At 62.1% G+C, this 55,641-nt stretch carries 55 protein-coding genes and 1 other RNA gene (2 of these 56 running past the window's edge); 40 read left to right on the forward strand and 16 right to left on the reverse strand.

Annotation, left to right across the window (positions count from 1 at the left end):
• Positions 1-257, reverse strand: the beginning of a protein-coding gene (locus tag ACQ4W0_RS27765; RefSeq protein ID WP_436579672.1) for an ArsR/SmtB family transcription factor. It extends 439 nt beyond the left edge of the window; 257 of the gene's 696 nt are visible here — the first part of the coding sequence; it begins with the start codon at positions 255-257; its stop codon lies beyond the left edge, outside the window.
• Positions 258-333: 76 nt separating this feature from the next.
• Between ACQ4W0_RS27765 and ACQ4W0_RS27770 the strand changes: the two genes are divergently transcribed.
• Entirely contained in the window at positions 334-1,482 is a 1,149-nt protein-coding gene (locus ACQ4W0_RS27770) for a cytochrome P450 family protein (protein WP_436579673.1), read from the forward strand.
• Positions 1,479-1,826, forward strand: a complete 348-nt coding sequence (locus ACQ4W0_RS27775) for an antibiotic biosynthesis monooxygenase family protein (RefSeq protein ID WP_436579674.1) — start codon at positions 1,479-1,481, stop codon at positions 1,824-1,826. The genes ACQ4W0_RS27770 and ACQ4W0_RS27775 overlap by 4 nt, the downstream gene beginning before the upstream one ends.
• A gap of 3 nt (positions 1,827-1,829) precedes the next feature.
• Here ACQ4W0_RS27775 and ACQ4W0_RS27780 read toward each other — a convergent pair whose 3' ends face one another.
• Entirely contained in the window at positions 1,830-2,282 is a 453-nt protein-coding gene (locus tag ACQ4W0_RS27780) for a hypothetical protein (RefSeq protein ID WP_436579675.1), read from the reverse strand.
• 172 nt (positions 2,283-2,454) lie between these two features.
• Here ACQ4W0_RS27780 and ACQ4W0_RS27785 point away from each other — a divergent pair, with 172 nt between their 5' ends.
• Entirely contained in the window at positions 2,455-2,721 is a 267-nt protein-coding gene (locus ACQ4W0_RS27785; RefSeq protein WP_071079406.1) for a hypothetical protein, read from the forward strand.
• Between the two features lie 90 nt (positions 2,722-2,811).
• On the opposite strand, the gene rpoH is transcribed toward ACQ4W0_RS27785, so the two are convergent.
• The 5 genes from rpoH to ACQ4W0_RS27810 form a co-directional block, all read right to left on the reverse strand.
• Positions 2,812-3,705, reverse strand: coding sequence for an RNA polymerase sigma factor RpoH (gene rpoH, locus ACQ4W0_RS27790; protein WP_102120138.1), 894 nt, complete (start codon positions 3,703-3,705; stop codon positions 2,812-2,814).
• Between the two features lie 487 nt (positions 3,706-4,192).
• Entirely contained in the window at positions 4,193-5,113 is a 921-nt protein-coding gene (gene ftsX, locus ACQ4W0_RS27795) for a permease-like cell division protein FtsX (RefSeq protein WP_436579676.1), read from the reverse strand.
• Positions 5,110-5,853, reverse strand: coding sequence for a cell division ATP-binding protein FtsE (locus tag ACQ4W0_RS27800; protein WP_102120140.1), 744 nt, complete (start codon positions 5,851-5,853; stop codon positions 5,110-5,112). Before ACQ4W0_RS27800 ends, ftsX begins: the two co-directional genes overlap by 4 nt.
• Before the next feature lie 6 nt (positions 5,854-5,859).
• Entirely contained in the window at positions 5,860-6,927 is a 1,068-nt protein-coding gene (ftsY, locus tag ACQ4W0_RS27805; RefSeq protein WP_436579677.1) for a signal recognition particle-docking protein FtsY, read from the reverse strand.
• A gap of 165 nt (positions 6,928-7,092) precedes the next feature.
• Positions 7,093-8,043, reverse strand: coding sequence for a MerR family transcriptional regulator (locus ACQ4W0_RS27810; protein WP_436579678.1), 951 nt, complete (start codon positions 8,041-8,043; stop codon positions 7,093-7,095).
• Between the two features lie 193 nt (positions 8,044-8,236).
• Between ACQ4W0_RS27810 and ACQ4W0_RS27815 the strand changes: the two genes are divergently transcribed.
• From ACQ4W0_RS27815 to ACQ4W0_RS27860, 10 genes are all read left to right on the forward strand, one after another.
• Positions 8,237-9,547 carry an NAD(P)/FAD-dependent oxidoreductase gene (locus ACQ4W0_RS27815; protein ID WP_436579679.1) on the forward strand — a complete coding sequence of 437 codons (1,311 nt, stop codon included), beginning with the start codon at positions 8,237-8,239 and terminating at the stop codon, positions 9,545-9,547.
• Positions 9,537-10,334 (forward strand): DUF1365 domain-containing protein, encoded by a 798-nt coding sequence (locus tag ACQ4W0_RS27820; RefSeq protein ID WP_436579680.1) that lies wholly within the window; start codon positions 9,537-9,539, stop codon positions 10,332-10,334. The genes ACQ4W0_RS27815 and ACQ4W0_RS27820 overlap by 11 nt, the downstream gene beginning before the upstream one ends.
• The gene (locus ACQ4W0_RS27825) at positions 10,331-11,572 is read left to right on the forward strand and encodes a class I SAM-dependent methyltransferase (RefSeq protein ID WP_436579681.1); all 1,242 of its coding nucleotides are present in this window, start codon (positions 10,331-10,333) and stop codon (positions 11,570-11,572) included. Before ACQ4W0_RS27820 ends, ACQ4W0_RS27825 begins: the two co-directional genes overlap by 4 nt.
• Before the next feature lie 2 nt (positions 11,573-11,574).
• On the forward strand, positions 11,575-12,123 hold the full coding sequence (locus ACQ4W0_RS27830) for a chalcone isomerase family protein (protein WP_436579682.1): 549 nt from the start codon (positions 11,575-11,577) through the stop codon (positions 12,121-12,123).
• Positions 12,120-13,400, forward strand: a complete 1,281-nt coding sequence (locus tag ACQ4W0_RS27835) for an MFS transporter (protein WP_436579683.1) — start codon at positions 12,120-12,122, stop codon at positions 13,398-13,400. The genes ACQ4W0_RS27830 and ACQ4W0_RS27835 overlap by 4 nt, the downstream gene beginning before the upstream one ends.
• Positions 13,388-13,948 carry a DUF3833 domain-containing protein gene (locus ACQ4W0_RS27840; RefSeq protein ID WP_436579684.1) on the forward strand — a complete coding sequence of 187 codons (561 nt, stop codon included), beginning with the start codon at positions 13,388-13,390 and terminating at the stop codon, positions 13,946-13,948. The genes ACQ4W0_RS27835 and ACQ4W0_RS27840 overlap by 13 nt, the downstream gene beginning before the upstream one ends.
• Positions 13,945-14,712: an SDR family NAD(P)-dependent oxidoreductase gene (locus ACQ4W0_RS27845; RefSeq protein WP_436579685.1), complete on the forward strand. Its 768-nt coding sequence runs from the start codon at positions 13,945-13,947 to the stop codon at positions 14,710-14,712. The genes ACQ4W0_RS27840 and ACQ4W0_RS27845 overlap by 4 nt, the downstream gene beginning before the upstream one ends.
• Entirely contained in the window at positions 14,709-15,164 is a 456-nt protein-coding gene (locus ACQ4W0_RS27850) for a nuclear transport factor 2 family protein (protein WP_436579686.1), read from the forward strand. Before ACQ4W0_RS27845 ends, ACQ4W0_RS27850 begins: the two co-directional genes overlap by 4 nt.
• Positions 15,165-16,138: 974 nt before the next feature.
• Positions 16,139-17,236 carry a porin gene (locus tag ACQ4W0_RS27855; protein ID WP_436579687.1) on the forward strand — a complete coding sequence of 366 codons (1,098 nt, stop codon included), beginning with the start codon at positions 16,139-16,141 and terminating at the stop codon, positions 17,234-17,236.
• Between the two features lie 150 nt (positions 17,237-17,386).
• A complete protein-coding gene (locus ACQ4W0_RS27860; RefSeq protein ID WP_436579688.1) occupies positions 17,387-17,920 on the forward strand; it encodes a hypothetical protein in 534 nt (177 codons plus the stop codon).
• A 72-nt stretch (positions 17,921-17,992) separates the two neighbouring features.
• On the opposite strand, the gene ACQ4W0_RS27865 is transcribed toward ACQ4W0_RS27860, so the two are convergent.
• Complete coding sequence (locus ACQ4W0_RS27865; protein ID WP_436579689.1) at positions 17,993-19,696, reverse strand: thiamine pyrophosphate-binding protein; 1,704 nt, start codon at positions 19,694-19,696, stop codon at positions 17,993-17,995.
• Positions 19,697-19,895: 199 nt separating this feature from the next.
• Between ACQ4W0_RS27865 and rnpB the strand changes: the two genes are divergently transcribed.
• The 17 genes from rnpB (at position 19,896) to ACQ4W0_RS27950 (ending at position 38,913) form a co-directional block, all read left to right on the forward strand.
• Positions 19,896-20,235, forward strand: an RNA gene (gene rnpB / locus ACQ4W0_RS27870) — RNase P RNA component class A.
• 660 nt (positions 20,236-20,895) lie between these two features.
• Positions 20,896-21,324 carry a division/cell wall cluster transcriptional repressor MraZ gene (gene mraZ / locus ACQ4W0_RS27875; protein WP_219135091.1) on the forward strand — a complete coding sequence of 143 codons (429 nt, stop codon included), beginning with the start codon at positions 20,896-20,898 and terminating at the stop codon, positions 21,322-21,324.
• Positions 21,325-21,333: 9 nt separating this feature from the next.
• Entirely contained in the window at positions 21,334-22,311 is a 978-nt protein-coding gene (gene rsmH / locus ACQ4W0_RS27880; protein WP_436579690.1) for a 16S rRNA (cytosine(1402)-N(4))-methyltransferase RsmH, read from the forward strand.
• The gene (gene ftsL, locus ACQ4W0_RS27885; protein WP_010394930.1) at positions 22,308-22,577 is read left to right on the forward strand and encodes a cell division protein FtsL; all 270 of its coding nucleotides are present in this window, start codon (positions 22,308-22,310) and stop codon (positions 22,575-22,577) included. Before rsmH ends, ftsL begins: the two co-directional genes overlap by 4 nt.
• Positions 22,577-24,355 (forward strand): peptidoglycan D,D-transpeptidase FtsI family protein, encoded by a 1,779-nt coding sequence (locus ACQ4W0_RS27890; protein WP_436506255.1) that lies wholly within the window; start codon positions 22,577-22,579, stop codon positions 24,353-24,355. Before ftsL ends, ACQ4W0_RS27890 begins: the two co-directional genes overlap by 1 nt.
• A gap of 8 nt (positions 24,356-24,363) precedes the next feature.
• Entirely contained in the window at positions 24,364-25,872 is a 1,509-nt protein-coding gene (locus tag ACQ4W0_RS27895; protein WP_436579691.1) for a UDP-N-acetylmuramoyl-L-alanyl-D-glutamate--2,6-diaminopimelate ligase, read from the forward strand.
• Positions 25,872-27,302, forward strand: coding sequence for a UDP-N-acetylmuramoyl-tripeptide--D-alanyl-D-alanine ligase (locus ACQ4W0_RS27900; RefSeq protein ID WP_436579692.1), 1,431 nt, complete (start codon positions 25,872-25,874; stop codon positions 27,300-27,302). The genes ACQ4W0_RS27895 and ACQ4W0_RS27900 overlap by 1 nt, the downstream gene beginning before the upstream one ends.
• Positions 27,303-27,304: 2 nt before the next feature.
• Positions 27,305-28,480 carry a phospho-N-acetylmuramoyl-pentapeptide-transferase gene (gene mraY / locus ACQ4W0_RS27905; RefSeq protein ID WP_071079386.1) on the forward strand — a complete coding sequence of 392 codons (1,176 nt, stop codon included), beginning with the start codon at positions 27,305-27,307 and terminating at the stop codon, positions 28,478-28,480.
• Entirely contained in the window at positions 28,480-30,036 is a 1,557-nt protein-coding gene (gene murD, locus ACQ4W0_RS27910) for a UDP-N-acetylmuramoyl-L-alanine--D-glutamate ligase (protein ID WP_436579693.1), read from the forward strand. Before mraY ends, murD begins: the two co-directional genes overlap by 1 nt.
• Entirely contained in the window at positions 30,036-31,247 is a 1,212-nt protein-coding gene (gene ftsW, locus ACQ4W0_RS27915; protein ID WP_436579694.1) for a putative lipid II flippase FtsW, read from the forward strand. Before murD ends, ftsW begins: the two co-directional genes overlap by 1 nt.
• Positions 31,244-32,338 (forward strand): undecaprenyldiphospho-muramoylpentapeptide beta-N-acetylglucosaminyltransferase, encoded by a 1,095-nt coding sequence (gene murG, locus ACQ4W0_RS27920; RefSeq protein WP_436579695.1) that lies wholly within the window; start codon positions 31,244-31,246, stop codon positions 32,336-32,338. The genes ftsW and murG overlap by 4 nt, the downstream gene beginning before the upstream one ends.
• 10 nt (positions 32,339-32,348) lie before the next feature.
• The gene (gene murC, locus ACQ4W0_RS27925; protein WP_436579696.1) at positions 32,349-33,752 is read left to right on the forward strand and encodes a UDP-N-acetylmuramate--L-alanine ligase; all 1,404 of its coding nucleotides are present in this window, start codon (positions 32,349-32,351) and stop codon (positions 33,750-33,752) included.
• A 1-nt stretch (position 33,753) separates the two neighbouring features.
• Complete coding sequence (locus ACQ4W0_RS27930; protein ID WP_436579697.1) at positions 33,754-34,722, forward strand: D-alanine--D-alanine ligase; 969 nt, start codon at positions 33,754-33,756, stop codon at positions 34,720-34,722.
• 1 nt (position 34,723) lies between these two features.
• Positions 34,724-35,542, forward strand: a complete 819-nt coding sequence (locus ACQ4W0_RS27935) for a cell division protein FtsQ/DivIB (protein WP_436579698.1) — start codon at positions 34,724-34,726, stop codon at positions 35,540-35,542.
• A gap of 45 nt (positions 35,543-35,587) precedes the next feature.
• Positions 35,588-36,820, forward strand: coding sequence for a cell division protein FtsA (gene ftsA / locus ACQ4W0_RS27940; RefSeq protein ID WP_010394955.1), 1,233 nt, complete (start codon positions 35,588-35,590; stop codon positions 36,818-36,820).
• 154 nt (positions 36,821-36,974) lie between these two features.
• Positions 36,975-38,183 carry a cell division protein FtsZ gene (gene ftsZ, locus ACQ4W0_RS27945; protein WP_141171799.1) on the forward strand — a complete coding sequence of 403 codons (1,209 nt, stop codon included), beginning with the start codon at positions 36,975-36,977 and terminating at the stop codon, positions 38,181-38,183.
• Between the two features lie 223 nt (positions 38,184-38,406).
• Positions 38,407-38,913, forward strand: a complete 507-nt coding sequence (locus tag ACQ4W0_RS27950) for a peroxiredoxin (RefSeq protein WP_058050716.1) — start codon at positions 38,407-38,409, stop codon at positions 38,911-38,913.
• A 44-nt stretch (positions 38,914-38,957) separates the two neighbouring features.
• Here the strand turns inward: ACQ4W0_RS27950 and ACQ4W0_RS27955 are convergent, their stop codons facing one another.
• Positions 38,958-39,725, reverse strand: coding sequence for a class I SAM-dependent methyltransferase (locus ACQ4W0_RS27955; RefSeq protein ID WP_436579699.1), 768 nt, complete (start codon positions 39,723-39,725; stop codon positions 38,958-38,960).
• 104 nt (positions 39,726-39,829) lie between these two features.
• On the opposite strand from ACQ4W0_RS27955, the gene ACQ4W0_RS27960 reads away from it, so the two are divergent.
• The 3 genes from ACQ4W0_RS27960 to lpxC all read left to right on the forward strand — a co-directional run bounded on the left by ACQ4W0_RS27960 (position 39,830) and on the right by lpxC (position 42,606).
• Positions 39,830-40,603, forward strand: a complete 774-nt coding sequence (locus ACQ4W0_RS27960; protein WP_436579700.1) for a helix-turn-helix transcriptional regulator — start codon at positions 39,830-39,832, stop codon at positions 40,601-40,603.
• Positions 40,604-40,752: 149 nt separating this feature from the next.
• Complete coding sequence (locus tag ACQ4W0_RS27965; RefSeq protein ID WP_436579728.1) at positions 40,753-41,595, forward strand: DMT family transporter; 843 nt, start codon at positions 40,753-40,755, stop codon at positions 41,593-41,595.
• A 75-nt stretch (positions 41,596-41,670) separates the two neighbouring features.
• Positions 41,671-42,606: a UDP-3-O-acyl-N-acetylglucosamine deacetylase gene (gene lpxC / locus ACQ4W0_RS27970; RefSeq protein WP_436579701.1), complete on the forward strand. Its 936-nt coding sequence runs from the start codon at positions 41,671-41,673 to the stop codon at positions 42,604-42,606.
• Between the two features lies 1 nt (position 42,607).
• Here the strand turns inward: lpxC and ACQ4W0_RS27975 are convergent, their stop codons facing one another.
• Entirely contained in the window at positions 42,608-43,117 is a 510-nt protein-coding gene (locus ACQ4W0_RS27975) for a DciA family protein (RefSeq protein ID WP_099665424.1), read from the reverse strand.
• 278 nt (positions 43,118-43,395) lie between these two features.
• Between ACQ4W0_RS27975 and secA the strand changes: the two genes are divergently transcribed.
• The 6 genes from secA to ACQ4W0_RS28005 all read left to right on the forward strand — a co-directional run bounded on the left by secA (position 43,396) and on the right by ACQ4W0_RS28005 (position 49,593).
• The gene (secA, locus tag ACQ4W0_RS27980) at positions 43,396-46,164 is read left to right on the forward strand and encodes a preprotein translocase subunit SecA (RefSeq protein WP_436579702.1); all 2,769 of its coding nucleotides are present in this window, start codon (positions 43,396-43,398) and stop codon (positions 46,162-46,164) included.
• Between the two features lie 154 nt (positions 46,165-46,318).
• Positions 46,319-47,557 carry a bifunctional glutamate N-acetyltransferase/amino-acid acetyltransferase ArgJ gene (argJ, locus tag ACQ4W0_RS27985; RefSeq protein ID WP_436579703.1) on the forward strand — a complete coding sequence of 413 codons (1,239 nt, stop codon included), beginning with the start codon at positions 46,319-46,321 and terminating at the stop codon, positions 47,555-47,557.
• Positions 47,554-48,420, forward strand: coding sequence for an ATP-binding protein (locus ACQ4W0_RS27990; protein WP_436579704.1), 867 nt, complete (start codon positions 47,554-47,556; stop codon positions 48,418-48,420). The genes argJ and ACQ4W0_RS27990 overlap by 4 nt, the downstream gene beginning before the upstream one ends.
• Complete coding sequence (locus tag ACQ4W0_RS27995) at positions 48,417-48,839, forward strand: NUDIX domain-containing protein (protein ID WP_436579705.1); 423 nt, start codon at positions 48,417-48,419, stop codon at positions 48,837-48,839. Before ACQ4W0_RS27990 ends, ACQ4W0_RS27995 begins: the two co-directional genes overlap by 4 nt.
• A 115-nt stretch (positions 48,840-48,954) precedes the next feature.
• Entirely contained in the window at positions 48,955-49,164 is a 210-nt protein-coding gene (locus ACQ4W0_RS28000; protein WP_436579706.1) for a FitA-like ribbon-helix-helix domain-containing protein, read from the forward strand.
• Positions 49,165-49,170: 6 nt separating this feature from the next.
• Complete coding sequence (locus ACQ4W0_RS28005) at positions 49,171-49,593, forward strand: PIN domain-containing protein (RefSeq protein ID WP_436579707.1); 423 nt, start codon at positions 49,171-49,173, stop codon at positions 49,591-49,593.
• Between the two features lie 3 nt (positions 49,594-49,596).
• Here the strand turns inward: ACQ4W0_RS28005 and yacG are convergent, their stop codons facing one another.
• The 6 genes from yacG to ACQ4W0_RS28035 all read right to left on the reverse strand — a co-directional run bounded on the left by yacG (position 49,597) and on the right by ACQ4W0_RS28035 (position 55,025).
• Positions 49,597-49,788, reverse strand: coding sequence for a DNA gyrase inhibitor YacG (gene yacG / locus ACQ4W0_RS28010; RefSeq protein ID WP_034748814.1), 192 nt, complete (start codon positions 49,786-49,788; stop codon positions 49,597-49,599).
• An 18-nt stretch (positions 49,789-49,806) separates the two neighbouring features.
• On the reverse strand, positions 49,807-50,562 hold the full coding sequence (zapD, locus tag ACQ4W0_RS28015; RefSeq protein WP_034748811.1) for a cell division protein ZapD: 756 nt from the start codon (positions 50,560-50,562) through the stop codon (positions 49,807-49,809).
• Positions 50,563-50,624: 62 nt separating this feature from the next.
• A complete protein-coding gene (coaE, locus tag ACQ4W0_RS28020; RefSeq protein ID WP_436579708.1) occupies positions 50,625-51,272 on the reverse strand; it encodes a dephospho-CoA kinase in 648 nt (215 codons plus the stop codon).
• Positions 51,273-51,306: 34 nt separating this feature from the next.
• Entirely contained in the window at positions 51,307-52,176 is an 870-nt protein-coding gene (locus ACQ4W0_RS28025; protein ID WP_436579709.1) for a prepilin peptidase, read from the reverse strand.
• 106 nt (positions 52,177-52,282) lie between these two features.
• Positions 52,283-53,479: a type II secretion system F family protein gene (locus tag ACQ4W0_RS28030; RefSeq protein ID WP_436579710.1), complete on the reverse strand. Its 1,197-nt coding sequence runs from the start codon at positions 53,477-53,479 to the stop codon at positions 52,283-52,285.
• Positions 53,480-53,552: 73 nt separating this feature from the next.
• On the reverse strand, positions 53,553-55,025 hold the full coding sequence (locus ACQ4W0_RS28035; RefSeq protein WP_436579711.1) for a DHA2 family efflux MFS transporter permease subunit: 1,473 nt from the start codon (positions 55,023-55,025) through the stop codon (positions 53,553-53,555).
• 208 nt (positions 55,026-55,233) lie between these two features.
• Between ACQ4W0_RS28035 and ACQ4W0_RS28040 the strand changes: the two genes are divergently transcribed.
• Positions 55,234-55,641 carry the start of a hypothetical protein gene (locus tag ACQ4W0_RS28040; protein ID WP_436579712.1) on the forward strand. The gene runs 747 nt beyond the window's last position, so 408 of the gene's 1,155 nt are visible here — the first part of the coding sequence; its start codon is at positions 55,234-55,236; its stop codon lies off the right edge, out of view.

Raw genomic sequence — 55,641 nt, forward strand, 5'->3', positions numbered from 1 at the left:
ACCTCTGCATTGGCCAGGCGGTAATAGCGGTGCTTGCCCTGCGCCACCATCGATAGCAAGCCATCGTCGCGCAGGCGCGCCAGATGGGCGCTGGCAGTCGAGGCGCCAACCTCGGCCAGCGCTGCCAATTCCGTGGCCGTGCGCGCATGGCCATCGAGCAGGCTGCACAGCATGCGCGCGCGCGCCGGTTCGGCGATGGCGCCGGCCAGTTGCGCCAGGCGTACATCGGCCGTGTGGGGAAGGGGGCTGTCATCCATGATTCGTTCGTGGGCGAAGTGTTGTAGTGGAAGGGGCAGCATACTCGTGTCCCCACCTCACTGCAATGGAATGCGCATGCCGCTCGATTATCCCGCCGACCCTGTTCACCCGCTTGCTGCCGTCACTCACGCGGCGCCGTATGACTACTATCGCCGCCTGGCGGAAGGCCCATCCTTGCGTTTCGATGCGCGGCTCGATGGCTGGCTGGCGACGGGCGCGGCCGGCGTGCGGGCCGTGCTGGACCATCCCGCTTGCCGCGTGCGCCCACCGGAACTGGCCGTGCCGCACAAGCTGGCGGGCACGCCGTGCGGCGCGATTTTTGCCGAACTGGTGCGTATGAATGAGGGCGAGCGGCATGCCGTGCCGAAACAGGTGCTGGCGCACGCGCTGGGCCAGGTGGACCTGGCGCGCCTGCAGGCGCGCACCCTGGATCTGGCGCAAGCGCAGCTGCCCGGCAGTGCCACGCGGCTGAACGATGCGATTTTCGAACTGCCCCTGTTTGTCGTGGCGGACTTGCTGGGTTTTGCGCCAGCGCAATGGCCGGCGCTGGCCGCCTGGACGCGCGATTTCGTTGCCTGTTTGTCGCCGCTGAGCAATGGCGCGCAACTGGCAGGCGCTCAGGCGGCAGCCGAGGCGCTATTGCAACGCTTCTCGGTGTTGCTGCGCGAGGGACATGCGCTGCCCGGCAGTCTGTTGCACGACGTCGTGGCCGGGGCACGGCAGGCAGGCTGGCAGGCATCGAACGGCGTGCTGGCCAATCTGGTGGGCTTGCTGTCGCAGACCTGCGACGCCACGGCCGGCTTGCTGGGCAATGCCATCGTGGCCTTGTGCGCGCAACCGGAGTTGTCCACGCAACTGAGTGCCGCGCCAGAGCTGTGGCCGGCCATGCTGCGCGAGGTGGGCCGGCATGATCCCTCCATCCACAACACGCGCCGCTACACGGCGGAAGACGTGGAGTTCAATGGCGTGCGCGTGCCGGCCGGGCAGATGATCGTCGTCGTGCTGGCCAGCGCCTGCCATGATGCCTGTGAGCATGCGAAGCCTGTGGCGCCCGGCTTTGGCCATGGCTGCCACGTCTGTCCGGGCCAGTCCATCGCGCACACCATCGCCACGGCCTGTTTGCAGGCGTGGGCCGATGCGCTGGAACGCTTGCCGCTGGCGTGGACTTATCTGCCGTCGCTGAACGCCCGCATCCCCGTGTTTGCGCCAGGAGCCGGCGCATGATCGCCGTGATTTTTGAAGTCTGGCCCAGCGCCGAAGGGCGCCAGGAGTACCTGGACCTGGCGACGGCATTGCGGCCCTTGCTCGATGGCATCGATGGCTTCATTTCCATCGAACGCTTCAGCAGCCTGAGCGAGCCGGGTAAATTGTTGTCGCTCTCGTTTTTCCGCGACGAGGCGGCGCTGGATCAGTGGCGCCAACTGGAAGCGCACCGCGCGGCGCAATCGGCTGGCCGGCATGGCGTGTTTGATGATTACCGGCTGCGCATCGCCGGCGTGGTACGCGATTACGGCATGCTTGACCGGCAACAGGCGCCCGGCGACAGCCGCCAGCGCCACGATGCCTAGCGTTTAGCGGGGCAGCGCGCCCTGCGTGATCTTTACCTTGACCCGGTAGGCGGGTTCGGCCGCGTTCAGGGCGGGCGGCGTGGCCGGGTCGACGTCGAGCAGGGTGAACGTCAGGTGCTTGACGCTGACGGAACTGGCGGCGCCGGGCATGGAATCGGACAGCACGATATCCGTGGCGCCCGCGCTGTTGCGCAAACTGAAACTGTAGCTGACGTAGCCTTTCCACACGCACACGGCGCCCTTGCGGCAGCGGCTGTCGTTGACGCGCTCCAGTTTCAGGGTGTCAGTGGCCGTGATGGCGACCTGTTCGCCCGGCGAGAGCACGTGGGTGACGCTGCGCGGCGTGTTTTCCGCGTCGCCGGCGCTGCCGGCCGCGCCGCAGCCGGCCAGCACGGCCAGGCAAGCGATGAATATGGGTAATAGCCAGCGACGGCAGGAGTCATGGAGGTAATGCATATTTTTCCTTTCAGGTGGAGCGTCCCCGGCGCGGCCTCCGCGCAGAGGATAATAGTAACAAAATGATATTTTCCCGGCGCGCCATAGGCATGCTGCGGATGAATTGATGCGCCGACCACGCGGCGCGCCGATTACTGCGTAGAATGGCTGTTTTGAAAATCAGGAAACAACCATGAAAAAAACTGCCCTGGCGAAAAGCGATGCCAAGAAACTGATGGGAAAGATGAATGTTCCCGGCGCCGGCGCATTCGGTAAGGAAGCGGTGGTCGTCGACCGCCGCGAGCAGCGCAAGCGCGATCAGGCCCTGGGTCTGGTGCCCTTCGCCGTCAAGCTGAACAGCGACCTGGTCTTGCAATTGCAGACCCTGGCCAAGGAGCGCGACGCGGATCTGAATGAATTGGTCGCCGAGCTGATCACCAAGGGCTTGGCTGCAGCGTAAGGGCTAACAATGTTTATCTGTTGATAAACATCAAACTGTAAAACTAAAAGGCGCCTTGCGGCGCCTTTTGCATTGTGGCATTGCTTTCGATTACACGTAAGCGGCCAGCGCGCCCTTCATTTTTTTCAGCGCCGCCACTTCGATCTGGCGGATGCGCTCGGCCGATACGCCGAACTCTTCTGCCAAAGCGTGCAGGGTGGCGCCGGAACCGTCGTCGTTGGCCAGCCAGCGTGCTTCAATGATGCGGCGCGAACGGGCGTCGAGCTTGCCCAGGGCCGTTTCCAGGCCTTCCGATTGCAGGCGCGTCACTTGCTTCGCTTCCAGTACCTTGGTCGGCTCGCTTTGCTCCGACGACAGGTAGGCGATCGGCGAAAACTTGTCGTCTTCATCGTCGGTCGGCGATTCCAGGGCGATGTCGCGGCCGCTCAAGCGCGTTTCCATCTCGATGACTTCTTCGCGCTTCACGTCGAGCAGCTTGGCCAGCGCATCGATCTGCTTGGGTGTCATCGCGTCCAGGCCCGTCTTGTGGCTGCGCAGGTTGAAGAACAGCTTGCGCTGGGCCTTCGTCGTCGCGACCTTGACCAGGCGCCAGTTTTTCAGGATGTACTCATGCATCTCGGCTTTCACCCAGTGCATGGCGTACGACACCAGGCGCACGCCCTGGTCCGGATCGAAACGTTTCACGGCTTTCATCAAGCCGATATTGCCTTCCTGAATCAGGTCGGCATGCGGCAAGCCATAGCCCAGGTAGCCGCGGGCAATCGAGACCACCAGGCGCAGGTGCGACAGCACCAGTTCTTGCGCGGCGGCCAGGTCATTTTTTTCGCGCAGGCGTGTCGCCAGCGAAATTTCTTCGTCGTGGGTCAACATGGGCAGGCGGTTCACGGCCGAGATATAGGCGTCGATATTGCCCAGATTGCCAGTGAACCCGAGGCCCAGCGCATTATTTTTGGTCGGAACCAATGCGGACGTTGCGGACATCATAGTCATGTTTTCTCCCTCGTAGTCTTGCTTTGTTCCAGTTGGCCATGTCACGCGACGTGGCCTGATTGTCTGTTCGGTTTTGCGTATTCGGTCTTGCACTTTGCAGATCGCGGCTCCATCTATATCTGGCGCCTATGGCGGTTCTGCTGTTGGTATGTGCCTATATTAGCACTCTCTGCTTGAGAGTGCCAATCAGCACATTTAATCGTCCCGATAGCCTAAATACTATGGCGATTTATAAGTTGATACTTTATCTAAAACACGCCGCCAGGGCGCCTGGACACTGCAGTGTGCACCTGTTTGGTCGCGCCTGAAAGGGCCGCACGCCTCTTGACGACAACGTAGGTAGTCTACGGGCGCAAGCTGAAGCGAACCTTAAGAATACTTGCTAAATATCAAGATAACCACAGTATGGGGTGGATATTAAAAAAACAAGGGGAGGGTGAAACGTATGGCGACGCCAGTGGCGCCGCCATGGGAGGGAAGGTCAGTTCAGGCGCGCCAGGTGGCGCTGCACGCAGAGAAAGGCGCCGATCAGGCCCAGGCCGGCGCTGACGGCCAGCAAGCCAGCCATCGGCAGCGGCGCCAGCGGCACCAACTGGAACTCGGACGCATACAGGCGGGCAAACTCGGCAATCGCGGTATTGAGCGGTTGCAAGGCCAGCGCCACGGCACCCAGCGCCAGCGCACCGGCGCACAGGCCCAGCAGGGCGCCCGTGTAATAGAAGGGGCGGTGGATGAAGGTGTCGGTGGCGCCGATCAATTTCGAGATGCTGATTTCATCGCGCTGCTGCATCACTTGCAGGCGGATGGTGTTGAAAACCACGGCGATCACGGCCACGCCCAAAGTGATCGCCAGCAGCAACAGCACCAGGCGCAGCACGCCCAGCAGGGCCGCCAGGCGCTTGACCCAGGCCGAATCGACTTGCGCCGATTCCACGAATGGCAGCTGGCGCAACTGTTCCGCCACCGCATCGACATCCTGTGCTTCGCTGGCGCTGCTGAACGCATCGAGTTTCAATACATAGCTGTCGGGCAGGGGATTGTCGCCCAGGGTGCTGAGCACGTCGGCCAGGCCGTTCTTGTTTTTCAGGGTGTCGAGCGCCTGTTCGCGCGGGATGAAGAGGATCTTCGCTTTTTGCGCACCCACGATCTTGCGCATGGAACTGGCCAGGGCCACGGCTTGCTCGCGCGGCGTGTCGATTTTCAGGAAAACGCTGATTTCCGGGTCGACCGACATCTGTTCCGACATCGGGCGCACATTGTCGAGCATGGTCAAGCCGGCGAACGGCAGCGACAGGGCGATGGCGACGACGAGCACGTTCAACAGGAAGCCGCCTGGCGACTTGCGCAAATGGATCAGCGCCGAGCCCAGGGCGAAGCGGTGTTGGCGGAACCAGCCTCTCATGCCTGTTCTCCCTGCGCATCGTCCGGGTCGGGGGATGGCGCAAAATCGGGATCGGGCGGTGCGAAGACGGGCGCCTGCGTGGCCTTGTCGATGGCCACCAGCTGGCCGTTTTTCAGGTGGATCACGCGGGCGGCGGCGTCGAGCATCTGTTCGTCATGGCTGGAAATGAGGCAGGTCACGCCCACCGAATGAAACGCTTTCAGGGCGTCGAGCACCTTATTGGCGCTGGCGCGGTCCAGGTTGGCCGTCGGTTCGTCGGCCAGGATGATCTGCGGCCGATTGACGATGGCGCGCGCGATGGAGACGCGCTGCTGTTCCCCGCCTGACAGCGACAGGGGACGCGCCATGGCGCGGTCCAGCAGTCCCACTTTGTCGAGCGCGGCGCGGGCGCGCTGCTCGGCTGCCGCCTTGTGGGCGCCGACGACGAGCAGCGGCAGCATGACGTTGGCCAGGATGGAGCGGTCGTTGAGCAGTTTTTGCTGCTGGAAGATCAGGCCCATGTTACGGCGCAAAAAGGGCACCCCGGCCGGCTTGATCTTCGCCATGTCCTGGCCATTGACGATCAGCTTGCCCGAGCTGGGGCGTTCCATGGCTGCGATCATTTTCAGCAGGGTGGACTTGCCTGCGCCGGAGGGGCCGGCCAGAAAGACCAGCTCGCCTTTGGCAATATTGAGTGAAATGTCGCTGAGCGCCACGGCGTCGGACGAGTATTGCTTGGAGACGTGCTGAAATTCAATCATGTAGGCTTATCCGAGCAGCGCTTCAACAAATTCGGCAGCCACGAAAGGCTGCAAGTCTTCAATTTTCTCACCGATGCCGATGAAATACACGGGCACGGGGCGCACGCGGGCGATCGCCGCCAGCACGCCGCCCTTGGCGGTCCCGTCCAGCTTGGTGATCACCAGGCCGCTCAACTGCAGGGCATCGTCGAAGGCCTTCACTTGCGTGAGGGCATTCTGGCCCGTGTTGCCGTCGATGACGAGCAGGATTTCATGCGGCGCGCCCTCCATGCCTTTGCCGATCACGCGCTTGATTTTCTTCAATTCTTCCATCAGGTGCAACTGCGTCGGCAAGCGGCCTGCCGTGTCGACCATCACCACGTCGATACCGCGCGCTTTCGCCGATTGCACGGAGTCGTAGGCCACGGCGGCCGGGTCGCCCGATTCCTGCGAGATGACGGTGACGTTGTTGCGCTCGCCCCAGACCATCAATTGTTCGCGCGCGGCGGCGCGGAAGGTGTCGCCTGCGGCCAGCAGCACGGATTGATTGTTCGACTGCATGTGCTTGGCCAGCTTGCCGATGGTGGTGGTCTTGCCGGCGCCATTCACGCCGGAAATCATCATCACCAGCGGCTTATGGCGGCCCAGCTCGAAGCGTTTTTCCAACGGCGAGAGCAGGTCGGTCAACAGCACCTTCAGCGCGGCCTTGACGGCGGCGGCGTCGAGCAGCTTGTCTTCCTTGACCTTTTTCTTCAATTCCGTGAGCAGGAATTCGGTGGCGTCGATGCCCGCGTCGGACATCAGCAAGGCCGCTTCCAGCTCTTCGTACAGGGCGTCGTCGATCTTCGCGCCGACGAACAGCACGGATAAAGTGTTCGAGGTTTTCGACAGGCCGGCTTTCAGGCGCGTCATCCACGATTTTTTCTCGGGTTCGGCGGCCACGATCACGGGCACGAGCTCGGCCGGTGCGCCGCTCAGGGGCGCAGCGGAGGGAGCAACTGCTGGCGGGGCAGGCGGCGTGGCGGCAGGAAGGACGAGGGGCTCGGCTGGCGCAGCCTCGGGAGTGACGGTTTTTTTCTTGAAGAAACTAAACATGGATGTGTGGTGGCGGGTGCTGACCTAAGGCCCGGCGGCGCCGGACACTGTTGTTACGGGCTATTCTACCAGAGCGCGCCCGGCCCTTCATGCTTTACTGTTCGATTGGCAACATTGCGTGGCTATCCACGGAGATCGCCGCAGTTGCCCCGCTTTCCAGCCGGTTCAGTGGGTTTGTAGGGCGCGCGCCTGATGGCGGCGGCGCCAGTCGGCGATGCTTTCCTCGACTTGCCGCAAGTCCAGTACATGCAAAAAAGGCGGCGGCTGCCTGGTCAGCACGGGACTGCGGCCGCCAGCCCACAATTCCATGTCTGGCGGCAAGCTCGCATGCAACTGCTGCAGGCTGTCGCGCGTCTGCCTTTGCTTGCTGGCGCTGGAGAACGATAGCGCCACGATGTCGGCCCGCTGCGAGTGCGCGGCCGCGACGATGTCCGTCAGCGGCGTTTCCACCCCCAGCGACATGCAATGGGCGCCGGCCGCCGCACACAGCGCTTCGGCCATCAGCAGGCCCAGGCCATGACGCTCCTGCGGCAAGGTACTGAGGACGATGCGCGGCGTGCGCGTGGACGGGCTGCTTGCTTGCGGTAGGGAAAAAATGGCATGGCGCATCACCGTCTGCAGGGTTTCGCTATACAGATGCTCTTCATACACGGCCAGGTCGCCGCAAGCCCACGCTTCGCCCACCATGCCGGTGAGGGGCGCGATGACGTCGATGGTGAAGGCTTTCAAGCCCAGCACGGCCAGCGCGTGGCGCAGGGCATCGCCCAATTCCGCCATCTGGTGGCCACGGCACAGGGACAGGTAGTGCGCCAGTTGCGGTTGCGGCGCAGGTGGCGCCGTGCTGCCCGCGCTGGCCAGTTGCTGCAGTTGCAAGGTGCTGTGCTGCATGATTTTACCCGGACGAAATCCGAGATCCAGCAGGCGCTTGACCATGCGCAATTTTTGCACTTGCTCGGCCGGGTAGCTGCGCTCGCCGAAGGCATCGCGCTGGGGCTGGGGAAAGGCGTAGCGGCGTTCCCACACACGCAAGGTTTCCTTGGCCAGCCCCGTGTCGCGTTCGACATCGCTGATGCTGAAGGCGGAAGGGGATTGCAGTGGTTGCAGGTCGGTATCCATACAGGGGGCTTGCTTGCATGCCAAAAGAACGTGGAATGCATTTTACGCCTTCCGTCGCGCCGGACCAAATAGCTGAATCCGATTGAAAGTTGCTTGCGTATAAATTTGTGAGCGGCTCGCGCCCTCATTGACATGAATCAATATTTAATTGATTATTGATTTTGTCCTGGACAAACTTTATGCGGATACTGTTATGAAAATCGCCGTCGTTGGAGCGGGAATTGCCGGTTTGTCGTGTGCCTATCGGCTGGCGCAGGCGGGCCAGGACGTCACCTTGTACGAGGCGGGCGACTATTTTGGCGGCCACAGCCATACGGTGGATGTCACGCTCGATGGCGTCACGCATGGCGTCGACACGGGTTTTCTCGTGTTTAACCACGCCACTTACCCGCACCTGGTGCAGCTGTTCCAGGAGCTGGGCGTCGAAGCGGCCGACAGCGACATGTCGTTTTCCGTGAAAATGCCCTTGGGTACCGCGCCCGATGCCCGCGTGCTGGAATGGGCGGGGGCCAATCTGGACACCGTATTTGCCCAGCGCAGCAATCTGCTGCGCCCCGCCTTCTTGCGCATGCTGCGCGATATCCTGCGCTTCAACCGGCAAGCCAGCGCCCTGGCCACGGCCAGCTTGCCGGCGCCGGCCATGTCGCTGGGCGAGTTCCTCGACCTGCATGCCTACGGCGCCGAGTTCCGCCATTGGTATTTATTGCCGATGGCCGCCTGCATCTGGTCGTGTCCGGCGCGCCAGATGCTGGCCTTTCCGCTGGCCACCTTCATCCGCTTCTGCCACAACCATGGCTTGCTGCAAGTCAGTGACCGGCCGCAATGGCGCACGGTGCGGGGCGGAGCGCGCGTGTATGTGGAAAAACTGCTGGCGGGCATTGCGCAGCAGCGCCTGGCGTGTCCCGTGCTGGCCGTGCGCCGCCAGTCGCACGGCGGCGCGCGCATGGTCGAGTTGCATACGGCCGCCGGCGTCGAGCATGTCGATCACGTGGTGCTCGCTTGCCACAGCGACCAGTCGCTGGCCCTGCTGGCCGATATTCGCGACGACGAGCGCCGAGTGCTCGAAGCCGTGCGCTACCAGCCGAATCGGGCCGTGCTGCATACGGATGCGTCTTGCCTGCCGCAGCGCCGCCGTGCCTGGTCGGCCTGGAATTACCAGGGCCGGCCGGCCGCGCACGGCGAGGCGCCGCAAGTATGCGTGCATTATTTGCTGAACCAGTTGCAACCTTTACCCTTCAGCACGCCCGTCATCGTCTCGCTCAATCCGCTCGATGAGCCCGATCCGGCCAAGGTAATCGACGCGTTTTCGTATGCCCACCCCGTGTTCGATGGCGCGGCCATTGCCGCCCAGGCGCGCCTGGCCGGCTTCCAGGGCGCGCAGCACACCTGGTTTGCGGGTGCCTGGACGGGCTATGGCTTTCATGAAGACGGCTTGAAATCGGGCCTGGCCGTGGCAGCAGCGTTGAACGGCATGGCGTCGGCGGAGCTCGGTCATGCCGCGTGAGCTCTCTCCGCCCGTGCCGCCGCAGCCCCAGCTGTGCCTGGGACGGGTGCGCCATGCGCGGCTGCGCCCGCGTCCGCATGCTTTCAGTTACGGCATGTTTTATCTGCGCCTGCCCCTGCGCAGCCTGGGCGTGCAGGATTTTCCCGCCCGCTTGATCTCGCGTAACCGCGTCAATGTGCTGGCCTTCCGCGACAGCGACCATGGCGATGGCACGACGCCGCTGCTGGAGTGGATTGATGGCTTGCTGCACCAGCATGGCGTGATGGATGCGGGTGGTGAAATCTGGCTGCAAGCCATGCCGCGCATGTTCGGTTATGTCTTCAATCCCGTCAGTTTCTGGTTTTGCCACCGCCCGGATGGCGTGCTGCGCGCCGTGGTCTGTGATGTGCGCAATACCTTTGGCGAGCGCCATCTTTACTTGCTCGAGCAGGGCGGCGCCATCGCGTATGGCAGCGAACTGCTTGCCAAGAAAATTTTCCATGTCTCGCCGTTCTGCAAGGTGGAGGGCAATTATCGTTTCCGTTTCCTGCGCAACCATGAACAGGGCGGCGAGCGCCACCTGGCCCGGGTCGATTACGACGACCTCGACGGTCCGCTGCTGCAAACGAGCTTGTCCGGCACGGCGCAGCCGCTGCGCGATGGCGCCATCGCCTGGGCCTTGCTGCGCTACCCCCTGATGACGTTTGGCGTGATGGCGCGCATCCATTGGCAAGCCTTGCGCCTGTGGCTGCGCCGCGTGCCGTTTTTCAGCAAACCCCTTCCCCCACAAGAAAAGGTGTCCCGATGAGCTCCGATTCCCTGCCGACCGGCATGCATGCGCGCAGCAGTTCCACTATCTCGCATGAGCATCTGGATATGCCCGCCACCGGGCGCATGATTGTGCGCCTGCTGGAAAAATTGCAATATGGCGCCCTGCGCCTGCGCACGCCCGATGGGCGTATCTTGCTGTACGGCGACGGCGGCCACCCGGTCACCCTGGACTTGCACAACTGGCGCCTGTGCTCGGCCGTGCTGCGCTCGGGCGACATCGGCTTTGCGGAAACGTTTATTGCCGGCGATTGGCGCACCGACAATTTGCCGGGCCTGATCGAATTGATGATACGCAACCGTGCGCAGATCGAATCGCTGATCTACGGCAATTGGTGGGGCAACCTGATCTACAAGGTCAGGCATTTGCTCAACCGCAATTCACGCGCCGGCAGCAAGAAAAATATCCACGCCCATTACGACATCGGCAACGCCTTTTATCAGCTGTGGCTGGATCCGTCGATGACGTATTCGAGCGCCCTGTTCAGTGCAGGCGCCAGCCTGGAACAGGCGCAGGGTGCGAAATACGCGCGCATCGCCGACCAGCTGCAATTGCAGCCGCAGCTGGGTCAGCGCGTGCTGGAAATCGGCTGCGGCTGGGGCGGCTTTGCGGAAACGGTGGCGCGTGACTACGGCGCTCACGTGACGGGCCTGACCTTATCGAGCGAACAACTGGCGTATGCGCGCCAGCGCCTGCAAAACGCGGGGCTGGCGCAACAGGCCGATTTGCAACTGTGCGACTACCGCGACAGCCATGGCCAGTACGACGCCATCGCCTCGATCGAGATGTTCGAAGCCGTGGGCCAAAGCTACTGGCCCGGCTATTTCGCCTGCGTGGCGCGCAACCTGAAACAGGGAGGGCGTGCCTGCATCCAGACCATCGTCATCGCCGACGCCTTGTTCGAGCGCTACAGCAAGAGCACGGATTTCATTCAACAGTACATTTTCCCGGGCGGCATGCTGCCATCGCCGGCCGAGTTTCGCCGCGCCGCCGAGGCGCAGGGCTTGCGCGTGGTGGACGCCTTCAGCTTTGGCCTCGACTATGCGGAAACCCTGCGCCAGTGGCGCGCCAGCTTCCTGGCCCAGCGCACGGCGCTGGAAAAACAGGGTTTCGACGGCCGTTTCCTGCTGACCTGGGAGTTTTACCTGGCGTATTGCGAGGCCGCCTTCCAGGCGCACAACACGGATGTGATGCAATTTACCCTGATCAAGGACTGACCATGCGCCGTTTGCTTGCCGCTGTTGTGCTGTCGTTGAGCATGTTCGGTGCTGTGGCCGCGCCGCCTGCCTTTATCGCTGCCGACGTGCCCGAAGCGCGGCTGGCGGGGGAGGGCGAGTATACGTGGTTCGGCATGCGTATTTATCGCGCGCAACTGTGGGTGGGCGCGAATGGTTACCAGGGCGCGGCGTCGGCAACGGCGCCTTTTGTGCTGGAATTGCGCTACGCGCGCGCGCTCGATGGCAAGAAGATCGCCGAGGCCAGCTATGAACAGATGCAGAAGATAGGCGCAGGCACCGAGGCGCAGCGCCTGGCGTGGCTGGCCACCATGCAGCGCATCTTTCCTGACGTCAAGGAAGACCAGCGCATAGCGGGCGCCTACCGGGCCGGCATCGCGCCCGGCGTGCGCTTTTATCTCGATGGCAAGGTGCTGGCTGACGTGAGCGATGGCGACTTTGCGCGCGCCTTCTTCGCCATCTGGCTGTCGCCCGATTCGACGGCGCCCAAGCTGCGCGGCGCGCTGTTGCAGCATGCGGCGCCGCTGCCATGAATGCCGGGGCCAGCGCCTTGACCTTGCCGGCCTTGTTCCAATATGGCCTGTTCGGCTTGCCGCTGGCCATGCTGGCGCTGCCCATCTATATATATGTGGCGCCGTTTTATGCACAGCGCAGCAGTCTTGATCTGGCGCAGATCGGCGCCGTGCTGCTGGCGGCGCGCATCGCCGCCGCCTTCATCGACCCGGCCCTGGGTGCCTGGATGGCGCGCGGCGGGCGCAGCTATGCCGTATATGTCGGCGCTGCGCTACCGTTGCTGTTGCTGGGCTTTGGCGCCTTGTTCCATCCGCCATCGCTGTCGCATGGGGCTGCCCTGGCCTGGTTCCTGGCTGCCTTGCTGCTCGTCTACACCGCCTATGGCCTGGCTGGCATCGCGCACCAGAGCTGGGGCGCGGCGCTGAGCCAGGCGCCCACGCAGCGGGCGCGGGTGGCGGCCGTGCGCGAAGGCTGCGGCTTGCTTGGCGTGATCCTGGCGGCGGGGCTGACTTCCGTGCTCGGCTATGACGGCTTGTCGCTGGCCTTTGCCGTCTGCCTGCTGGCGACGGGCGCGCTGCTGCTGGCGCGCGCGCCGCGTCCGGCCTTGCGCAGTGCCGGGGAGGTGGTCGCCGGCAGTGGCTGGAAAATCCCGTTGCGCCAGCGCGCGTTTCGCTGGCTGTTCGCCGTCTTGCTCGTCAATGGCGTGGCCGCCGCCATCCCCGCCACCCTGTTTCTGTTCTTTGCCGGCGATTATCTGCGCCTTGGACATTACGCGGGAGCGTTCCTGATTGTGTACTTTTGCGCGGCAGCCGCTTCGATGCCCCTGTGGGTGGCTCTGGCGCGCCGCTTTGGTGAAGCGCGCGCCTGGGGCGGTGCCATGCTGCTGGCCGCTTCCGTGTTTGTCTGGGCCTATGGCCTCGACGCAGGCGCTGCCTGGGGCTTTGCCGGCATCTGTCTGCTGTCGGGCCTGGCGCTGGGCGCCGACCTGGCCTTGCCGCCGGCCCTGCTGGCAGGGCTGATCGGCGCGGCCGGCCATGCGGGGCGGCACGAAGGGGCGTATTTCGGCTGGTGGAACTGGGGCGTGCAAATGAGCCTGGCGTTGGCGGCCGGCATCGCCTTGCCCCTGCTGGCCTGGCTTGGCTATGTACCGGGCAGCAGCACAGGCTTGCCGGCCCTGTCGGCGGCCTACGCCTTGTTGCCCTGCGTCCTGAAACTGCTGGCGGCGTTGCTGCTGTGGCGCGCGCCTTTACAACATATATATAGTGAACCCACGGAGTATCGACCATGCACCTCATGAGATCCTGCCAGCGCGGCGTGGCTGCTGCGGCCTTGCTGCTGGCGCTGGCTGCCTGCTCGACGCCGCCCACGCCGGCCATGTACGCGCAGGAACTGCCGCTGCTGGACTTGCAACAGTACTTCAATGGCACGCTCGATGCTTACGGCATCTTCCAGGATCGCTCTGGCAAGGTGGTCAAGCGCTTCACGGTGGTGATGCGGGCCAGCTGGGTGGGCGAGACGGGTACCCTGGACGAGGATTTCACGTACGCGGATGGCAGCCGGCAACGGCGCGTGTGGACCCTGCGCAAGACGGCGCCCGGGCGCTTCATCGGCACGGCGCCCGACGTGGTCGGCGAGGCCATCGGCGAAGTGGCAGGCAATGCGCTGCGCTGGCAATACGTGCTGGCGCTGCCCGTCGATGGCACGGTGTACCACGTCGACTTCGAGGACTGGATGTTCCTGATGGATGACAAGATCATGCTCAACCGTGCCGCCATGAGCAAATTCGGTTTTAGCCTGGGTGCCGTCACTTTATCGTTCAGCAAGCGTCCACAGGCGGCCCCATGAATCGCAAGATCACCAATTGGGCCGGCAAGCGCGTGTGGATCATCGGCGCCTCCAGCGGCATCGGCGCCGCGTGCGCCACCTTGCTGCTGGAGCAGGGCGCGTGCGTGGCCTTGTCGGCCCGCCATCGCGCCAGTCTGGAACTGCTGTGCGAGGGGCAGCCGCTGGCGCAGGCATTGCCGCTCGATATCACCCAGCCCGCGCAGTTGCGGGCCGTCTGCGCGGACTTGCAGCAGCAGTGGACGCATATCGACCTGATACTGGTAGTCGCTGGCGGCTATCAGGCCATGCGCGCCGATAGCTTCGACCTGGAGGCGGCGCAGGGATTGCTGGCCCTGAATGTGGGCGGCGTCTTCAATTGCCTGGAGCAGGCCTTGCCGTGGCTGTTGCGCCAGGGCTGCGGCGGCATCGGCATCGTCGCCTCGGTGGCCGGCTATGGCGGCTTGCCCAAGGCGCTCGCGTACGGCGCCAGCAAGGCCGCGTTGATCAACCTGACAGAGTCGCTGTACCTGGATTTGCATGGGCGCGGGATTGATGTGTATCAAATCAATCCCGGTTTTGTCGCCACGCCCTTGACGGCGGACAACGATTTCAAGATGCCTGCCCTGATGACGGCGCACGACGCGGCGGCCGCCATGCTCGACGGCATCGAGCGGGGCCAGTTTCACATCCACTTCCCCAAACGCTTCACGAATACCCTGCGCCTGGCGCGGCTGTTGCCGTACCGGGCTTATTTTTGGCTGATCCGCAAGGTGACGGGCGTATGAACGCAAGCAGCCAGGATGCGGGGCAGACGGAAGGCGCGCTGGCGCGCCTGGTGGCGTTCTACGAGCACTTGAGCATCGAGAGCCTGGCCCAGTTGGGCGCCGTGTACGCGCCGGACGCCCATTTCAAGGACCCGTTCAACGAGGTGGTGGGACATGCCGCCATCCTGGCCATCTTCGAGCACATGTTCGTGCAAGTCGATGCGCCGAGGTTTGTCGTGCTGGAAAGCCTGGGGCGGGGGAGGCAAGCCTTCCTGACGTGGGAGTTTCGTTTCCGCATGAAACGCCTGGTATCTGGTGAACAATGTATTCGTGGCGCAACACATGTGCGCTTCGATACGCAGGGGCGGGTGGTCTTGCACCGCGATTATTGGGATGCCGCCGAAGAATTGTATGAAAAACTGCCTCTGCTGGGCGGTTTCATGCGCATGCTCCGGCGCGCCAGCCGGCGCTAAGCTTGTTTCTTGATGCTTTTCAGCAAAAAATCCAAAAAAGAAAAAGAAAATTGTGTGAAATTGAGCAGTGAAAAACTTGATTTTGATCAATGTGTCGTTTTTTAGACACAAATATGTCAAAATATTGAGAAGGCAACATTGTAAGAAATTGTTTCAACTAATGTGCATTTTGCAAGTAATAGTCGTCCTCATCCGTTGCTATCGGGTAGCGAACGCATGCATGGCAAAACAGGGAAAACATTTCAATGTGAGCAATTTAAATTACCTGAAAGTCAGTAATTTACTTGGCACTCTGGCTATTTTTTGGACGCGTACGCCGACGTGCGAATTTGCGCCTACGCCCCTGAATAATGCGGCAATGCACCAAAACAGGGCGCATTATTTACCGTTTTTGGGCATCCGGCAGCAAACATTGGCGATGCCGTGTATGCTTCGTCCCGTTTATCCATTATCACCTGACAAATTGTGCGCTTTGTCGCGTAAGTCTTGGAGGGTAAATGATGGGTAAAGCATGTTGACGTTTTAATCATTCGCCTGATACTGTTGCACTAATACAACGGGTGCCAGCAAGCCATGCGCTATGATGGAATGGTCAATCAGGCCAATGCATTGGTTGGCAAGGGGCACTGGCTCTGTCGCGTAGTACGGTTGGCGATGGTCGGAATGCCTGTAAAAGCACCCGGCCTGGTACCGGAAGTAACATGTTGGAACTTGATGGAATGTGAAACGGTCGTTATAGTGCCGATTCCGGTGCCCTTTGAGCACCGAACCGGCGCACGAATGACGGTCGTTATGCAGCCTTCAAGCTTATCGGTGCAATAGCGTACCGATACCGATATGAATGTTCCCCTGACCGGAACAGCAATGTGGCAGGTGGAGACCTTGCCCTCACTCATAAAAAGCGCTCTGTTAGAGCGCAGCTCGAGATGCATAGGCTGTATTACTTTTTGCTTCAAAAATTAAAGGAAATCGCAATGAAAAAAACTCTGATCACCCTGGCAGTCCTGGCAGCAGCCACTGGCGTAGCCCAAGCTCAATCGAGCGTTGTTATCTACGGTACCGTTGACGCTGGTTTCGTCAGCGAGCGCGGCGGCGCAGCCGGCAACACCAACAAACTGGACAGCGGCGTTGCTTCGGCTTCCCGTCTGGGCTTCAAAGGCACCGAAGATCTGGGCAGCGGCCTGTCGGCACTGTTCGTTCTGGAGTCGGGCTTCGGCGTTGACAACGGTACGCAAGACAAAGCCGGTTCGATCTTCAATCGTCAATCGTACATCGGTCTGAGCAGCAAAACGACCGGTACCCTGACCCTGGGTCGTCAATACACGCCTTGGTACAACACCCTGTCGAAAGTTGCTGATCCATTCGCAGTGGGCTACGCTGGTTCCGCCAAGAACCTGTTCCCATCGAAAGCACTGACCCGCACCAGCAACACCGTGCTGTACACCTCGCCAAACTTCAACGGCTTTGACGCTGACGTGGCTTACACCTTCGGCGAAAAAGCTGAGTCGAACAAAATCGGCCGTCAAATCGGCGCGTCGGTTGGTTACTCGAACGGTCCTTTGAATGCTCGTCTGGCTTACAACACCACCAGCAACGATACCGCAACCACCGAAGCTGGTAGCGCACGCAACTGGTTGGCTGCAGCTAACTACGACTTCGCAGTTGCTAAAGCTTACATCGCGTACGGCTCCAACAAAGGTAACAACAGCGCTGTAGCTAACAACGCCAAGGAAAACGCGGACGGTACGTTCTCGACGACCAACTCGTTCAACTACAACACCGCTGCTTACAGCAACGACAGCAACAACATCCTGGTCGGCGCAACCGTACCTGTTGGTCCAGCTGGCACCGTGATGGCTTCGTTCATCCGCACGAACGACAAAGCTGGCACGAACGCTGATGCTGATCAATGGGCAGTGGGCTACTCCTACGCTCTGTCGAAGCGCACCAGCACCTACGCTTCGTACGCTAAAATCAAGAACAAAAACAACGCTGGCTACACCGTTGGTAACAACAGCAATGTTGGTACGGGCGACAAAGCCTTCAACGTTGGTGTTCGTCACTCGTTCTAATATTCGCGCAAGCGAAGCTTAGTACCGCTAAGGCATCCCTTCGGGGATGCTGCAAGCAAAGAAACGCGCTGTCTGGCTTCGGCCTGGCGGCGCGTTTTTGCATGGGCGGCGCCAGTTATAATGGCGCCGTTACTCAAGTAAAGGAATGCCATGTCTCCATTCAAATCGCCGCGCCTGGCTGTCATGCTGGCCGCGCTGTTGCTCGTCAGCGTCACGGGTGTCGCCTTCGCCGCGGTCAAGGGCAAGAAACCGGCCGGACTGGAACGCTATGGCGTGGCCGTCTACTCGGACCTGTGCCTGCAAAAGGATAGCGGCGAAATCGGCGGCCAGCGCGTGACCCTGCACCGCTTTGCCGAGGCCGATTCCGTCATCTACGAATTCACGGCAGGCGCCCTGAGCTGGCCCATCGTCGCCAGCGACGTCAACCTGGACGCCGCCACGGGCGCCTTCGACTTCACCATCGCCGGCGCCGACAGCGAAGAGCGCACCATCGTCGGCAAGTTTTCCAAAGATGGGCAGACCCTGACGCTGGAAGGCGACTACTGCGGCGGCAATGTGCGCATGCCCATGAAATTGAGCCGCGTGCGCGATTTCGGCCGTCCCTTGAAAAACTGCACGCCATGCCCGCCGGTGCCGGAAGCGCCGGCGCCAGCACAGGACAGCGCCGAGGCGCCCGCCGCCTGAGTTGTTGTGACTTGCGCATGAAAAAGGCCCGGTATCGACCGGGCCTTTTTCATTTCTCGCCCTGCAAGGGACTTATTTGGCCGCCTGCGCCTTTTCCGCCGTGGCGCGGATGGTGGTCAGGGTGGCGTTCGGCGTGATCAGGTTGCCGTCGTAGCGCAGCTCGATAAGTGCCGGCAAGTTGTGCGCCCTGGCGTGCGCCAGGGCCCGCTGCAGGGCAGGGGCGAACTCTTCTGTCGTATTCACCACTTCGCCATGCGCGCCATATGCTTGCGCCAACGCCGCAAAATCCGGGTTATGCAAGGTCGTGCCCGAGACGCGGCCCGGGTAATCGCGTTCCTGGTGCATGCGGATGGTGCCAAACATCTGGTTATTGAAGACGATGATGACCACGCCCGCCTGGTATTGCACGGCCGTCGCCAGTTCCTGGCCATTCATCATGTATTCGCCATCGCCGGCAAAGGTGATCACGGTGCGCTCCGGATGCACGATCTTCGCCGCCACGCCGGACGGCACGCCATAGCCCATGGCGCCGTTGGTCGGCGCCAGCTGCGTGCGCATGCCGCCGTAGCGGTAGAAACGGTGCGCCCACGAGGCGTAATTGCCGGCGCCGTTCGTCAGGATGGTGTCGTGGGGCACCTGCGCCATGATCTCCTGCGTCACTTGCCACAGATCCAGCGCTGCCTGGCCATCCTGGAAGATGGGCGGGCGCTGCTGGTAGGCAGCCAGCTCGGCCTTGGCTTCGGCCGGCGTATGGTTCCATGCGGAAGCGTCGACGGTGCCCATGGCGGCCAGCATGGCGCAGACTTGCGGCATGCCGCTGTTGATCATCAGCTCGGCCTGGTAAACGCTGCCCAGCTCCTCGGCATCGGTATGGATGTGCACCAGGCGCTGGCGCGGTACGGGCGAGTCGAACAGGGTGTAGCCGCCCGTCGTCATTTCTCCCAGGCGCGGGCCGATGGCGATGACCAGGTCGGCATTTTTCACGCGCGCGGCCAGTTTCGGGTTGATGCCGATGCCGACGTCGCCGATGTAGTTCGGGTGGGCATTGTCGAGCAAGTCCTGGAAGCGGAAGGCGCAGGCGACGGGCAAGTGGTTCGCTACCGCAAACTGTTGCAGGTCGGCGCATGCTTGCGGCGTCCAGGTGGTGCCTCCCAGCAAGACCAGCGGTTGCTTCGCGGCGGCCAGCATGGCGCGCAGCTGCTGCACCTGGGCGTCTGAGGGCGCCGCCTGCACGGGCTGGTAGGCGCGCGTGTCGGCGACAGTCGCCATGGAAATGAGCATGTCTTCCGGCAGGGCCAGCACCACGGGGCCGGGGCGCCCGCTGGTGGCCACCTGGAAGGCGCGCGCCAGGTATTCGGGAATGCGCTCGGCGCGGTCGATCTGCGCCACCCACTTGGCCATCTGGCCGTACATGCGGCGGTAGTCGATTTCCTGGAACGCTTCGCGGTCGACGAAATCATTGCCCACCTGGCCGATGAACAGGATCATCGGGGTGGAATCCTGGTAGGCCGTGTGCACGCCGATCGAGGCGTTGGTGGCGCCAGGCCCGCGCGTGACGAAACAGATGCCCGGCTTGCCCGTCAGCTTGCCGTAGGCTTCGGCCATGAAGGCGGCGCCGCCCTCCTGGCGGTTGATGATGAAGCGGATGCCCGAATCGTGCAGGGCGTCGAGCACATCCAGGTAGCTTTCGCCAGGCACGCCAAAGGCGGTGTCGACACCGTGGATCTGCAGGGCATCGACCAGGATCTGGCCGCCGGTACGGGATTGTTGCGTCATGTTCGGCTCTTTATATTCTAGTGGGGTGGCAAAGAAGTGGGGCAAGCGGTGCGCATGCGCTTGCATGCAAGCAGCTTGCCTCATTCTATGTGAGCCGATTTGGTCCGGCTTTTGAAATGGCGACACCGAATTACACAATCCCCCGGCGGCCATACCGCGCTTTTGCAGAAACATGCTGCGGCGCGGTACAATGGCGCGGGAAGCAGGCCAGACAGTCGCTGGCCGGCGCAGCAATGCGCTGGCGGGAGGAAGGTCCGGACTCCATAGAGCGGGGTGACGGTTAACGGCCGTCCGTCGAAAGCCGCAAGGTATAAGGCGAGGAATAGGGCCACAGAGACGAGCGTATTAAGTTACGGTGAAACGCGGTAACCTCCACCTGGTGCAATTTCAAATAGGCACGCGATGATGCTGCTCGCGGAGCGTGCGGGTAGAAAGCTTGAGCGCCCGAGTAATCTGGCGCCTAGAGGAATGACTGTCATAGCGCCAACCTGCAAGGGAAGGCGCCGTAACAAAATCCGGCCTACCGGCCTGCTTCACTTGAATTCTTGCTCCCTGGCCTGCCGGGGAGTGTATCGGCCGCAGCGGTTTGCCTGCTGCGCGCCGCCAAAAAAGCCCCCGCAACGGGGCTTTTTTTGTTTCTAAAAGTATAGCAGTTAAGATAAAGTTGTATATACAACTAAAGTGAACAATTGGTTAAAGTTTCCTCGTTTTAATTAATTGCTGCATTGCAAAAATAATTTCCCCGCGACAGGCCACCCCCGGAAAACAGGGCAGATACGCGCCATGGACGAATTTTTTTGCTTTAAACCAAGTCTTTTGCGGCGACTGATTGTTGTTGTGCCTGGATGACGAAACTATTGTCATGTGTCAACTAACTGTAAAAAATTCAATTTTTTGATTTCGTTTTTTTCGATGTTTACGGTAGGAAAACACATGTGTGCAGATGAGGTAGCACATTCACTATCTTTCATAAGTATCTAATTTATCGATATATTTTTATTTGAGACTCCTTCAACGATATGCGCTAAGTCCTTAATTTCATTAATAAAATTCCTGTTTTGCCAATCGGAAACCGCTTGACCACTATCTTTGCTTCCTCTAAAGTGGGCAACTGTGTGAAAAAGTGTGTTTTTGTGGGAAATTTCCCCTTTTCATCGTGATGCGCAAGCGTCGCAACCCAAGCTCAAAAAAGGTCTTCCGTGTTTCAAGGCGCGTCCGCAATCAATCTCGATGCCAAAGGCAGGATGTCTATCCCTGCCAAGCACCGTGACGCGCTGGCGATTCAATGCGAAGGCCGTTTGACCCTGACCAAACACCCCGATGGCTGCCTGCTGTTTTTCCCCCGTCCCGTGTGGGAAAGCCACCGCCAGCAAATCGCCGCCTGGCCCATGTCGGCGCGCGCCTGGCAGCGCATCTTCCTCGGCAACGCCGTTGACGTCGAGCTGGACTCGGCCGGCCGCGTGCTGATCTCGCCCGAATTGCGCAACGCCGTGGGGCTGTCGCGCGAAGTCATGATGATCGGCATGGGCAGCCACTTTGAAATATGGGATGCCGCCAGATTGGCCGACAAAGAACAGCAGGCGATCGATGCCGGCACCCCCGATGTACTTTCCAATTTTTCTTTCTAAGGCTCCGTAATGACACAACTCACGGTGCCGGAATTTCAGCATCGCACGGTGCTGCTCGATGAAGCGGTCGATGCGCTCGACCTGTCGGGCGACCGCGCGCACGGCATTTACGTCGATGGCACGTTTGGCCGCGGCGGCCATAGCCGCCTGATCTTGTCGCGCCTGGCGCCCGACGCGCGCCTGATCGGCTTCGACAAGGATTTGCAGGCCATCGCCACGGCCGAGCAGATCGGCGACCCCCGTTTCCAGATCGTCCATGACAGCTTTGCCACCATGACGGCCAGCCTGGCCGAACGTGGAGTGCAGCAGGTGGACGGCATCCTGCTCGACCTGGGCATCTCGTCGCCGCAAGTCGACGATGCGGCGCGCGGTTTCAGCTTCCGCAACGACGGACCGCTGGACATGCGCATGGATACCACGCGCGGCAGCTCCGCGGCCGAATGGCTGGCGGTGGAAACCGAGCAGAATTTAGAGAAAGTGATACGCGATTATGGGGAAGAACGGTTTGCTTTTCAGATTGCAAAGGCGATTGTTGCTGGCCGGGCAGTCCAGCCAATTTCAAGCACACGACAGCTTGCCAGCATCGTGGCAGGCGCCGTCAAGACCCGCGAGAAGGGTAAGGACCCCGCTACCCGCACCTTTCAGGCCATACGCATTTTCATTAACAAAGAGCTCGAGGATCTCGAGATCGGGCTGAACCAGGCGTATGCCTGTCTGGCGCCCGGCGCGCGCATGGCCGTGATCAGCTTTCATTCGCTGGAAGACCGCATGGTCAAGCGCTTCTTCGCCTCGAAGGCGAACGTGGAGCAGCCTGACCGCCGCCTGCCGATCCGCGCGGTGGACTTGCCGCAGCCGGAAATGAAGCTGATTTTGAAGATGAAGCCGTCCGACGCCGAGATCGAGGGGAATCCCCGTTCGCGTTCGGCCGTGATGCGTGTGGCGCAGCGCCTGCCGCTGGTCGTCCCTGTCACTGGCGGCTCCCGATGACTGGCAAGCTGTGTGTCGTGCTGTCGGCCCTGCTGGTGTGCTGCGGCCTGTCGCTGGTGAACGCGCAGTATCAGTCGCGCCACCTGCTGATCGACCTGGAACGCGCGCAAGCGCTGTCGCGCCAGCTCGACATCGACTGGGCGCAGCTGCAGCTGGACCAGTCGACTCTGGGCAAGCATGAACGCATCGAAGCGATTGCACGGCGTGACCTGAGCATGACGCCGCTGACGGCGGCGCGTACGCAATACCTGACGGAGGGTGAATAATGAAGTTGGGCGGTAACAGCAACGGCCGGGTGGCGGCATCGAAAGGCGTGCCATTCTCGAAGAACCCCGTACTGGCAGTGCGTCTGCCCGTCTGGCGTTCGCGCGTCGTGCTGTTCCTGCTGTTCTTCGCTTTCGCCGGCCTGGGCGCGCGCGCCCTGTGGCTGCAGGGCGTGTCGACGCAATTTTTGCAAAAGCAGGGCAAGGCGCGCTACGAGCGCACGCTGGAACTGCCGGCTACGCGCGGCAAGATCACCGACCGCAACGGCCAGGTGCTGGCTTCGTCCGTGCCCGTAAAAGCCATCTGGGCGATTCCCGACGACGTGCTGCAGGCGTCGCCCGAGAAAATCAACGCGCTGGCCGGTCTGCTGGAAATGAACGTCAACGAATTGCGCAAGAAGCTCGATTCGGACCGCAGCTTCGTTTACCTGAAACGTCAGGTCGAGATGGACGTGGCTGACAAGATCTCCAAGCTGGGCATCGACGGCATCGACGAGCGCAAGGAGTACAAGCGCTTTTATCCACAGGGCGAAGTGATGACCCACGTGGTGGGCTTTACCAATGTGGAAGACGTGGGCCAGGAAAGCATGGAACTGGCGCAGCAGAAAACCCTCGTCGGCACCACCGGCAGCCGCCGCGTGATCAAGGACCGCCTGGGCCACATCGTCGAAGATATCGGCTTTATCCACGAACCGCATGACGGCAAGGACCTGACCCTGTCCGTCGACAGCAAGATCCAGTACATCGCCTTCACGCAGTTGAAGGAAGCGGTGGAAAAATTCAATGCCAAGGCTGGCGGCGCCGTGGTGCTCGATGTGCACACGGGCGAAGTGCTGGCCCTGGCCAACTACCCCAGCTACGACCCGAACGACCGCCGCAAGCTCACGGGCCAGCAGCTGCGCAACCGCGTCATGACCGATACGTTTGAACCCGGTTCGACCCTGAAACCGATCACGGTGTCGCTGGCGCTCGACACGGGCCGCGTCAAGCCGACCACCCTGATCGATACGGGGCCTGGCCGCTACACCATCGCCGATCGCACGATTACCGATACCAAACCGCACGGCGTGATCAATGTCTCCGAAATCATCGAGATGTCGTCGAACATCGGCACCTCGAAAATCGCGCTGGGCATGCCGTCGCAGGAAATGTGGGAAATGTTTACCAAGGTGGGCTTCGGCCAGCAGCCGAAATGGGGCTTCCCCGGCGCCGTGGCTGGCCGCGTGCGGCCGTATAAATCGTGGCGTCCGGTGGAACAGGCCACCATGAGCTACGGTAACGGCATTTCCGTCTCGCTGATCCAGCTGGCGCGCTCCTACATGATGTTCGCGCGCGACGGCGACACGATTCCATTATCGTTCCAGAAGGTCAATGAACTGCCGGTGGGCCAGCAGGTGATCAAGCCGAAGACGGCCGCCGAAATGCGCGCCATGCTGGAGCTGGTGGTCTCTGGCGCGCACGGCTCGGCCAAGCGCGCCCAGGTTGCCGGCTACCGCGTGGGCGGCAAGACGGGTACCGCCTACAAGGTGGAAAACGGCCGCTATGCAATGCCGCGCAAATACATCGGCTCTTTTGTGGGCATGGTGCCGATGTCGGCGCCGCGCTTCATCATTGCCGTGATGATCGATGAACCGACTGGCGCTGCCCACTATGGCGGCCAGGTCGCCGCTCCCGCTTTCGCGGCGATTGCGACCAACGCGCTGCGCGCGATGAACGTACCGCCCGATTCCTCCGTTACCGAAATCGTGGTCCCGGCCAATGCCGGCCCGGAGGCCATGTGAAGTCACTCATGACCATACAAGACATCAGTTTGTGGATCAAAGCGGCTGCCCCGTCCGGGCAGCTGACGTCCGATTCGCGCCGCGTGCAGCGCGGCGACGTATTTTTTGCCTACGCGGGTGCCACCCAATTCATCGATACCGCGATTCAGCAGGGCGCCGCCGCCATCGTGCATGACGCCGTTGAATGGAACGCTGCATGGAATGTGCCGCATCTGCTGGTCAGCGACCTGAAACGCCTGGCTGGCCCCGTGGCACATGCTGTTTACGATATGCCCGACAGTGCCATGTTCAGCGCCGGCGTGACGGGCACGAATGGCAAGACCTCGTGCGCGCTATGGCTGGCGCAGGCCCTGGCACGCCTGGGTGTAACCTCGTCCGTCATCGGTACCTTGGGCGTGGGCCTGTGCAAGCCGCGCGGCGCCATCGAATTCGACGTGACCGGCTACACCACGCCCGACGCGGTGCTGCTGGCGCGTAAACTCGCCGCCATGCGCGATGCCGGCGCCAGGGCTGTTGCCATCGAAGTGTCGTCGATCGGCCTGGACCAGGAGCGCGCGGCTGGCATGCATTTTGATGTGGCCATGTTTACCAACCTGACGCGCGACCATCTTGATTACCATGGCGACATGGCCACCTACGAGGCGGCCAAAGTCAAGCTGTTCGACTGGCCCGGCCTGAAAACGGCCGTCATCAACCTCGATGACCCCATGGGTCTGCGCCTGGCGCGCCACGTGGATGGCAAGCTGACGGGCGAGTATCCGGTCATCGGCTATACCTTGCAGGATGCGGCCAGCCAGCCGGACCTGCCGGGCGTGCTGATGCTGCGCGCCAGCCAGTTCCGCAGCCGCAATGCCGGTACCGACTTCCACCTGGAATGCGCGCTGGGCGTGGCGCTGGTCAAGACGCAGCTGGTGGGCCACTTCAATATCAGTAACGCGCTGGCCGTGCTGGGCGCCTTGCTGGCGCATGGCACCGGCCTGCGCGCCGCCATCGACGGCATCGAATCGCTGCAGCCGGCTCCCGGCCGCATGCAGCAGGTGGGTGGACAGGAAGCGCCGATGGTCGTCATCGATTACGCGCATACGCCGGACGCGTTGGAAAAAACCCTGGCAGCCTTGCGCCAGGTGGCGCAGGAACGGGGTGGCCAGCTGTGGTGCGTGTTCGGCTGCGGCGGCGACCGCGATCCGGGCAAGCGTCCGCAGATGGGCGTCATCGCGCAGCTGGCCGATCACGTGCTGGTCACCAGCGACAATCCGCGCAGCGAAGACCCGCACGCCATCATCGCGCAGATCGTCGCCGGCATGCGCGAAGACGGCCCGCAGCCGCAGGCCATCGAAGATCGCGCCGCGGCCATTCTGTCGGCCATCAAGCACGCGGCCAAGCCGGACGTGATCCTGCTGGCGGGCAAGGGCCACGAGCCGTACCAGGAAATCAAGGGCAAGAAACTGCCGTTCTCCGATGCCGACCATGCGCAGCTGGCCCTGTCCGCGCGCCTGACCATGATGAGGACGAACTGATGCGTGGCACCCTGACAGAACTGATGCAGGCCTTGGACGGCGCGCAGCTGACGGGCGACGCAGCGTTTGACGGCGTGTCTACCGACAGCCGTAGCGCCCAAGCCGGTTCGCTGTTCGTCGCCCTGCGCGGCGAGAGTTTCGACGCGCATGACTTCCTCGACCAAGTGGCCGCCAGTGGCGTTGCCGCCGTGCTGGTCGAGCGCCTGCCCGCAGGCTGGGACAGCGGAAAGGTGCCCGCCATCGTGGTCGCCGATACCCTGGTCGCGCTGGGCCGCATCGCCAATTACTGGCGCCGCCGTTTCAGCCTGCCCGTCATCGGCGTCACCGGCAGCAATGGCAAGACCACCGTCAAGGAGATGATTTCGTCCATCCTGGCGGCGGCCTTTGGCGAAGAAGCCCGCCTGGCCACGCGCGGCAACCTGAATAATGAAATCGGCGTGCCATTGACCCTGTTCCGCCTGAGCGCTGAGCACCAGGCGGCCGTCATCGAGATGGGCATGAACCATCCGGGCGAGATCGCGCGCCTGGCGGCGATTGCCGCGCCGACCCTGGCGATGGTCAACAACGCGCAGCGCGAGCACCAGGAATTCATGCATACGGTGGAGGCGGTGGCGCGCGAGAACGGCGCGGCGCTGGCGGCATTGGGCGATGACGGCGTGGCCGTATTCCCGCATGGTGATGAATTCACGCCCGTGTGGCGCGAACTGGCCGGCGCACGCGCCGTCATCACCTTCGGCCTGTCGAAAGAGGCGGACGTGAGCTGCACGCATCGCGCGGCCGAGGATTTTGGCAGCGACATGTTCGTCAGCGTGCGCGCGCAGGACGGCAGCTTGCGCCAGTTCTTTGTCGGCTTGCAGGCAGCGGGCGACCATAATGTGCGCAATGCGCTGGCAGCGGCGACATGCGCCGTTGGCGCGGGCATCACCATCGAACATATCAAGCAGGGCCTGGAGGCGTTCGCGCCAGTGAACGGCCGCCTGCAGAAAAAACGTGCCGCCAACGGCGCCACCATCATCGACGACACGTATAACGCCAATCCGGATTCGGCGCGCGCGGCCATCGATGTACTGGCGCAGGCCGCGGCACCGCGCATCCTGGTGCTGGGCGAGATGGGCGAAGTCGGCACGCAGGGGCAGCAGTTCCACGAAGAGATCGGCGCCTACGCCGCCATCAAAGGCATCGAATACGTGCTGGCGACGGGCGGCCTGGCGCGCCATCTGGCGAATCCGGCGCAAGCTGCCGCCAGCCAGGAATCGGGCACGGTCGTGGAGTATTTCGAACAGTTCGACGGCTTGCTGGCGGCGCTCGATGCGCATTTGTCCGGCCGTTCGGATGCAACAGTATTAATCAAGGGCTCCCGCTTCATGAAAATGGAACGGGCCGTGCAGCATTTGATTGGTTCAAACAACAATAACAAGGAAGCTCACTAATCATGCTGCTCTGGCTCGCTCATTATTTCCAGGACGACATTGGCCCATTGCGGGTCTTTAACTTCATCACTTTCCGCGCCGTCTTCGCCACCCTGACGGCGATTTTGATCGGCCTGTGCGCCGGTCCCGCCGTGATCCGCATGCTCACGCGCATGAAAGTCGGCCAGGCCGTGCGCACGGACGGTCCGCAGACGCATCTGAAAAAACACGGCACGCCCACCATGGGCGGTGTGCTGATCCTGATCGCCATCGGCATTTCCACCCTGCTGTGGGCCGATCTGTCGAACCGCTTTATCTGGCCAGTGCTGATTGTCACGCTGGGCTTTGGCGCCGTCGGCTGGGCCGACGACTATCGCAAGGTGGTGCACCAGGACCCGGAAGGCATGCGCTCGCGCGAAAAGTACTTCTGGCAGTCGCTGATCGGCATCGTCGCCGCCTTCTACCTGGCGTTTTCCGTCTCCGTGTCGGAACCCGACGCGGGCCACGTGTGGAATCTGATCTACGCCTGGGTGCAGTCCGGCTTTGCCATGGACTTGCCGCCCAAGGCCGATCTGATAGTGCCCTTCTTTAAAACCATCAGCTATCCGCTGGGCGTGTGGGGCTTCATCGCGCTGACCTACTGCGTCATCGTCGGCACCAGCAATGCCGTCAACTTTACGGACGGTCTCGATGGCCTGGCCATCATGCCGACCGTGATGGTGGGCACGGCCCTGGGCCTGTTCGCCTACCTGACGGGCAACGCGACCTATGCGCGCTACCTGTTCATCCCGCACATCCCGGGTGCCGGCGAACTGGTGATCTTCTGCGGCGCGCTGGCCGGTTCCGGCCTGGCCTTCCTCTGGTATAACACGCACCCTGCGAAAGTGTTCATGGGCGACGTGGGCGCGCTGGCACTGGGTGGCGCGCTGGGCACCGTCGCCGTCATCGTCCGCCAGGAAATCGTCCTGTTCATCATGGGCGGCATCTTCGTTGTCGAAACGCTGTCCGTGATTATCCAGGTCGTCTGGTTCAAGTACACCAAGAAGCGCTATGGCGCTGGCCGCCGCGTTTTCCTGATGGCGCCACTGCATCATCATTTTGAACAAAAAGGCTGGAAAGAGACGCAGGTTGTCGTGCGTTTCTGGATCATCACCATGATGCTGGTGCTGCTCGGCCTGACCACCTTGAAGCTGCGCTGATGATGTACGACGCTAAAACCGCACTGGTACTGGGCCTCGGGGAGTCGGGCCTGGCCATGGCCCTGTGGTTGGCCCGCGGCGGTGCGGTCGTGCGCGTGGCTGATACGCGCGAGGCACCAGAGCGCCTGGCCGCGCTGCAGGCCGCCGTGCCGCCGGCGCAATTCATCGCCGGCGCCTTCACGGCCGACCTGCTCGATGGCGTCGATTTCGTCGCCGTCAGTCCCGGCCTGGCGCCGCAGCGCGAACTGGCGCATATTGCGCCGGCCGCCCTGGAAAAAAATATCCCCGTGTGGGGCGAGATCGAACTGTTCGCGCAGGCGCTGGCAGCGTTGAAGGCGGAGCGCGGCTATGCGCCGAAAGTGATCGCCATCACGGGCACCAACGGCAAGACGACGGTGACCAGCCTGGTAGGCCTGCTGTGCGAACGCGCAGGCCTTGTCACGCGCGTTGCCGGCAATATCAGCCCGGCGGCGCTGGACGTGCTGCGCGAGGTGCTCGATGCGGAACCGACGCCGCTGCCGGTCGATGCAGAAGCTGAAGCGGCGGAACCCGTCGCCAGCACCTTGCCGCAAGCGTGGATACTGGAACTGTCCAGCTTCCAGCTGCACACGACGTTCAGCCTGCAGGCCGATGCGGCCACGGTATTGAATCTGTCGCAGGATCACTTGGACTGGCACGGCGACATGGCCGCTTATGCGAGCGACAAGGCACGCATCTTCGGCGACCAGACCGTGCGCGTCCTGAACCGCGACGATGCCGCCGTGATGCACATGGCCGATCCGCTTGCGGAAACCATCACCTTCGGTACGGGCGAGCCGCTTGACGTGGACAGCTTTGGCCTGGTCAATGAACGGGGCATCTTCTGGCTGGCGCAAGCCGTGCCCAGTGAAGAAGTCATCGAGAAAAAACGCAGGAAGAACGATCCGGCACCGGAACCGGTGCCGACGATGGCAAAGAAACTGATGCCGGCCGACGCGCTGAAAATCCGTGGTCAGCACAATGCCTCGAATGCGCTGGCGGCGCTGGCCCTGTGCCGCGCCATCGGCCTGCCATTCGCGCCACTGCTGCACGGCTTGCGCGAATACCAGGGCGAGCCGCACAGGGTGGAACTGATCACGGCCGTCAATGAAGTCGAATACTACGATGACAGCAAGGGCACCAACGTGGGCGCGACAGTGGCTGCGCTGTTCGGCCTGGGCAAGGCGTTTGGCGGCTCGGAACAGCGCCTGGTGCTGATCGCCGGCGGCGACGGCAAGGGACAGGATTTCTCGCCGCTGGCTGAACCCGTATCGCGCTACGTGCGTGCCGTGGTACTGATCGGCCGCGACGCGCCAGCACTACGTACGGCCCTGGAGCCGGCGGGCGTGGACATCATCGACTGCGCCACCTTGCCGGAAGCGGTGCAGCGCGCCAGCAGCCTGGCCCTGGCCGGCGATGCCGTGCTGCTGTCGCCCGCATGCGCCAGCCTGGACATGTTCAAGAACTATGCACACCGCGCGCAGGTATTTGTCGACGCCGTGCGCGACATTGCCCTGGAAAACGGACAGGATATCTGATGGCCTTCCAACTGCCCTTCAGCTTTGGTTCCGGCTCGGCTGCCAAGCCGCTGGATAGCCGCGCGCGGCAATCGAAGATGATGGACTATGACAAGCCGCTGGTGTGGGTTGTCCTGCTGCTCATGTTGCTGGGCATGGTGATGGTGTATTCGGCCTCGATCTCGCTGTCGGACGCGCGCAAGTTCGCCGCTTACACGAATAATTATTTCGTCGTGCGCCAGGCGCTGTTCATCGGCGTGTCGATCATCGTCGGCGCGATGGTGTTCCGCATCCCCGTAGCCACCTGGCAAAAGATGGCGCCATGGCTCTTCATCGGCACCCTGGTGCTGCTGGTGATGGTGCTGATACCTGGCCTGGGCGTGTCGGTCAACGGCGGTCGCCGCTGGCTGAACCTGCCGGGCCTGCGGCCGCAGCCGTCCGAGCTGATGAAGGTGGTGATGGTGCTGTACGCCGCCGATTACACGGTGCGCAAGCAGGAATACATGCACAAGCTGACCAAGGGCTTCATGCCGATGGCGCTGGCCGTCAGCTTCGTCGGCCTGCTGCTGCTGATGGAGCCCGACCTGGGTGCTTTCGGCGTGATCGTCTGCATCGCCATGGGCATTCTGTTTTTGGGCGGCGTCAACGCCATCTGGTTCGGCGGCATCGGCGCCATGCTGACGGCGATTTTCGTCACCATCATCGCTTTGTCGAAATTCCGCCGCGAGCGGTTTTTTGCGTATCTCGATCCGTGGCAGGAAGACAATGCGCTCAACAAGGCCTACCAGCTGACGCACTCGCTGATCGCCTTCGGGCGCGGCGAACTGTTTGGCGTGGGCTTGGGCGGCAGCGTGGAAAAACTGCATTACCTGCCCGAAGCGCATACGGACTTTTTACTGGCAGTGATCGGCGAGGAACTGGGACTGGTGGGCGTGCTGATCGTGATCGGCATGTTCTACTGGATTATCAAGCGCGCCTTCGATATCGGCCGCCAGGCGATCGCCATCGACCAGACCTTCGCGGGCCTGACGGCGAAAGGCATCGCCATCTGGATCGGCGTGCAGACCTTCATCAACATGGGCGTGAACCTGGGCCTGCTGCCGACCAAGGGGCTGACCTTGCCCCTGATGAGTTATGGCGGCACGGGCGTACTGATTAACTGTATCGGCCTGGCGATCTTGCTGCGCATCGATTACGAAAACCGGATCCTGATGCGCGGAGGCCGGCTATGAACAACGTGACGAACTTGAAAACGACGAAAAGACTGATGATCATGGCGGCCGGTACCGGCGGCCATATTTTCCCGGGCCTGGCGATTGCGCAGACGATGCGCGCGCGCGGCTGGGAAGTGAGCTGGCTGGGCACGACCCACGGCATGGAACAGGAACTGGTGCCGAAAAGCGGTATTCCGATGGATGCCATTGCGTTCTCCGGCATGCGCGGCAAGGGCCTGGCGCATACGGTCAAAGGCGGCTTCAAGATGCTGGCCAGCTTTTTTGCCATCCGCCGTTTCATCGCCAGTCGCAAGCCGGACGTGGTGATGGGCATGGGCGGCTACGTCACCGTGCCGGGCGGCCTGATGGCGCGCCTGAAGGGCGTGCCGCTGGTGCTGGTCAATGCTGACGCGGCGTTGCTGCTGTCGAACAAGACGCTGGCGCCACTGGCACAAAAGATTTGTTTCGGTTTCCCCGCCGATTTCGGCAGCGCTGCGGGCAAGGCCGTCGTCACGGGCAATCCCGTGCGCGCGGAGATCCTCGCCATGGCGCCGCCGGCGTCCCGCTTTGCGGGCCGCAGCGGGCCGCTGCGCATCCTGGTGGTGGGCGGCAGCCTGGGCGCGAAAGCGCTGAACGACAATCTGCCCGCTGCGCTGGCCTTGATGCCGGAGGGCGAACGTCCGCTGGTGACGCACCAGTCGGGCAAGAAGAATATCGACGCCCTGCATGCCGCGTATGCGCAGGCGGGCGTGCGCGCCAATGTGGTCGATTTCATCGACGACATGGCCAAGGCGTATACCGAGGCCGACCTGGTGATTTGCCGCGCTGGCGCCATTACCCTGTCGGAATTGACGGCGGCCGGCGTGGCCAGCGTGCTCGTGCCGCTGGTGGCGTCGACCACCAGTCACCAGCGCGACAATGCGCAATGGATGGCGAAGCAGGGCGCGGCGATTCATTTGCCGCAGACGGAAATGAGTGCGGCGTCGCTGAGCGCGATGCTGGCGTCTTTGACGCGCGACAGCTGCCAGCAGATGGCGCAAGCGGCACTGGCAGCAGGCAAACGCGACGCCAATGAGGCGATCGCAAACGTATTGGAAAAATTGGCATGAGGTTAGCTCTGTGAAGCATAAAGTAAACAATATCCACTTTGTCGGCATTGGCGGCAGCGGCATGAGCGGCATCGCCGAAGTGCTGGTCAACCTGGGCTACAAGGTGTCGGGCTCCGACCTGGGCAGCAATGCGGCGACGCAGCGCCTGGCGAGCCTGGGCGCGACTGTCATGCTCGGCCACGCGGCCGAGAACATCGGCGACGCTGATGCGGTCGTGACGTCGGGCGCCGTCCCGCAAGACAATCCGGAAGTGGTGGCTGCGCGTGCGCGCAAGATCCCGCTGGTGCCGCGCGCCGTGATGCTGGGTGAATTGATGCGTTTGAAACGCGGCATCGCCATCGCCGGCACGCACGGCAAGACGACGACCACCAGCCTGGTCGCTTCAGTGCTGGCGCAGGGCGGCCTCGATCCTACTTTTGTGATCGGTGGACGCCTGACCAGCGCCGGCGCTAACGCAAAATTAGGTTCGGGCGACTACCTGGTGGCCGAGGCCGATGAGTCGGATGCCTCGTTCCTGAACCTGACGCCGATGATCGAAGTGATCACGAATATCGACGCCGATCACATGGATACCTACGAGCACGATTTCGAAAAGCTCAAGCAGGCGTTCGTGCAGTTCACGCACCGTCTGCCTTTCTATGGCCGCGCCATGCTGTGCATCGACGATCCGCACGTACGCGCCATTATCCCGTTCGTCACCAAGCCGGTCACCACCTATGGTTTCGCGGAAGAAGCCGAAGTGCGCGCCATCAATGCGCGTGCCGTGGGTCTGGAAATGCATTTCACGGTACTGCAGGAAGGCTATCCTGATCTCGACGTGGTGTTGAACCAGCCTGGTATGCACAATGTGCAAAATGCCTGCTCGGCGATCGCCATCGCGCGCGAAATTGGCATCGCCGATAGTGCGACGCAGCAGGGCCTGGCCGAATTCTCCGGCGTGGGCCGGCGTTTCACGCGCTATGGCGATGTGGCGCTGCCGAACGGCGGCACCTTTGCGCTGGTCGACGATTTCGGCCACCATCCGGTGGAAACGGAAGTGACCCTGGCCGCTGCACGCGCCGCCTATCCTGGCCGCCGCCTGGTGCTGGCTTTCCAGCCGCACCGCTACAGCCGCACGCGCGACCTGTTCGAGGATTTCGTCAAGGTGCTCGGTGCGCCCGACGTGCTGCTGCTGTCCGAAGTGTATGCGGCAGGCGAAGCGCCTATCGTCGCCGCCGATGGCCGCGCCCTGGCGCATGCGCTGCGCGCGCGCGGCAAGATCGAACCGATTTTCGTCGAGTCCATGACGGACATGGCCGACACCATCATGAGCGTGGCGCGCGACGGTGACGTCGTGCTGACCATGGGCGCGGGTTCCATCAGCGGTATCCCGCAACAACTGACTACGTATCCATCCAACACTGTAAAGGCCTGATGTGAACCAAACTTCAGCTATCGACGTAAAACAATTGGGCAAGGTCGGCGTCCTGTTCGGCGGCAGTTCGGCCGAGCGCGAAGTGTCGCTGATGTCCGGCACGGGCGTGCTGGCCGCGCTGCAAAGCCGTGGCGTGGACGCGCATGCGTTCGACACGGGCGAACGCAGCCTGGCCGAATTGGCCGCTGAAAAATTTGACCGCGTCTTCATCGCGCTGCACGGCCGCTTCGGCGAAGACGGCAGCCTGCAGGGCGCGCTCGAGCAATTGGGCATTCCCTACACGGGCAGCGGCGTCATGGCCTGCGCGGTGGGCATGGACAAGGTCTATACCAAGATGATCTGGCTGATGCACCAGTTGCCGACGCCAAAGTACGCGGTGCTGGATGACAGCTCCGACCTGGCCAAGGTGGCCGCGGAACTGGGCTTGCCGCTGATCGTCAAGCCGCCGCACGAAGGCTCGAGCATCGGCATCACCACGGTTAACGAAGCATCGGCCTTCCAGGCGGCCTACGATATCGCCGCCGGCCTCGATGATTCGGTGCTGGCCGAGGAATTCATCAAGGGCCGCGAATTTACCGTGGCGATCCTGGGCCAGGGCGCCACGGCGCGCGCGCTGCCGCCGATTGAAATCGTCGCGCCGCAAGGCAATTATGATTACCAGAACAAGTACTTCACGGACGACACGCAGTATTTTTGTCCGCCGCAGCTGGACCTGGCGATCGTGGCGGAAATGGAGCGCATCGCCGTGGCAGCCTACCGTGCCCTCGGCTGCGAAGGCTGGGGACGCGTGGACGTGCTGATGCGCGCGGCCGACAGCAAGCTGTTCCTGCTGGAAGTGAATACCTCGCCCGGCATGACCAGCCACTCGCTGGTGCCGATGGCGGCGCGCGCGGTGGGCATCAGCTATGAAGACCTGTGCCTGGAAATCGTCGCTGGCGCGCGTCTGAAAATGCACAAGGGACAGCACTGATATGTGGCATGACGCTAAAAGCCTCAATACGACTGCCAACGGCTTGCTGGCCGCGGTTCTGGTCGTGTGCGTGGCCGCCGGCGTCTGGTGGGTGTCGCAGCGTCCCATGTTCGACCTGCGCACGATCAAGGTGGAAAGCGCGGACGACAAGGGCCTGCGCCACGTGAATTACCTGACCCTGCGTAGTGGGACGCTGGGCCGCATCAAGGGCAATTTTTTCACGACCAACCTTGAAAGCGTACGCAGCGTGTTCGAATCGGTGCCTTGGGTGCGGCGTGCCAGCGTGCGACGCGAGTGGCCGAACCAGCTGATCGTGGCGCTGGAAGAGCATGAAGCGCTGGGAACCTGGGGCGAGGATGGACGCCTGCTGTCGGTGAAGGGCGACGTGTTTACGGCCAATGTGGCCGAAGCCGAAGATGACCATGAATTGCCTGCCTTCGCCGGCCCCGATGGCAGCGAGAAGGAAGTACTGGCCACCTATGTGCAGCTGGCAAAGTGGTTTTCACCGCTGAAGATGGTGCCGGAAACCCTGTCGCTGTCGAGCCGCTATGCATGGACCGTGAAACTGGATAATGGCATGAGCGTGGCGCTGGGGCGCGAGCAGAATCATACGACACTGAAGGCGCGGGTCGACCGGCTGGTGGGTATCTACCCGCAGTTGGCGAGCCGGCTGGAAAATATCGACACGATCGATATGCGCTACCAGAATGGCCTGGCGCTCAGTTCCGCCGGCCTGGTGATACCGGCCGAAGGCAAGGACGGCAAGCCGGCAGCGGCAATCAAGAAGAAAAATGGCAGTCCGATTAAAAAACCGACTTAACTTAATAATCAATTTAACAATAGCCCAAAAAACTAGGCGACAGAAATGACAAAAGACGCGAAAAACCTGATCGTCGGCCTCGACATCGGCACCTCGAAAGTGGTGGCGGTGGTAGCCGAAGTGATGTCCGACGGGCGCCACGAAGTGATCGGGCTGGGCCAGCACGAATCGAAGGGCCTGAAAAAAGGCGTGGTGGTCAACATCGAGGCCACGGTGGAGTCTATCCAGCGCGCGCTGGAAGAGGCCGAGCTGATGGCCGACTGCAAGATCCGCAATGTCTACGCGGGCATTGCGGGCAGCCATATCCGCAGCTTCAATTCCAGCGGCATGGTGGCCATCAAGGACAAGGAAGTGACGGCCACCGACGTAGCGCGCGTCATCGAGACGGCAAAAGCGGTTAACATTCCGACCGATCAGCAATTGCTGCACACGGTGCCGCAAGAGTTCATCGTCGACAGCCAGGAAGATGTGCGCGAGCCTATCGGCATGAGTGGCATCCGCCTGGAGGTAAAGGTGCATATCGTCACCGGCGCCGTGTCGGCAGTGCAGAACATCGTCAAGTGCGTGCGCCGCTGCGGCCTGGAAGTGTCGGACCTGATCTTGCAGCCGATGGCGTCCGCCGATGCGGTGCTCACGCCCGATGAGAAGGAGCTGGGCGTGGTGCTGATCGACATCGGCGGCGGCACGACCGATGTGGCGGTATTCTCCGATGGCGCGATCCGCCATACGGCAGTCATCCCCATCGCCGGCGACCAGATCACCAACGACATCGCCATGGCCTTGCGTACCCCGACCGCGGAAGCGGAAGAAATCAAGATCCGCTATGGCGTGGCCAAGCAGGTCCTGGCCGATCCCGGCGAATCGCTGGAAGTTCCAGGCCTGGGTGACCGCGGCCCCCGCAACCTGTCGCGCCAGGCGCTGGCGGCAGTGATCGAGCCGCGCGTCGAGGAGCTGTTCGCGATGGTGCACCAGGTGGTGCGTGAATCCGGTTATGAAGGCGTGCTGTCGTCGGGCATTGTGCTCACGGGCGGCACCTCCATCATGCCTGGCATGGTGGAAATGGCAGAAGATATTTTCCTGAAACCGGCGCGCCTGGGCACGCCCGAGTATCGGGGTCAGCTGGCCGACGTGGTGCGCAGTCCGCGCTATGCCACGGTATTGGGCCTGCTGCTGGAAGCGAAGAAGCAATACCTGCGCGGCCACATCGTGACGCGTCAGGACGGCTCGGTGAAGGCAGTCTGGCAGCGCATGAAGGAATGGTTTTTAGGGAATTTTTAAGGGCATGATTTTCGCCCGGCAGCACAGGCTTTTTGGCAGCATCGCAGGTATACACACATAACTTTATTTTATATTTAACCGCAGTTTTCAATCTCCAGTTCTCCTACCAATATGAGGCCTGGCGCTTGGAAACCGCATCTGATAGGAGCACATCATGGAGTTCGATATGGTCGATAACACAGCTTTAGGTACCGTCATCAAGGTCGTCGGCGTCGGCGGTGCGGGTGGCAATGCAGTCCAACACATGATCAACAAAGGCATGTCGGGTGTGGAGTTCATTGCCGCCAACACCGACGCACAGGCCCTGTCGACATCGAAGGCCCACAACATCATCCAGATCGGCGATACCGGTCTGGGTGCCGGCATGAAGCCTGCCGTCGGCCGCCAGCTGGCCGAAGAATCGCGCGCGCGCATCGCCGATGCGCTGCGCGGCGCGCACATGGTCTTCATCGCCGCCGGCATGGGCGGCGGCACGGGCACGGGCGCCGCTCCTATCGTGGCCGAAGTGGCCAAGGAACTGGGCGCGCTGACGGTCGCCGTGGTCTCCAAGCCATTCTCGTACGAAGGCCAGAAGTGCATGGACATCGCCGACGAAGGCCTGGAGCAGCTGTCCCTGCACGTCGATTCGCTGATCATCATCCTCAATGAAAAGCTGGAAGAGATCTACGAAGACGAAAGCATGCTGGAATGGATGCAGCACGCCGATGATGTGCTGAACAACGCGGTGGCCGGCATTGCCGAGATTATCAACGTGCCGGGCCATATCAACGTCGACTTCAATGACGTGAAAACCATCATGGGCGAGCAGGGCAAGGCCATGATGGGCACGGCGACCGCTTCCGGCGTCGACCGCGCGCGCATCGCCGCCGAACAGGCTGTCGCTTCGCCGCTGTTGGATGGCATTGATCTCTCTGGCGCGCGCGGCGTGCTGGTCAACGTCACGGCCAGCCGTGGCCTGAAGGGTAAAGAGATCAAGGAAGTCATGGCTGCCGTGCGCGCGTTTGCCGCGCCGGACGCGTCGATCGCGCAAGGTATCGCCTACGACGACGCCATGGGCGACGACATCCGCGTTACCGTGGTGGCCACGGGCCTGGGCCGCGCGAAGAAAAACATCCAGTTGGTGCCACAGCAAGTGCTGCGCACCGGCACCCACAACAGCCCGTTGACCCCGTCGGCAGCGATGGGTAGCGCGCAGGCAGCGACGACCACCGTGGGCGTAGCCACGCCGGCAGCCGGTTTCGACGGCATGAAGGCGCCGGCAGTATGGCGCCGCGAATCGGCTTCCGAGCAGGTGCGCGCGATGGAAAAGAATGGCATGGAAACCTACGATATCCCGGCATTCCTGCGCAAACAGGCTGATTAAGGTGATCTGATGTCAGCAAACACGACGGCGGCCTGAGGGCCGCCGTTTTTTTTGCCGATTTTTGACTTTTGCCTTTGCCTTTCCGGCCACTTTCTGCACAAATACGGCAAGTCAGGCATACTATCGCGCAGTGTCGGCATCGCGCCGGCAGAACCAGATCACGGGCGCTGTCCGCAGCATGGCGCGGGCGGCGTCCTTAACCGACAGTACACAAGGAGTCAACATGACCATCAAGATCGGCGACACCCTGCCAGAAGGCACCCTGGCTGAATTCATCGAAAGCGAAACCGAAGGTTGCGCACTGGGCCCGAACACGTTCAACGTGCAAGACCTGGTCAAGGGCAAGAAGATCGCCATCTTCGGCCTGCCAGGCGCCTACACCCCGACCTGCTCCGCACAGCACGTGCCAGGTTACGTGCAGCACGCTGCCGACCTGAAAGCCAAAGGCGTCGATGAAATCTGGTGCATCTCCGTCAACGACGCGTTCGTGATGGGCGCCTGGGGCCGCGACCAGAAAGCCACCGGCGTGGTGCGCATGATGGCTGACGGCAATGCCGCCTATAGCAAGGCCCTGGGCCTGGACGCCGATTTTTCCAAGCACGGCATGGGCACGCGCTCGCAGCGCTACTCGATGCTGGTCGACAATGGCGTCGTGACGCAATTGAACGTCGAGCAGGGTGGCAAGTTTGAAGTGTCGAATGCCGAGACGCTGCTGGGCCAGCTGGCTTAAGCGTTTCTTGTTCGCATGAAAACGGCGCCATCGGCGCCGTTTTTTTATTGCACCTGCGGTTTGCTCGCCTCGAACATGGCTGCATCGATGCTGAACGAATAATCGTCCTGCAGCGCGAAATAGCTGCGCGCTTCCTCGGGCGCGCCATCGAACAGGTTGCGGATGGCCGCCACTCTTTCGGCGGGCGTGCGCATGCGTGCCACCCACTCGTCAAACTGCATGGTCAGTTTCCACACGCTGCGTAAGCTGTGCGTAAAGCCAGCGTTATCGAATTTGGCGCCCCATTCGCAGGTACGGTAGTCGCGCACGTGGGAAGCGTCGCGCAGCATTTCCACCGTCTGCAAGGTGCTGTCGTACAGGGCCGTCTTGGGCGCGACGATGTCGACCACCAGCAAGGTGCCGTTCGGGCGCAGCACGCGCCAGGCTTCGGCCAGCGCTGCCGTCACGTCGTTCCAGTGGTGCGCGGAAAAGCGCGTGACGACCATGTCGAAGCTGGCGTCGGCAAACGGCAGGCGCGCCACGTCGCCCTGTTGCGTGCTGATGTTGTGCAAGCCCCGCTGCACCCTGGCGCAGTCCACCACGTCGAGCATGGGTTGCGCCAGGTCGTAGGCGACGACCGAGTGCGCCACGGGGGCGACGGCGAAGCTGGCGTGGCCGGCGCCGCAGCCCAGGTCCAGCACGACCGGCTTGCCATGGCGGCGCGCGCATTCCTGCATCAGCACCAGGTCGGCGCCTTGCGCGTGTACGGCGCTGCTCAGGTAGGCATTGGCCGTCTTGCCAAACTGTTCGGTAACAACATCGTGCTGCTGCATGGTTTTCTCCTGTTGATGGATGAGTTCCTGCAGAATAAGGATAAAATTATCCTGTAACAAGACCATAACTTATACTGGTATATCAACTACCATGCAGGCATCTCATGTCGAATAAACTCGCTGAATTCATCCGCGCCCGGCGCGAAGCCGTCACGCCCGCCATGGCTGGTTTGCCCGGTGGCGGGCGGCGGCGCACGCCGGGATTGCGGCGCGAAGAGCTGGCGCAGCTGTGCGAGGTCAGCCCCACCTGGCTGACGTGGCTGGAGCAGGGGCGGCCCGTGTCGGCCTCGGCCAAGATGCTGGCCCGCCTGGCGCAGGTGCTGCGACTGAGCGCTGCCGAGCGCGCCTATCTGTTCGAAGTGGCCGACAAGCATGACCCCAGCCATGGCACAGGCGAGGGCGGAAGGCCTGCAGCCGTCGAACTGGCTGCCATCGTCGCCGCCATCGATGCGCCTGCGTACATCCTGGACCGGGAATGGAATGCCGCGGCGTGGAACGGGGCGGCGTCCGCGCTGTTTGCCGGCTGGCTGCATGACGACGCGGCTGCGCCGAACCAGCTGCGCTTCATGTTCCTGCGACCTGGAGCGCGTGACCTAGTCATCGGCTGGCCCGAGCGGGCGCAGCGCCTGGTGGCGGAGTTCCGCGCCGATATCGGCCGGCAGGCGGACCAGGCGCCGCTGGCCGGCCTGATCGCCGAACTGGCCGAGGCCAGCCTTGAATTTCGCCAGTGGTGGGGCGCGCAGCAGGTGCAGGGCCGCGACGGCGGATTGCGCCAGTTCCAGCATCCACAACAGGGCCTGCTGGAGTTCAATCAGGTGACCTTGCACCTGGCACGCCAGCACGACTTGAAACTGGTGATGCTGTTGCCGGTGTCATAAGGTAAACGGTCGCGCTTGCTATAATCGGGCTGACGGTGTGGCCTTGCCAACCGGTCCTGGCTCCGGCCGTCGCCATGATGACGGTCCCGTTCTTTTGCCCGGAGTCTGTCCTGATACCCCGCAACCAAAACCTGCGCAGCATCTATGTGATGCTGGTCGCGGTCGCCATGTTTTCCCTGATGGACACGGCCATGAAGCTGCTGTCCGCCCATTATCCCCCCATGCAGGTGACGGCCTTGCGCGCCCTGTCGTCCCTGCCGCTCGTCTGTCTGTACCTGCTGTACCGCGGCGCCTTCAAGAACGTGCTGAAGGTGCGCTGGCCGCTGCACTTGCTGCGTGGCGCGCTGGGCGTGCTGATGATTACCCTGTTCGCCTACGGCTTGAAGCGCATGTCGCTGGCCGAGACGTATGCGCTGTTCTTCGTCGCCCCCTTGCTGATCACTGTCTTGTCGGTGTTTATCCTGAAGGAAAAAGTCGACCTGGCGCGCTGGTGCGCGATTGGCGTGGGTCTGCTGGGGGTGCTGGTGGCGCTGCGTCCGGATGGCTCGGGATTTTTCTCGCTGGCCGGCCTGGCCGTGCTGGGTTCTGCCGCCTGCTACGCCATTTCAGCCGTCACGGGGCGCATCCTGAGCCGCACGGACGCCAGCGAAAGCATGGTCTTCTGGCTGATGGTGATGATGGCCATCGGCGGCGTGGCCCTGTCGGCGCATGAGTGGGTGAGCATCCGGCGCGAAGACTGGTGGCTGCTGGCGGGCCTGTCTGTCAGCGGTTTCCTGGGGCAGCTGGCCATCACGGAGGCATTTCGCTTTGGCAAGGCGTCCAGCGTGGCGCCGTTCGAGTACTCGGCCCTGGCCTGGGGCATGGCCCTGGACTGGCTGTTGTGGCGCGCCTTGCCCGACCAATACACCTTGATCGGCGCGGCCATCATCATCGGCAGCGGGATTTACCTGGTACGGCGCGAAGCCGTGCACGCGGAAAGCGAACATCCGTGAGGAGCGGTTGTGGTATTTCTGGCGTGAACCATGCCGCGTCGCAACGAAAATCCGGCAAATAGATATAATCGATAGATGTTAAAACAACGCACTATCAAACAACAGGTCCGCACCATCGGTGTTGGTTTGCACTCTGGCACCAAGGTGGAACTGACCTTGCGTCCTGCCGCGATCGACACGGGTATCGTGTTTCGCCGCATCGACCTCGATCCCATCGTCGAGTTTCCCGCCAGCGCCATGGCCGTGGGCGATACGCGCATGGCGTCCGTGCTGATCAAGGATGGCGCCAGGGTGTCCACCGTGGAACATCTGATGTCGGCCGCGGCCGGCATGGGCATCGACAATATGGTGATCGACGTGAATGCGGAAGAGATTCCCATCATGGACGGTTCCGCCTCGTCCTTCGTCTACTTGCTGCAGCAGGCTGGCGTGGAAGAGCAGGCAGCGGCCAAGAAATTCATCAAGGTCATCAAGCCGGTGGAAGTGCGTCAGGGCAAGGGCAACGCCGAAAAATGGGCGCGGCTGTCGCCGTATGACGGCTTCAAGCTGGACTTTTTCATCGAGTTCAACCATCCTGCCGTCGATGGTACGATGCAGCGCGCCTCAGTCGATTTTGGCGACGTGTCATACGTGCACGACGTGGCGCGCGCGCGCACCTTTGGCTTCATGCAGGACGTGGAAAGCTTGCGCGGCATGGGCCTGGCGCGTGGCGGTTCGCTGGAAAATGCCATCGTCATGGACGAGTACCGCATCCTCAACGCCGATGGCTTGCGCTATGAAGACGAGTTTGTGCGCCACAAGATTCTTGACGCCATCGGCGACCTGTATCTGGTGGGCCACCCGCTGCTGGCCTATTACACCGCCCATAAATCGGGCCACGCGATGAATAATCTGCTGCTACTGGCACTGCTGGAACAGCCGGATGCGTATGAAATCGTCTCGTTCTCGACGAACGAGGCGGCGCCGCAGTCGTATCTCCGTCAAATGGAGCGCGAGTGGTCGCTTACCTGAGTTAATCTTTAGGTTCGCGGTGGTGGCGGACCATGTTGCGCAGCGCCGCGATCAGTTGTTCGTTCTGCTTCGATGCCGGCAGGGCGGTACTCAACTCTTCCAGGGCCGACATGGCTTTTTCCGGCAAGACCAGCGCCCGCGTATGCACGATGGGCGCGATGCTCTTGATCACTTGCACTTTCAGCTTGATGCCTGAGATCTGCCAGCCTTTCCTTTCCAGTTCCCCTTGCAATTTCGGTAATTGCTGCTTGAGCTTGGCCGCCAGCGCCGCGTTCGGCGTGGCCAGCACCAGTTGACCGCTCTCGAATTGCAAGATGTCGCAATGCTCGAACATCGCCGGCAAGGCCTTGGCACAGTCTTTTTGCAGGGCGGCCAGGCGTGTGACGGTGGGCATCAGGGACGCCATCGTCGCATTGCCGCGCAGAAAGTCGGTCGCGCCCGTGACGGCCGGGCCTGAACGGGCAAAGCCGTAGCCGCGGCGCGGTGCCGGAGAATAAGTGGGAGTTCGCATGGCCGAAACATAGCACACTCGCCCGCGCATGACGAGTGCGGCGGCGGGTACGGGGCAAGCTGGCCGGTCGTATTGCCTTGCAGCATGGAAAATGTCCGCAATTTCTGCCATTTGTTTGTCATTAAGCTATTGTTATATGGTGCATTAGCCCAACCTTGGCGGGACGCATGATAAAATCATCGTCTTTTGCCATAGTCGAACTCCGTGCGGTCACGCGATTGTTACCTCGTTGTCACCTACCGAGCTTTTTTTAACGGCGTTTTTTCAAGAATTCAAGCATGTCATTACTGACCCAGATTTTCGGTAGCCGCAACCAGCGGCTGCTCAAGCAATACCAAAAAACGGTACGCGAGATCAATGCGCTCGAGCCGGCCATCGAAAAGCTGTCGGATGCCGAGCTGCAAGCGAAGACGCCTGCCTTCAAGGAACGCATCGCCGCTGGCGAATCGCTCGATGCCTTGTTGCCGGAAGCATTTGCCGTCTGCCGCGAGGCCAGCAAGCGCGTTCTGCGCATGCGCCACTTCGATGTGCAGATGATCGGCGGCATGGTCTTGCATTTTGGCAAGATCGCGGAGATGGGCACGGGCGAGGGCAAGACCCTGATGGCAACCTTGCCAGCCTACCTGAATGCCTTGTCGGGCAAGGGCGTGCATATCGTCACCGTCAATGACTACCTGGCGCAGCGCGATGCCGAGACCATGGGCCGCCTGTATGCCTGGCTGGGCCTGTCGACGGGCGTGAACATGTCGCAGATGGAGCACAGCGCCAAGCAGCAGGCGTACAACTCCGACATCACGTATGGCACGAATAACGAATTCGGTTTCGACTTCTTGCGCGATAACATGGTCTACGAAGCGCGCGAGCGCGTGCAGCGCAGCCTGAACTTCGGCATCGTCGATGAAGTCGACTCGATCCTGATCGATGAAGCGCGTACGCCTTTGATCATTTCGGGCCAGGCCGAGAACCACACGGACCTGTATTACAAGATCAATGAAGTGCCTGCGCTGCTGACTTTGCAGATCGGCGAAGAAACGCCTGATGGCAAAGGCAAGGTTGACGTGCCGGGCGACTACACCAAGGATGAAAAGGCGCACCAGGTGCTGCTGACGGAAGCGGGCCACGAAAAGGCCGAGCGCATTCTGATGGAAATGGGCTTGCTGCCGGAAGGTGCGTCGCTGTACGATTCGGCCAACATCACCCTCGTGCATCACCTGTATGCGGCCCTGCGCGCGCATGCGCTGTACTTCAAGGATCAGCACTACGTGGTGCAGAACAGTGAAGTCGTCATCGTCGATGAATTCACGGGCCGTCTGATGACGGGCCGCCGCTGGTCCGATGGCTTGCACCAGGCCGTCGAAGCGAAAGAAGGCGTCAAAATCCAGAACGAGAACCAGACCCTGGCCTCGATCACCTTCCAGAACTACTTCCGCATGTACGCCAAGCTGGCCGGCATGACCGGTACGGCCGATACCGAAGCGTACGAGTTCCAGGAAATCTACGGCCTGGAAACGGTCGTGATTCCGCAAAACCGTCCATTGCAGCGCAAGGACCGCCAGGATCAGGTCTACAAATCGTCGGCGGAAAAATACAACGCGATGTTGAACGACATCCGCGACTGCTACGAGCGCGGCCAGCCCGTGCTGGTGGGTACGACCTCGATCGAAAACTCGGAACTGCTGTCTGGCATCCTGAGCAAGGCCGATTTGCCGCATAACGTGCTGAATGCGAAACAGCATGCCCGCGAAGCGGAAATCATCGCCCAGGCAGGTCGTCCGAAAGCCATCACCATCGCCACCAACATGGCCGGTCGCGGTACGGACATCGTGTTGGGCGGTAACGTCGAAAACCAGATCAAGTTCATCGAAGCCAATGCTGAGCTGAGCGATGCCGACAAGGCCGCCCAGTCGCAGACCTTGCGCGATGAATGGCAATCGCTGCACGACCACGTGGTCAATGCGGGCGGCTTGCACATCATCGGCACCGAACGCCACGAATCGCGCCGCGTCGACAATCAGCTGCGCGGCCGTGCCGGCCGTCAGGGCGATCCGGGTTCGTCGCGCTTCTACCTGTCGCTCGACGATGCGCTGCTGCGCATTTTCGCCGGTGACCGCGTGCGCGCCGTGATGGACCGCCTGAAAATGCCGGAAGGCGAACCGATCGAGGCAGGCATCGTCTCGCGTTCGATCGAATCGGCCCAGCGCAAGGTTGAAGCGCGCAACTTCGACATCCGCAAGCAATTGCTGGAATACGATGACGTCGCCAACGACCAGCGTAAAGTCATCTACCAGCAGCGTAACGAGTTGCTGGAAACGACCGACATTTCGGACATGATCGGCTCGCTGCGCCATGGCGTGTTCACCGACCTGGTGCACGAGTACGTGCCGCACGAATCGGTGGAAGAGCAATGGGATATCAAGGGACTGGAAAATACCCTGTCCAGCGAATGGCAGCTCGACTTGCCGTTGCAGGCCATGCTGGAAGCTGATTCGACCCTGACGGACGAAGAGATCCTGGAAAAAGTGCTGGTCGCGGCCGATGCCGTGTACCAGTCGAAGATCGATATCGTCGGCAAGGAATCGTTTGGCGGCTTCGAGCGCAATGTCATGCTGCAAAGCGTGGACAGCCACTGGCGCGAACACCTGGCGGCACTCGATCACCTGCGCCAGGGTATTCACCTGCGCGGTTATGCGCAGAAGAACCCGAAACAGGAATACAAGCGCGAAGCGTTTGAACTGTTTGGCCAGATGCTCGACATGATCAAGAACGACGTCACGAAACACGTGATGACGGTGCGTATCCAGTCGCGCGAAGAAGTCGATGCGGCTGAACAGGCGCTGCAGCAGTCGCACGTGGAAAACGTGCACTACCAGCACGCCGAATTCGACCCGAACGCGGCACCGGAAGAACTGCTGGCGCCTGTGGCCGGCGGCAACATGGACAACGTCGACGACATGAGCGTGAGCATGGGCGTCAAAGTGGGCCGCAACGACCCATGCCCTTGCGGCAGCGGCAAGAAGTACAAGGCTTGCCACGGCAAACTGGCCTAAAGCCGGCTTCGCAGCCTGAACAAGAACGGAGACCGCGGTCTCCGTTTTTTTATGCCGTTTCAATTTACGGGCGCGCATGTACGGGTACGCATGTTCAAGGGCGCCGCGAAGGCGCTACAATAGCGCTTCCATTTTCCCTCGCAGAAGAACTCCTATGGCCGTCAATTCTCCCAAGCCCGTCGCCGCCGACTTGAAAGCCGTCGCCGGCATTGAAATCGGTGTTGCCGAAGCCGGCATCAAGAAACCCAACCGCAAGGATTTGCTGGTATTGAAACTGGCGCCGACGGCCACTGTGGCCGGCGTGTTCACCCTGAACCGCTTCTGCGCCGCACCCGTGCAAATCTCGAAAGCCAACCTGGCCGCCGTGACGGCCGGCGCCGCGCCTATCCGCGCGCTGCTGGTCAATACGGGCAACGCGAATGCTGGCACGGGCGAATCGGGCCTGGCCGATGCGCAAGCCAGTTGCGCCGCGCTGGCCGAGCTGCTGGGCTGCACGCCGCAGCAAATCCTGCCGTTTTCCACCGGCGTGATCCTCGAACCGTTGCCCGTGCAGCGCCTGGTGGCCGGCTTGCCGCAAGCCGTGGCCGCGCTGACGTCGGACAACTGGTTCTCGGCGGCCGAAGCCATCATGACCACCGACACGCAGCCGAAAGCCGGCTCGCGCACGGTCACCATCGGTGGCCATGCGGTGACCCTGACGGGCATCAGCAAGGGCGCCGGCATGATCAAGCCGAACATGGCCACCATGCTGGGCTTTTTGGCGTTTGACGCCACCGTGGCCCAGCCCGTGCTGGACCAGCTGGTGAAACAGGCGGCGGACAAATCGTTCAACTGCATCACCATCGACGGCGACACCTCCACCAATGACTCGTTCATGCTGGTGGCGACGGGCGCCGGCAGCCTGGTCGTCGATTCGACCGATTCGCCGCACTATGCGGAACTGGCCGCTGCCGTCACTGAACTGTCGACTTTCCTGGCGCAAGCCATCGTGCGCGACGGCGAAGGCGCGACCAAGTTCATGACCGTGACCGTGGAAGACGGCCGCAACGTGGAAGAGTGCCGCAAGATCGCCTATTCCATCGCCCATTCGCCGCTGGTGAAAACGGCCTTCTTCGCGTCCGACCCGAACCTGGGCCGCATCCTGGCCGCCATCGGCTACGCAGGCGTGGACGACCTGGACGTGGGCCAGTTGAACCTGTACCTGGACGACGTGTGGGTGGCCAAGAATGGCGGCCGCAACCCGGACTACCAGGAACAGGATGGCCAGCGCGTGATGCAGCAAAGCGAAATCACCATACGCGTGAAACTGGCGCGCGGCGATGCCACGGCCACCCTGTGGACGTGCGACCTGTCGCATGACTACGTGTCGATCAACGCCGACTACCGCTCATGACCGGCCTCGATCAATTCCTGCTGCGCGCGGAAAGCTTGCTGGCGCGCGTGGAGGCGATCCTGCCGCAGGCGGTCCCCACGCCGGACTGGAACAGCTTTGCCTTCCGCTGGCGCCGGCGCCAGGGCGCAGCAGCTTATTTGCAGGCGGTGGCCCACGTGTCGTCCATCGCTTTGAATGACTTGCACAATATCGGCACGCAAAAAGCGCAGATCGAGCAGAACACGCGCCAGTTCGTGGGCGGACGTCCCGCCAATAACGTGCTGCTGACGGGCGCGCGCGGCACGGGCAAGTCTTCCCTGATCAAGGCGTGCCTGAACCAGTTCGCCAGCCAGGGCTTGCGCCTGATCGAAGTGGACAAGGCGGATCTGGCCGACTTGCCCGACATCGTCGACCTGGTGGCGGCGCGCCCCGAGCGTTTCATCATCTTTTGCGACGACCTGTCGTTCGAAGAGGGCGAGAGCGGCTACAAGGCGCTGAAAGTGGCGCTCGATGGCAGCATCGCCGCGCAATCGGACAATGTGCTGATCTATGCGACCTCGAACCGCCGTCACCTGATGCCGGAACGCATGTCGGACAATACCAGCTACAAGACGGACGACGATGGCGATTTGCATCCGGGCGAGACGGTGGAAGAGAAAATCTCGCTATCCGAGCGTTTCGGCCTGTGGCTGTCGTTCTATCCGTTCAAGCAGGACGATTACCTCGATATCGCGGCGCACTGGCTCGCCTCCTTCGGCTGCACGCCGGAGCAGATCGCCGCAGCGCGCGGCGACGCCCTGCGCTGGGCCTTGCAGCGCGGTTCCCGTTCTGGCCGGGTAGCCTGGCAATTCGCGCGCGACTACGCGGGAAAGTTGCCGCAATGAGCGAAGTGAAAGTCAAACCCGTGGACGTTGCCGTCGGTATCCTGATGAAGCCGAATGGCGACGTGCTGCTGGGCCAGCGCCCGGCCGGCAAGCCGTATGACGGCTATTGGGAATTTCCTGGCGGCAAAGTCGAACCGGGCGAAGCCATTTTTGATGCCTTGAAACGCGAGTTTGTCGAGGAACTGGGCTTGTATATCGACAGCGCCGAGGCCTGGTGCGGCGTCGAATATGTATATCCGCACGCCCATGTGCGCCTGCATTTCTATATCAGCCGCGAGTGGCGGGGCGAGCCGCAAAGCCTGGAAGGGCAGGCGTTCGCCTGGCAGGGGATGGTCGGCGTGGAACCCTTGCTGCCTGCCACCATTCCCCTGCTGGAATGGCTCGATGAGGTACGCCGGGAATCCCTGGCGACTGCCTGATCTGGTGCCAGCGGGCAGCAGCATGCTGCGTGCTGGCGCAAGCTTTCCTCTTGCTTTCCTTGTATCGTGCGCGCTTTGCGCTACAGTGCTTTCATCAAGCACCGGGGAGTCTCGCATGCCGCTGACACTGACCTTTACCGATACCGATGAATTGTTGATTGCCGCGCTGCACAAGCGTGCCCGCGCGCATGGGCGCAGCATCGAAGATGAGCACCGCGACATCCTGCGCAGCGCCTTGCGGCCGCTGCCGAAGCGCCCGCTCGACGATATTTTGCGCAACATGCCCGACGTGGGACCCGATATGGATTTCGAGCGCCGCTCCTGACCCGCCATGCCTATGGCCGCCTACCTGGTCGATACGGATGTGATCGTTGCTGCGCGCAAGGGGGGCGCTGCACCGGCAGGCGTGCTCGCATTTTTCGAACGGGTGCCGCCGGAGGCGCGCTATGTGCCGGTGCAGGTGATCGCGCAGTTGCGCTCAGGCATACAGCGTAGCTGGCGGCGCGAAGCGGCGCTGGAAGCACTGGCGCTGGAAGGCTGGCTGGAAGCTGTGTTGGCAGAGTATGCGTCGCGGCTGCTGGAATTCGACCTCGATTGCGCGCTCGTGTGCGCGCGCCTGCATGGTCGCGGCCACGCGCACGGCGTGGATGGACAGATCGCGGCGATGGGCATCGCCTATGGCTTGACGGTGGTCAGCGGCAGGCTCGACAGTTTCGTGACGCAGGGACTGCGCCTGGAAAATCCGTTTCCCTGAGGATTACTGCGGCTTGTTGTCTTCGTCAGCCAGCGGATCTTCAAACGGATCGGCGGCGGGGATCGTGTATTTCTCTTCGGCCCAGGCACCCAGGTCGATCTGTTTGCAGCGTTCCGAGCAGAAGGGGCGGAATTTGTTGGCTTCAGTCCACTCGACTTTGGCGGCACAGGTAGGGCAGTTAACGACGGTCATGATGGGGCAAATAAGTAACAGTTAAAAATTACAGAGCGTGAGCTCGAACGGAACATCTTCTTCCAGCGGCTTGGGTTTCAAGTCGCCGCCCTGGGTGGTGAAGCGTACCCACAGCATATATTTGTTGGCGGAAATTTCCGGGATGGCGCCGCTGTTTTCATCCAGGCTCAGGCGCAGCATCTGGTACACCTTGCCTTGCAGCATTTGCTGGTAGCTACCGCCATTGGCGATCAGTTTAACGGGTCCGCCGGAATCGCGTAGCAGGCGCAATACCAGGGCCAGCGCATCGAACAGGGGCGCCAGCGGGGCAAACCAGGCGTGGATATCGGTCAGGCGCTGCTCGGAGCTGCGTTTTTGCCAGGCAAAGTAGGAAGGCAAGTCGAATTCGCAGGCCCCGCCCGGGATGATGGTGCGGCCGCGGATGCTCATCAACCATTCATTGTCGCGGATATTCTGGCCCGTCTTGCCTTGCGCCGCCACCAGGGCGCCGCTGACACTGTCGAGTTCACCGAGGATGGCGTCCAGGGTTTCCGGCTCCACATTCGGATTGCTGCGGTAGCCCAGCAGGCTTTGGCGCTGGCGTTCGAGTTCCTGCAGCAGGTCGGACTTCAGGTCGGCGCGGCCGGCCACTTCGAGCATGTCGAAAATAGTTGCCAAGGCAACATGGTGCTGCATTGCATGCTCTTGCTGGATGAAGAACTTGAATTTGTCATACAGGTCTTCCAGCCGCAACAAGGTACGTATGCGTTCGTTGAAAGGGTATTCGTAGACAATCAAAATAATTCCCTTAAGTAAGGACCTGCAAACAATCCCGTGATTTTGAACCAAGCGTCGACAAATTACAAACGTTGCGGCCCGTTTCCGGCCATTCTTTTTGAAAATGCCAGATATAAATCGTGCAACTGGGCAATCTGCGGCGCCAGGGCGGCCAAATCGCCATTATTGTCGATCACATCGTCCGCCGCCGCCAGGCGCATGGCCCGCGTGGCTTGCGTGGCCATGATGGCTTTGACTTGTTCTTCCGATAAGCCATTGCGCGCCATCACGCGCGACACTTGCAGGCTTTCCAGGCAATCGATGACCAGCACGCGGTTGACGCGCTCCACCCATCCGCCGGACTCGACGAGCAGGGGCACGGCGAAGATCACATAGCTGCCCGTCGCTTCGGCGGCGGCCGCCAGGGTGGCCTGGCGGATGCGCGGATGCAGGATGGCTTCCAGTCTGGCCTTGGCGTTGGCGTCGGAAAACACGAGCTTGCGCATTTTTGTTCGGTCGAGGGCGCCGTGTGCATCGGCGTAGTCCGGGCCAAATTCCGCCACCAGGGCCGGCATGGCGGCGCCATTTTGCGCCGTCAGGCTGTGCGCGATCTGGTCGGTATCGACGATGGCGGCGCCGTGCGCGGCGAACAGGTCGGCCACGGTGCTTTTGCCGCAACCGATGCCGCCGGTCAAGCCCACGCTGAAATAGGGAGCGTTTTGTTGTTGCATGTATTTATCCATAGGGTGCGCAGTGCTACGCCGGTCAGCCGGTCAGGCCCAGCGTAAGCCGCGACAGGGGCGTGCCGTACAGCAGGGCAATCATACCCGCCGCCGCCAGGTAGGGGCCGAACGGGATGGGTTTGTCGCGCCCCCGCTTGGCGAAGACGATCAGGCCGATGCCGACCACGGCGCCGACCAGCGACGACAACAATATGATCGTCGGCAACATGGTCCAGCCCAGCCAGGCACCAAGCGCCGCCAGCAATTTGAAGTCACCATAGCCCATTCCCTCCTTGCCTGTCGCCAGCTTGAAGGCCCAGTACACGGCCCACAGGGCCAGATAGCCGGCGGCCGCGCCGATGACGGCGTCCTGCAGTGGCACGAAGGTGCCATTGATGTTGATCAGCAGACCCGCCCATAGCAAGGGAAAGGTCAGGTCGTCGGGCAGGATTTGCGTATCGGCATCGATGAAAGTCATGGCGATCAGCAGCCAGGCAAACACGAGCGTGGCCAGGCCCGTCCAGCCGCTGCCGAAGTGCCAGATCAAGATGGCCGACAGCGCGCCCGTCAGCAGTTCCACCAGCGGATAGCGCACGGAGATGGGCGCCTGGCAGGCGCTGCACTTGCCGCGCAGCAGCAGGTAGCTGATGACGGGAATGTTTTCCATGGCCGTGATGCGGTGGCCGCAAGCGGTGCAGTGCGAGTGCGGCAGCATCAGGTTGTAGCGGTCCGTGTGCGGCAAGGGCAAGCCGCTTTCTTCCGCCACGTAATTATCGGACTCGCGCTGCATCATTTTCGGCACGCGGTGGATCACCACGTTGAGGAAGCTGCCGACGATCAGGCCGAACAGGGCGGCGACGAGGGCGACGGGCAGGTTGCCGGGCGCAGCGAATAGCAGGGTATCTTGCAGCATGGTGGATTTATCTGAGGTGAAGATCGTTGCCGCGCAAACATTGCCTGGCACTGTCGCAGTGTAAAACATCCGCCAGCGCGCGGGGTGTTTTACGGCGGCCATTTCTTCAAATCACGGCGCCAAGCTTAAATATCGGCAAGTACAGCGCGATCACCAGGGCGCCCACCAGCACGCCCAGCACCACCATCAACGCCGGTTCCAGCAGCGACGACAGGATGGCCACGGTGCTGTCGATCTCCGCCTCGATGATCTCGGCCGCGCGCGACAGCATGGCGTCGAGTGCGCCCGATTCCTCGCCGATCAGGGCCAGTTGCGTCAGCAGCGGGGGAAACACGGCGCTGTGCTCCATGGCCATGGCCAGGCTGCCGCCGGCGCGGATTTCACGCTCGATGCGCGTCGTCGCTTCCTGGTACAGCGCGTGGCCGGAGGCGGCGCCCACCAGGCTGAGCGAGTCGAGCAGCGGCACGCCGGCGGCGAACATGGCGGCCAGGGTGCGCGTCCAGCGGGCAATCGCCGCCTTGCGCAGGAGCGGGCCGAACACGGGCAGGCGCAATGCCCGCAGTTGCAGGTTGCGCCGCAAGACAGGCCAGCGGTGCCAGGCCAGGTACGATAGCAGCCAGGCCAGCATGAGCGCCGCCAGCAAGGCCAGCCAGTAGCGTACAAGAAAGGCGGACAGACCCATGACGAGCAGTGTGGGCAGGGGCAATGGCGCACCGAAGCTGTCGAATACCTGGCGGAAGGCGGGCACGACCACGCTCATGATGATGGCCGTGACGGCGATGGCGACGAGCACGATGGCCAGCGGATACATCAGCGCACCGCGGACCTGTCGCCGCAGGGCGATGGCTTTTTCCTGGTGCGTGGCCAGGCGCGCCAGCAAGTCCTGCACGATGCCGGCCTGTTCGCCGGCCGCCAGCAGGTTGCAATACAGCTCGTCAAATAGCAGCGGAAATTGGCGGAATGCCTGCTGCAGGCTGCTGCCCGCTTCGATGTCGTGGCGCAAGTCGCGCATCAGCTCAGTGACGGCGGGTTTGGTGTGGCCCTTGCCGGCGATGTCGAAGGCGTGCAGCAGCGGCACGCCGGCCGCCATCATGGTCGACAACTGGCGCGTGAACAGCGCGATATCCTTGTGCGTGATGGCCTTGCCGGGCGCAGCGCGCGCCGCCTGCACCCTGGTGGCCAGAATGCCCTGGCGCCGCAAGGCCAGGCCGGCAGCGGTGGCATCGGCGGCGCGCAAGATGCCATCGACCGCCTTGCCATGGCGGTCCGTGCCCTTCCATGCAAAGCGCCGCTCGGCCGCCATGTGCACCTCCTGCCGTCACGGTAGCAGCGTCAGGCAAAAGCACCAGCCGCGCTGGCGGCAAGCTTGATCTGGCTCAGCCTTTTGTGCTTTGTACTTCCGTCTGTACCAGGGCCTGGGCCTTCACGTCGGCTGCATCTTCCTCGTCGCTGTCCGTGCCCTTGCTGATGCTTTCGCCATCGTCGCGGCGCAAGGTCCAGAACGTCAGCGAGGACAGCACCGTCAGCGCGGCCAGGGTGAGGAAGGCGTGGTGCAGCGCGGTGCTGAGCATGATGCGGTCCGACTGCGGCAGGTCGCCCAGGTACCAGCCCGTGATCAGTGAACCGAAGGCCAGACCAAAGCTCATCGACAGTTGCTGCATCGAGCTGGCGATGGTGCTGGCCATGCTGGAGTCGGTCTTGTCGACATCGGCATACGCGATGGTGTTCATGCTGGAAAATTGCAGCGAATTGAAAAAGCCCATGCACAGGCTGATGGCGACGATCACGTACAGGGACGTGCCCGCGCCCACCTGCGAAAACATGGCGATGGTGATGCCGATCAGCACGGTGTTGACGATCAGCACCTGGCGGTAGCCGAAGCGGGCCAGCACGCGCGCGGAAATGAATTTCATGCCCATGGCAGCCGCAGCCGACGGCATCATCAGCAAGCCCGATTGCCAGGCGGGCAAGCCCAGACCCAGCTGGTACAGCAGCGGCAAGAGAAAGGGCAGGCCGCCCACGCCCAGGCGCGTAACGAAGCCGCCCACCACGGAGACGCGGAAGGTGCGGATCTTGAACAGGGTCAGGCGCAGCAGCGGGTGCAGCACTTCGCTCGAATGCCAGGCATACGCGGCGAGCAGGCTGATGGAAATGAACAGCAGCACGGCCGCCGAGGTGGGGTCGATCTTGTGCTCGCCAAAGATTTCCAGCAGCCAGGACAGCAGGGCGATGCCCGTGCCGAACAGCACCAGGCCGATCAGGTCCAGCGGACGGGGTTTGTCGCCGTAGTAATCGGGCATGTAGCGGTGCGCCAGGTACAGCGCCGCCAGGCCCACGGGCACGTTGACAAAGAAAATCTCGCGCCACGACAGCCAGTGCACGATCAAACCGCCCACCGTGGGCCCCAGCAGGGGCCCGATCAGGGCGGGAATGATGACGAAATTCATGGCCGCCAGCAATTGCGATTTGGGAAAGGTGCGGATGATGGTGAGCCTGCCCACCGGCATCATCATGGCCGCGCCCACCCCTTGCAGCAGGCGCGCGGCCACCAGCATGGGGGCATTCACGGACAGGCCGCACAGGATGGAGGCGATGGTAAAGATGGCAACAGCGGCGGAAAATACGCGCCGCGTGCCGAAGCGGTCGGCCATCCAGCCGCTGATGGGGATGCACACGGCCAGGCTCAGGATGTAACTGGTGACGACGGCCTTCAGGCTGAGTGGCGTCACGTTGAGGCTGGCGGCCATGGCGGGGATGGCGGTGTTGACGATGGTGGAGTCGAGTTGCTCCATGAACAGGGCGGTGGCAACCACCCAGGGAAGGTAGCTTTTAATCGGGGAACTGGTCATGGATGCGAGCCTGAGGAGGAGAAACGGAGCCGACAGTACGACGAATTGTCACATAAATGGCGCAGGCGTGCCGCCCGCGCCGTCCATTCTGGCAGCGGGCCGGGGGCATCGTCCATGGAACATTTGTTCTATGGCAATAGATTGCGGGCAAGGCTAGCATGTGTTTTCTGGCAGCTTCGGCCTGCTCTTTTCCCGAAAGTCACACTACATGAAAAATGCACTTACGTTCCTTGTCCTGGGCGCGGCCCTGTCCGCATGCGGCGGCGGCAGCGACGGCGGCACGCCGGAAGCACCCGCCAAGCCACCCGTCGTGGTCACGCCTCCCGTCGTTCCCGCCGACAGCGTGACGGTAGCATCGGAAGCCGTGGCGAAAGAGGCTGGCCTGAACGTCATTGCCGGTGCCAGTGCTGACGAAAGCGTCTATGACGTGGCCGCCGATATTGGCGACACATGGCGCATCACCTTTGACAGCGTCAAGAAAACCTATGCCATCCGTGTCTTGTCGACGCAGTTCGGCTTGAGCGACCGCAGCGGCACGTTCAGCGCTACCACCACCGGCAATTTCACCACCTACACGGCGACAGATTTCAGCGTCACCGTCGATGCGCGCACGCGT

The sequence above is a fragment of the Janthinobacterium breve genome (genome assembly GCF_051380895.1).
In the GTDB taxonomy this organism is placed as follows: Bacteria; Pseudomonadota; Gammaproteobacteria; order Burkholderiales; family Burkholderiaceae_D; genus Janthinobacterium.

Excerpts from the sequence above, each read along its gene's own strand:
- ACQ4W0_RS27770 (WP_436579673.1), top strand. The coding sequence starts at position 334 with ATGCCGCTCGATTATCCCGCCGACCCTGTTCACCCGCTTGCTGCCGTC.
- ACQ4W0_RS27775 (WP_436579674.1), top strand. The coding sequence starts at position 1,479 with ATGATCGCCGTGATTTTTGAAGTCTGGCCCAGCGCCGAAGGGCGCCAG.
- ACQ4W0_RS27780 (WP_436579675.1), bottom strand. The coding sequence starts at position 2,282 with ATGCATTACCTCCATGACTCCTGCCGTCGCTGGCTATTACCCATATTC.
- ACQ4W0_RS27785 (WP_071079406.1), top strand. The coding sequence starts at position 2,455 with ATGAAAAAAACTGCCCTGGCGAAAAGCGATGCCAAGAAACTGATGGGA.
- rpoH (WP_102120138.1), bottom strand. The coding sequence starts at position 3,705 with ATGATGTCCGCAACGTCCGCATTGGTTCCGACCAAAAATAATGCGCTG.
- ftsX (WP_436579676.1), bottom strand. The coding sequence starts at position 5,113 with ATGAGAGGCTGGTTCCGCCAACACCGCTTCGCCCTGGGCTCGGCGCTG.
- ACQ4W0_RS27800 (WP_102120140.1), bottom strand. The coding sequence starts at position 5,853 with ATGATTGAATTTCAGCACGTCTCCAAGCAATACTCGTCCGACGCCGTG.
- ftsY (WP_436579677.1), bottom strand. The coding sequence starts at position 6,927 with ATGTTTAGTTTCTTCAAGAAAAAAACCGTCACTCCCGAGGCTGCGCCA.
- ACQ4W0_RS27810 (WP_436579678.1), bottom strand. The coding sequence starts at position 8,043 with ATGGATACCGACCTGCAACCACTGCAATCCCCTTCCGCCTTCAGCATC.
- ACQ4W0_RS27815 (WP_436579679.1), top strand. The coding sequence starts at position 8,237 with ATGAAAATCGCCGTCGTTGGAGCGGGAATTGCCGGTTTGTCGTGTGCC.
- ACQ4W0_RS27820 (WP_436579680.1), top strand. The coding sequence starts at position 9,537 with ATGCCGCGTGAGCTCTCTCCGCCCGTGCCGCCGCAGCCCCAGCTGTGC.
- ACQ4W0_RS27825 (WP_436579681.1), top strand. The coding sequence starts at position 10,331 with ATGAGCTCCGATTCCCTGCCGACCGGCATGCATGCGCGCAGCAGTTCC.
- ACQ4W0_RS27830 (WP_436579682.1), top strand. The coding sequence starts at position 11,575 with ATGCGCCGTTTGCTTGCCGCTGTTGTGCTGTCGTTGAGCATGTTCGGT.
- ACQ4W0_RS27835 (WP_436579683.1), top strand. The coding sequence starts at position 12,120 with ATGAATGCCGGGGCCAGCGCCTTGACCTTGCCGGCCTTGTTCCAATAT.
- ACQ4W0_RS27840 (WP_436579684.1), top strand. The coding sequence starts at position 13,388 with ATGCACCTCATGAGATCCTGCCAGCGCGGCGTGGCTGCTGCGGCCTTG.
- ACQ4W0_RS27845 (WP_436579685.1), top strand. The coding sequence starts at position 13,945 with ATGAATCGCAAGATCACCAATTGGGCCGGCAAGCGCGTGTGGATCATC.
- ACQ4W0_RS27850 (WP_436579686.1), top strand. The coding sequence starts at position 14,709 with ATGAACGCAAGCAGCCAGGATGCGGGGCAGACGGAAGGCGCGCTGGCG.
- ACQ4W0_RS27855 (WP_436579687.1), top strand. The coding sequence starts at position 16,139 with ATGAAAAAAACTCTGATCACCCTGGCAGTCCTGGCAGCAGCCACTGGC.
- ACQ4W0_RS27860 (WP_436579688.1), top strand. The coding sequence starts at position 17,387 with ATGTCTCCATTCAAATCGCCGCGCCTGGCTGTCATGCTGGCCGCGCTG.
- ACQ4W0_RS27865 (WP_436579689.1), bottom strand. The coding sequence starts at position 19,696 with ATGACGCAACAATCCCGTACCGGCGGCCAGATCCTGGTCGATGCCCTG.
- rsmH (WP_436579690.1), top strand. The coding sequence starts at position 21,334 with ATGACACAACTCACGGTGCCGGAATTTCAGCATCGCACGGTGCTGCTC.
- ftsL (WP_010394930.1), top strand. The coding sequence starts at position 22,308 with ATGACTGGCAAGCTGTGTGTCGTGCTGTCGGCCCTGCTGGTGTGCTGC.
- ACQ4W0_RS27890 (WP_436506255.1), top strand. The coding sequence starts at position 22,577 with ATGAAGTTGGGCGGTAACAGCAACGGCCGGGTGGCGGCATCGAAAGGC.
- ACQ4W0_RS27895 (WP_436579691.1), top strand. The coding sequence starts at position 24,364 with ATGACCATACAAGACATCAGTTTGTGGATCAAAGCGGCTGCCCCGTCC.
- ACQ4W0_RS27900 (WP_436579692.1), top strand. The coding sequence starts at position 25,872 with ATGCGTGGCACCCTGACAGAACTGATGCAGGCCTTGGACGGCGCGCAG.
- mraY (WP_071079386.1), top strand. The coding sequence starts at position 27,305 with ATGCTGCTCTGGCTCGCTCATTATTTCCAGGACGACATTGGCCCATTG.
- murD (WP_436579693.1), top strand. The coding sequence starts at position 28,480 with ATGATGTACGACGCTAAAACCGCACTGGTACTGGGCCTCGGGGAGTCG.
- ftsW (WP_436579694.1), top strand. The coding sequence starts at position 30,036 with ATGGCCTTCCAACTGCCCTTCAGCTTTGGTTCCGGCTCGGCTGCCAAG.
- murG (WP_436579695.1), top strand. The coding sequence starts at position 31,244 with ATGAACAACGTGACGAACTTGAAAACGACGAAAAGACTGATGATCATG.
- ACQ4W0_RS27935 (WP_436579698.1), top strand. The coding sequence starts at position 34,724 with ATGTGGCATGACGCTAAAAGCCTCAATACGACTGCCAACGGCTTGCTG.
- ftsA (WP_010394955.1), top strand. The coding sequence starts at position 35,588 with ATGACAAAAGACGCGAAAAACCTGATCGTCGGCCTCGACATCGGCACC.
- ftsZ (WP_141171799.1), top strand. The coding sequence starts at position 36,975 with ATGGAGTTCGATATGGTCGATAACACAGCTTTAGGTACCGTCATCAAG.
- ACQ4W0_RS27950 (WP_058050716.1), top strand. The coding sequence starts at position 38,407 with ATGACCATCAAGATCGGCGACACCCTGCCAGAAGGCACCCTGGCTGAA.
- ACQ4W0_RS27955 (WP_436579699.1), bottom strand. The coding sequence starts at position 39,725 with ATGCAGCAGCACGATGTTGTTACCGAACAGTTTGGCAAGACGGCCAAT.
- ACQ4W0_RS27960 (WP_436579700.1), top strand. The coding sequence starts at position 39,830 with ATGTCGAATAAACTCGCTGAATTCATCCGCGCCCGGCGCGAAGCCGTC.
- ACQ4W0_RS27965 (WP_436579728.1), top strand. The coding sequence starts at position 40,753 with ATGCTGGTCGCGGTCGCCATGTTTTCCCTGATGGACACGGCCATGAAG.
- lpxC (WP_436579701.1), top strand. The coding sequence starts at position 41,671 with ATGTTAAAACAACGCACTATCAAACAACAGGTCCGCACCATCGGTGTT.
- ACQ4W0_RS27975 (WP_099665424.1), bottom strand. The coding sequence starts at position 43,117 with ATGCGAACTCCCACTTATTCTCCGGCACCGCGCCGCGGCTACGGCTTT.
- secA (WP_436579702.1), top strand. The coding sequence starts at position 43,396 with ATGTCATTACTGACCCAGATTTTCGGTAGCCGCAACCAGCGGCTGCTC.
- argJ (WP_436579703.1), top strand. The coding sequence starts at position 46,319 with ATGGCCGTCAATTCTCCCAAGCCCGTCGCCGCCGACTTGAAAGCCGTC.
- ACQ4W0_RS27990 (WP_436579704.1), top strand. The coding sequence starts at position 47,554 with ATGACCGGCCTCGATCAATTCCTGCTGCGCGCGGAAAGCTTGCTGGCG.
- ACQ4W0_RS27995 (WP_436579705.1), top strand. The coding sequence starts at position 48,417 with ATGAGCGAAGTGAAAGTCAAACCCGTGGACGTTGCCGTCGGTATCCTG.
- ACQ4W0_RS28000 (WP_436579706.1), top strand. The coding sequence starts at position 48,955 with ATGCCGCTGACACTGACCTTTACCGATACCGATGAATTGTTGATTGCC.
- ACQ4W0_RS28005 (WP_436579707.1), top strand. The coding sequence starts at position 49,171 with ATGCCTATGGCCGCCTACCTGGTCGATACGGATGTGATCGTTGCTGCG.
- coaE (WP_436579708.1), bottom strand. The coding sequence starts at position 51,272 with ATGCAACAACAAAACGCTCCCTATTTCAGCGTGGGCTTGACCGGCGGC.
- ACQ4W0_RS28025 (WP_436579709.1), bottom strand. The coding sequence starts at position 52,176 with ATGCTGCAAGATACCCTGCTATTCGCTGCGCCCGGCAACCTGCCCGTC.
- ACQ4W0_RS28030 (WP_436579710.1), bottom strand. The coding sequence starts at position 53,479 with ATGGCGGCCGAGCGGCGCTTTGCATGGAAGGGCACGGACCGCCATGGC.
- ACQ4W0_RS28035 (WP_436579711.1), bottom strand. The coding sequence starts at position 55,025 with ATGACCAGTTCCCCGATTAAAAGCTACCTTCCCTGGGTGGTTGCCACC.